The organism is Caulobacter sp. S45 (assembly GCF_009765965.1).
GTDB lineage: Bacteria > Pseudomonadota > Alphaproteobacteria > Caulobacterales > Caulobacteraceae > CAHJWH01.
In genome coordinates this window covers 429,899-487,569 of record NZ_LMUL01000014.1, presented here as the reverse complement: position 1 = coordinate 487,569, position 57,671 = coordinate 429,899, and the positions used below count along the sequence as shown (strand labels likewise).

45 protein-coding genes (1 of these 45 cut by a window edge) are annotated in these 57,671 nt (G+C 64.4%); 24 read left to right on the top strand and 21 right to left on the bottom strand.

The annotated features are described in order from the left end of the window. Positions 1-469, bottom strand: the beginning of a protein-coding gene (locus GSQ87_RS09415) for a class I SAM-dependent methyltransferase (RefSeq protein WP_158915215.1). Its footprint begins 1,544 nt before the window's first position; 469 of the gene's 2,013 nt are visible here — the first part of the coding sequence; its start codon is at positions 467-469; its stop codon lies off the left edge, out of view. 132 nt (positions 470-601) lie between these two features. Here GSQ87_RS09415 and GSQ87_RS09410 point away from each other — a divergent pair, with 132 nt between their 5' ends. After that, a complete protein-coding gene (locus GSQ87_RS09410) occupies positions 602-1,159 on the top strand; it encodes a GSCFA domain-containing protein (protein WP_158917510.1) in 558 nt (185 codons plus the stop codon). Further along, positions 1,102-1,926 carry a phytanoyl-CoA dioxygenase family protein gene (locus GSQ87_RS09405; protein ID WP_158915214.1) on the top strand — a complete coding sequence of 275 codons (825 nt, stop codon included), beginning with the start codon at positions 1,102-1,104 and terminating at the stop codon, positions 1,924-1,926. Before GSQ87_RS09410 ends, GSQ87_RS09405 begins: the two co-directional genes overlap by 58 nt. A gap of 7 nt (positions 1,927-1,933) precedes the next feature. Here GSQ87_RS09405 and GSQ87_RS09400 read toward each other — a convergent pair whose 3' ends face one another. From GSQ87_RS09400 to GSQ87_RS09380, 5 genes are all read right to left on the bottom strand, one after another. Continuing rightward, on the bottom strand, positions 1,934-2,782 hold the full coding sequence (locus GSQ87_RS09400) for a class I SAM-dependent methyltransferase (RefSeq protein WP_216839176.1): 849 nt from the start codon (positions 2,780-2,782) through the stop codon (positions 1,934-1,936). A 72-nt stretch (positions 2,783-2,854) separates the two neighbouring features. Then, on the bottom strand, positions 2,855-5,191 hold the full coding sequence (locus GSQ87_RS09395) for a CmcI family methyltransferase (protein ID WP_158915212.1): 2,337 nt from the start codon (positions 5,189-5,191) through the stop codon (positions 2,855-2,857). After that, positions 5,188-7,467 (bottom strand): glycosyltransferase, encoded by a 2,280-nt coding sequence (locus GSQ87_RS09390; RefSeq protein WP_158915211.1) that lies wholly within the window; start codon positions 7,465-7,467, stop codon positions 5,188-5,190. The genes GSQ87_RS09395 and GSQ87_RS09390 overlap by 4 nt, the downstream gene beginning before the upstream one ends. A gap of 30 nt (positions 7,468-7,497) precedes the next feature. After that, positions 7,498-7,803, bottom strand: a complete 306-nt coding sequence (locus GSQ87_RS09385) for a MerR family transcriptional regulator (RefSeq protein ID WP_158915210.1) — start codon at positions 7,801-7,803, stop codon at positions 7,498-7,500. A 97-nt stretch (positions 7,804-7,900) separates the two neighbouring features. Further along, positions 7,901-9,157 (bottom strand): OmpP1/FadL family transporter, encoded by a 1,257-nt coding sequence (locus GSQ87_RS09380; RefSeq protein ID WP_254062851.1) that lies wholly within the window; start codon positions 9,155-9,157, stop codon positions 7,901-7,903. Between the two features lie 398 nt (positions 9,158-9,555). Between GSQ87_RS09380 and GSQ87_RS09375 the strand changes: the two genes are divergently transcribed. Continuing rightward, positions 9,556-10,365 carry a Coq4 family protein gene (locus tag GSQ87_RS09375; RefSeq protein WP_254062849.1) on the top strand — a complete coding sequence of 270 codons (810 nt, stop codon included), beginning with the start codon at positions 9,556-9,558 and terminating at the stop codon, positions 10,363-10,365. Between the two features lie 145 nt (positions 10,366-10,510). Then, positions 10,511-10,906 (top strand): nuclear transport factor 2 family protein, encoded by a 396-nt coding sequence (locus GSQ87_RS09370; protein ID WP_158915209.1) that lies wholly within the window; start codon positions 10,511-10,513, stop codon positions 10,904-10,906. Positions 10,907-10,989: 83 nt separating this feature from the next. Here the strand turns inward: GSQ87_RS09370 and GSQ87_RS09365 are convergent, their stop codons facing one another. After that, positions 10,990-12,021, bottom strand: a complete 1,032-nt coding sequence (locus GSQ87_RS09365) for an aldo/keto reductase (protein ID WP_158915208.1) — start codon at positions 12,019-12,021, stop codon at positions 10,990-10,992. Between the two features lie 206 nt (positions 12,022-12,227). Between GSQ87_RS09365 and GSQ87_RS09360 the strand changes: the two genes are divergently transcribed. The 5 genes from GSQ87_RS09360 (at position 12,228) to GSQ87_RS09340 (ending at position 21,814) form a co-directional block, all read left to right on the top strand. Next, entirely contained in the window at positions 12,228-13,157 is a 930-nt protein-coding gene (locus GSQ87_RS09360; protein WP_158915207.1) for a LysR family transcriptional regulator, read from the top strand. A gap of 137 nt (positions 13,158-13,294) precedes the next feature. Next, positions 13,295-15,274 (top strand): amidohydrolase family protein, encoded by a 1,980-nt coding sequence (locus GSQ87_RS09355; RefSeq protein WP_216839174.1) that lies wholly within the window; start codon positions 13,295-13,297, stop codon positions 15,272-15,274. A gap of 1,303 nt (positions 15,275-16,577) precedes the next feature. Further along, positions 16,578-18,842, top strand: coding sequence for a TonB-dependent receptor (locus tag GSQ87_RS09350; RefSeq protein WP_158915206.1), 2,265 nt, complete (start codon positions 16,578-16,580; stop codon positions 18,840-18,842). 222 nt (positions 18,843-19,064) lie between these two features. Continuing rightward, positions 19,065-20,132 (top strand): peptidyl-alpha-hydroxyglycine alpha-amidating lyase family protein, encoded by a 1,068-nt coding sequence (locus tag GSQ87_RS09345; RefSeq protein ID WP_158915205.1) that lies wholly within the window; start codon positions 19,065-19,067, stop codon positions 20,130-20,132. Between the two features lie 50 nt (positions 20,133-20,182). Beyond that, entirely contained in the window at positions 20,183-21,814 is a 1,632-nt protein-coding gene (locus tag GSQ87_RS09340) for an amidase (RefSeq protein ID WP_158915204.1), read from the top strand. Here GSQ87_RS09340 and GSQ87_RS09335 read toward each other — a convergent pair. Beyond that, the gene (locus tag GSQ87_RS09335) at positions 21,811-23,127 is read right to left on the bottom strand and encodes an amidase (RefSeq protein ID WP_158915203.1); all 1,317 of its coding nucleotides are present in this window, start codon (positions 23,125-23,127) and stop codon (positions 21,811-21,813) included. The two genes, GSQ87_RS09340 and GSQ87_RS09335, sit on opposite strands and share 4 nt — an antisense overlap. Positions 23,128-23,221: 94 nt before the next feature. Continuing rightward, entirely contained in the window at positions 23,222-23,407 is a 186-nt protein-coding gene (locus GSQ87_RS09330) for an oxidoreductase-like domain-containing protein (RefSeq protein WP_158915202.1), read from the bottom strand. Between the two features lie 237 nt (positions 23,408-23,644). On the opposite strand from GSQ87_RS09330, the gene GSQ87_RS09325 reads away from it, so the two are divergent. Beyond that, positions 23,645-24,262, top strand: a complete 618-nt coding sequence (locus tag GSQ87_RS09325) for a LysE family translocator (RefSeq protein WP_158915201.1) — start codon at positions 23,645-23,647, stop codon at positions 24,260-24,262. 39 nt (positions 24,263-24,301) lie between these two features. Here GSQ87_RS09325 and treF read toward each other — a convergent pair whose 3' ends face one another. From treF to GSQ87_RS09305, 4 genes are all read right to left on the bottom strand, one after another. Beyond that, a complete protein-coding gene (treF, locus tag GSQ87_RS09320) occupies positions 24,302-25,939 on the bottom strand; it encodes an alpha,alpha-trehalase TreF (protein ID WP_256375883.1) in 1,638 nt (545 codons plus the stop codon). Between the two features lie 43 nt (positions 25,940-25,982). After that, the gene (locus GSQ87_RS09315) at positions 25,983-28,511 is read right to left on the bottom strand and encodes a TonB-dependent receptor (RefSeq protein WP_158915199.1); all 2,529 of its coding nucleotides are present in this window, start codon (positions 28,509-28,511) and stop codon (positions 25,983-25,985) included. Between the two features lie 143 nt (positions 28,512-28,654). Next, positions 28,655-29,665, bottom strand: a complete 1,011-nt coding sequence (locus GSQ87_RS09310; RefSeq protein ID WP_158915198.1) for an ABC transporter permease — start codon at positions 29,663-29,665, stop codon at positions 28,655-28,657. Between the two features lie 26 nt (positions 29,666-29,691). Then, positions 29,692-31,236, bottom strand: coding sequence for a sugar ABC transporter ATP-binding protein (locus GSQ87_RS09305; RefSeq protein WP_158915197.1), 1,545 nt, complete (start codon positions 31,234-31,236; stop codon positions 29,692-29,694). A 356-nt stretch (positions 31,237-31,592) separates the two neighbouring features. On the opposite strand from GSQ87_RS09305, the gene GSQ87_RS09300 reads away from it, so the two are divergent. Then, on the top strand, positions 31,593-33,836 hold the full coding sequence (locus tag GSQ87_RS09300; protein WP_158915196.1) for a GH92 family glycosyl hydrolase: 2,244 nt from the start codon (positions 31,593-31,595) through the stop codon (positions 33,834-33,836). Position 33,837: 1 nt separating this feature from the next. Then, positions 33,838-34,341 carry a hypothetical protein gene (locus GSQ87_RS09295; protein WP_158915195.1) on the top strand — a complete coding sequence of 168 codons (504 nt, stop codon included), beginning with the start codon at positions 33,838-33,840 and terminating at the stop codon, positions 34,339-34,341. Here the strand turns inward: GSQ87_RS09295 and GSQ87_RS09290 are convergent, their stop codons facing one another. After that, the gene (locus tag GSQ87_RS09290; RefSeq protein WP_158915194.1) at positions 34,342-35,304 is read right to left on the bottom strand and encodes a substrate-binding domain-containing protein; all 963 of its coding nucleotides are present in this window, start codon (positions 35,302-35,304) and stop codon (positions 34,342-34,344) included. Positions 35,305-35,330: 26 nt separating this feature from the next. Then, a complete protein-coding gene (gene iolG, locus GSQ87_RS09285) occupies positions 35,331-36,317 on the bottom strand; it encodes an inositol 2-dehydrogenase (RefSeq protein ID WP_158915193.1) in 987 nt (328 codons plus the stop codon). 165 nt (positions 36,318-36,482) lie between these two features. On the opposite strand from iolG, the gene GSQ87_RS09280 reads away from it, so the two are divergent. The 6 genes from GSQ87_RS09280 (at position 36,483) to GSQ87_RS09255 (ending at position 43,792) form a co-directional block, all read left to right on the top strand. Beyond that, on the top strand, positions 36,483-37,319 hold the full coding sequence (locus GSQ87_RS09280) for a MurR/RpiR family transcriptional regulator (RefSeq protein ID WP_254062847.1): 837 nt from the start codon (positions 36,483-36,485) through the stop codon (positions 37,317-37,319). A gap of 96 nt (positions 37,320-37,415) precedes the next feature. Continuing rightward, on the top strand, positions 37,416-39,347 hold the full coding sequence (gene iolC, locus GSQ87_RS09275; protein ID WP_158915191.1) for a 5-dehydro-2-deoxygluconokinase: 1,932 nt from the start codon (positions 37,416-37,418) through the stop codon (positions 39,345-39,347). A 6-nt stretch (positions 39,348-39,353) separates the two neighbouring features. Further along, positions 39,354-41,195 carry a 3D-(3,5/4)-trihydroxycyclohexane-1,2-dione acylhydrolase (decyclizing) gene (iolD, locus tag GSQ87_RS09270; protein WP_158915190.1) on the top strand — a complete coding sequence of 614 codons (1,842 nt, stop codon included), beginning with the start codon at positions 39,354-39,356 and terminating at the stop codon, positions 41,193-41,195. Then, complete coding sequence (gene iolE, locus GSQ87_RS09265) at positions 41,192-42,100, top strand: myo-inosose-2 dehydratase (RefSeq protein ID WP_158915189.1); 909 nt, start codon at positions 41,192-41,194, stop codon at positions 42,098-42,100. Before iolD ends, iolE begins: the two co-directional genes overlap by 4 nt. A 5-nt stretch (positions 42,101-42,105) precedes the next feature. Continuing rightward, a complete protein-coding gene (gene iolB, locus GSQ87_RS09260) occupies positions 42,106-42,912 on the top strand; it encodes a 5-deoxy-glucuronate isomerase (RefSeq protein ID WP_158915188.1) in 807 nt (268 codons plus the stop codon). A gap of 10 nt (positions 42,913-42,922) precedes the next feature. Then, positions 42,923-43,792 (top strand): polysaccharide deacetylase family protein, encoded by an 870-nt coding sequence (locus GSQ87_RS09255; protein WP_158915187.1) that lies wholly within the window; start codon positions 42,923-42,925, stop codon positions 43,790-43,792. Positions 43,793-43,954: 162 nt separating this feature from the next. Here the strand turns inward: GSQ87_RS09255 and GSQ87_RS09250 are convergent, their stop codons facing one another. Continuing rightward, a complete protein-coding gene (locus tag GSQ87_RS09250) occupies positions 43,955-44,788 on the bottom strand; it encodes an SDR family NAD(P)-dependent oxidoreductase (RefSeq protein WP_158915186.1) in 834 nt (277 codons plus the stop codon). A gap of 103 nt (positions 44,789-44,891) precedes the next feature. Here GSQ87_RS09250 and GSQ87_RS09245 point away from each other — a divergent pair, with 103 nt between their 5' ends. The 5 genes from GSQ87_RS09245 (at position 44,892) to GSQ87_RS09225 (ending at position 49,329) form a co-directional block, all read left to right on the top strand. Further along, on the top strand, positions 44,892-45,812 hold the full coding sequence (locus GSQ87_RS09245; protein ID WP_158915185.1) for a LysR family transcriptional regulator: 921 nt from the start codon (positions 44,892-44,894) through the stop codon (positions 45,810-45,812). Between the two features lie 133 nt (positions 45,813-45,945). After that, positions 45,946-46,365 (top strand): hypothetical protein, encoded by a 420-nt coding sequence (locus GSQ87_RS09240; protein ID WP_158915184.1) that lies wholly within the window; start codon positions 45,946-45,948, stop codon positions 46,363-46,365. A 140-nt stretch (positions 46,366-46,505) separates the two neighbouring features. Next, positions 46,506-47,381, top strand: coding sequence for a glutathione-dependent disulfide-bond oxidoreductase (yghU, locus tag GSQ87_RS09235; RefSeq protein WP_158915183.1), 876 nt, complete (start codon positions 46,506-46,508; stop codon positions 47,379-47,381). A gap of 170 nt (positions 47,382-47,551) precedes the next feature. Then, the gene (locus GSQ87_RS09230) at positions 47,552-47,785 is read left to right on the top strand and encodes a hypothetical protein (RefSeq protein WP_158915182.1); all 234 of its coding nucleotides are present in this window, start codon (positions 47,552-47,554) and stop codon (positions 47,783-47,785) included. 404 nt (positions 47,786-48,189) lie between these two features. Beyond that, positions 48,190-49,329, top strand: a complete 1,140-nt coding sequence (locus GSQ87_RS09225; RefSeq protein ID WP_158915181.1) for a calcium-binding protein — start codon at positions 48,190-48,192, stop codon at positions 49,327-49,329. Positions 49,330-49,485: 156 nt separating this feature from the next. On the opposite strand, the gene GSQ87_RS09220 is transcribed toward GSQ87_RS09225, so the two are convergent. Continuing rightward, entirely contained in the window at positions 49,486-50,385 is a 900-nt protein-coding gene (locus tag GSQ87_RS09220; protein ID WP_158915180.1) for a LysR family transcriptional regulator, read from the bottom strand. Positions 50,386-50,509: 124 nt separating this feature from the next. On the opposite strand from GSQ87_RS09220, the gene GSQ87_RS09215 reads away from it, so the two are divergent. Beyond that, entirely contained in the window at positions 50,510-51,379 is an 870-nt protein-coding gene (locus GSQ87_RS09215) for an NmrA family NAD(P)-binding protein (protein WP_158915179.1), read from the top strand. Between the two features lie 155 nt (positions 51,380-51,534). Here GSQ87_RS09215 and GSQ87_RS09210 read toward each other — a convergent pair whose 3' ends face one another. The 4 genes from GSQ87_RS09210 to GSQ87_RS09195 all read right to left on the bottom strand — a co-directional run bounded on the left by GSQ87_RS09210 (position 51,535) and on the right by GSQ87_RS09195 (position 57,625). Continuing rightward, the gene (locus GSQ87_RS09210; RefSeq protein ID WP_158915178.1) at positions 51,535-52,596 is read right to left on the bottom strand and encodes an alpha/beta fold hydrolase; all 1,062 of its coding nucleotides are present in this window, start codon (positions 52,594-52,596) and stop codon (positions 51,535-51,537) included. Between the two features lie 358 nt (positions 52,597-52,954). Continuing rightward, a complete protein-coding gene (locus GSQ87_RS09205; RefSeq protein ID WP_158915177.1) occupies positions 52,955-54,316 on the bottom strand; it encodes an MFS transporter in 1,362 nt (453 codons plus the stop codon). 73 nt (positions 54,317-54,389) lie between these two features. Continuing rightward, positions 54,390-55,937 (bottom strand): carbohydrate porin, encoded by a 1,548-nt coding sequence (locus GSQ87_RS09200; protein WP_158915176.1) that lies wholly within the window; start codon positions 55,935-55,937, stop codon positions 54,390-54,392. A 209-nt stretch (positions 55,938-56,146) separates the two neighbouring features. Then, positions 56,147-57,625, bottom strand: a complete 1,479-nt coding sequence (locus GSQ87_RS09195) for a UbiD family decarboxylase (RefSeq protein ID WP_158915175.1) — start codon at positions 57,623-57,625, stop codon at positions 56,147-56,149. Positions 57,626-57,671 lie beyond the last annotated feature (46 nt).

Sequence of the window (57,671 nt, the reverse complement as noted above, 5' to 3'; positions counted from 1 at the left end):
CACGTACTCGCAAGTTGCTCCAGCCAAACGCGGCAGCCCACGTTTCGAGCATTGGCCAAGCGGAGACCCGGGGGGTCATGGCATCCGCATAGACGTCGAAATCGCGCGTCTCGCTCCCGGTCTTTACGGCCTCGGCGTAGAGCGAGGGTAGCCATTGGGTGTAATCGCGCAGGTAAACCAGCACCCGCACCTCCAGACCCGCCAGCGCCTCAGCCACGGCCCACGTATAGGCGTCGTCCCAGGCGGACATGAATTCGTTGGATACGAGCACCGTCTCTTGGGTTTTCCGAACGTGCGCGGCCAGGCAAGGAGCGGTTGCGAACCCTTCGATCCGTGGATCGCTGTGGGCCAAATGGCCGAAATTCACGTAGTGGACACCTGCCTCACGCAACTCGAGGTGGCCATCGGTGAAAGCATTCTGCAAGGTCGTCGAACCTGCCTTGTTCCGACCGATATGCAGGTAGATCAAGCGAAGTCCTCCGCGCGCTGGCGCTTGCGAGTCGCCTCGCGAAGCTGTCCGTCGACGTGATAGCATTCTGGGGCGAGCCTGAGGCGTTGTCGCGAAAATCCGATGGATTGGCTTTCCACCCCGATTTAACCAATTGCCTCGATTATCTCGTGCATTGGCGGATCGGCGCATTCCGTAACACAGGAAACGGGAGTCGCGTACTTCCCCTCCTATGAGGTGGTGACTTCGCCCACTGCGCGTGGCGCCTACTTCCGCGACGATCTCAGATCGGTGACGCAGACGGGGGTCGACCACGTCATGCATCTGTTCTTCCACCACATAGCCGCAGAGGGCGCCGCGACCCCAACGCCACCTGCTCGCGGCTGGAGGAGTAGCGCAATCGGGTTTGCAATATGGCGATTGAGACCATGTCTGAGGAGGCCAGGCTCGATGCTTCCTGAGGCGGGAAGTCGCCCAGCGCGATTGTCTAAGTTGATGGGGGGTTCTAGTTTATGTCTCAAGCCGCCGTCGAGGTCGTTCGCTTGCTTTCCACACCCGCCGTTTCCGACTTCGCCCCCCCCAGCGCCCACACGGTGCGTCGCAGAAGCGCGGCCTTTGCTTCCGCCGTGGGGCAGCCGGATTGGCCCCCCCGATTGGCCGATCCCTTTCCAGGCTTCAAAGGCGTCCCCGAAATTGCCGGGATGGATTTGACCGCGGGCAAACTTGGCGGCGCGATTCTGCACCATGGTTGCCTGCTGGTCAGGGGATTGGTGGACGTCCGTGGCGTCGAACGGCTGACCGATGCTTTGGTGCGCGCCTTCCAGGCTGCAGCCGCTTTCCGCGCGGGTGCGCCTGTGGCTGGCGAGGAACCATGGTTCACGCCTTTTCCACTGGCTTCGGACGGGGATTTGACCGCTTCCGGCAGAAGCTTTGTGATCGATGGCGGCGGAGTCTGGACCGCGGATTCTCCCCTGAGCTTGGAGGCGCTGATTGATGAACTGCGCCGCGCCGGCGTGGTTGAGGCGGTGGAGGGCTACCTCGGCGAGCGGGTCTATCTTTCAGTGGGAAAATCCACCTTGCGCCGGGTCCCAGCGAGCACGGGTACAGGGTGGCACCAGGACGGCGCCTTCCTGGGCTCAGATATCCGAACGGTGAACTGTTGGCTGTCACTCTCGGACTGCGGCGTGGACGCGCCGGGCCTCGACCTGTTCCCTCGCCGGGCGTCGGGTCTCTATGAGACGGGCACCAAGGGTTCATACTTCACGTGGGGCGTCGGCGACGGTTTCGTCGCGGAACTGGAACAGGAAGCTAAGGTAGTCAGTCCAGTGTTCGCTCCCGGCGACGCGTTGCTGTTCGATCAATTGTTCCTACACCGTACCGGAGTCCGGCCGGGAATGACGCGTGATCGACTGGCGATCGAGTCCTGGCTGTTCGCCGGTTCGACCTTCCCGATGAAGCAGATTCCGCTGGCCTTATAAGCCGTTTTTATTTTACGGCCGGTTCGGCCAAGCTCCGTGTGCGTCCAACTTCGGCGAGTTCGGCTTCAAGGGAAGAAATCCGCTCCGCGCGTTCGATCAGGATCTGTCGCGCGCGGACCAGGGCGTCGGTGCGGCGGGTCAGCCGCGCGTGGCTCTGGGCCACCTCGACGCGGGCTCGCATATGGGCCTCCTCCAGCGCCTCCACGGTCTGCAGCAGGGATGCGGGTTGGGTGAAGCTGGCGATCACTGCATCGAGCTCCGGTGTGGCCCGCTCGGCGGGCACCAGGATCCCGAGTCCGTTGAAGAACGGCAGCACGTGGAACTTCAACGGGGTTGCGATTTCGCTCACGAAGTCTTCGACGCCGGTGAGCACGCCGTTCTTTCGACCGCCTTCGACCGACGCGTTGGCGAGCATACTGTTCATGCCGCCCTCGATCAGTTCAGAACTACCCGGCTCCAGGCCCCGGTAGGCATAGGCGTGGCGTTGGTCGGCGCCAAGACTTTCGGGATCGTAGTACATGTCGCGACGAGCATAGGGCCACGCGACATCGTGCATTAATACCAGTGGCGGCGGCGCGGCCGCCTTCGCCGCATGAGCAAAAAGCAGGTGCAGCTCGCTATGCACGGTATGCCAGTTGTGATCCCCGTCCAGCAGCACGACGTCCGCCGGCGGGGCCATGGGGATCGCGTCCAGGCTCTTGTGCGGGAGATACACATACTCTTCGCCGTAAGCAGCCAGGACCTCTGTGAGTTCCGGTCTTGGGGCGGGGTCGACCACGTGGAGGCGGCTCCCAGTCTGCCGACAATAGGCGAGCAGATGGCGGGTGTTCCATCCAAAGTCGGCTCCCACCTCCATGATCCTCCGGGGAGCGGTCGTCTCGAGGATGGGACTGATGAAACGGGTCCAGAATCGATTCACGCGATGTCCTTAAAGCGCGTCCAGCACATCGAGCGCCGGATCATAGTTGACGGCTTCGATAAGACCTCCGATGCGCCGGATATAGCCTGACGGGCAGGTCGTGACGAAGTGCTGGTCGAAGGTATGGTCGATAGCGTAGCGGCCGCTACGCTCCGTCAAGTTGCGGATCGCTTTCATTGGCCACTGAGTGGAGTAGCCAAGCCAGGGTTGACCCCGCGCCGTACCCAGATAGACGATGTAGGAGCCGTAGGTTACGAGCGAGGCGTAGGCCGCCAGCGCTTCCACAGGCGCGCCCGGCGCCGCCGGGGGTTCAAACAGCACGAGGACTTCTTCGGCGGCTTCGATCTCTCGCTCCACCTTACGCAAGGTGTTTCGTGCCCACGGATCTTCTGTCACCACCCTGGCCCGACCGGGCAGTTTGTCGAGCGGTCCGCCGACGCCAACCTGAATGATCCCCGAACCCTCCAGGCCGAGCAGCTGGCAGGCGGAGTCCACGAAGGCCATCAGATTGGGATCGACGCTGGTGGTTACGATGTAGCCGGGACGAACCTCCCGCATGATCTCCAACAGGGCGATTAGATCGGTGGGCGCGAGTTCGACTGGAGCGCCTAGCCAGCGGGTGGTCCGGTGCAGGCCGAACTCGACATAGGCCGCTTGCAGATACCGCTCGGCTCCTGGGTCGAACAGTCGGCGGCGTACTGCCGGACGCACATGATCGGTTACGCCGAGAGGGGCGGGAAAGAGCGGGCGTTGGCGCGTCGTAGCCGCATGTTCGCTCCGCATGGCGCCCGCCAATCGGAATTCGTGCGGCGCTAGGCCTTCGAAGGATCGCCCACGCAATTCCCTGTAGTCACGTTCGTAGACGTTCACCCGTTCGTCCTTCTCGATATCCGAGACGTTCGTGGTGGTGCCGCCGTGATATTGGTGGAAGGTCGCTTCGCCGATCAGGCATGTCACGCCGCCCTTCGAGGTTTCGGCCGCTCGGCGAAGTAGGTCCAGATTGGCGAAGCCGCCGCCTGGTTCGTCGAACGCCTCGTCGAAGCCGTCGATGCGACGCCACAATTCCGCGGGCAGGAAAAGGCAGTTGCTCTCGCTCAGGCCGTCGAACCAGACGTTCGGGCTCTCCCCGATCGGGGACCCGATCCGGAATAGTTGGTAACCGTCAGTTGGCCAATCGATGCGGTCGAACAGCAAGTCTTCCATGTTTCGAGAATAGCCGGCGGAGGAGAGCCACCTCTGATCCCCACCGATGAACCAATGCCGCAGCGCTACGACCGAAGCGGGCGTCCCACGAAGATGGATCATCGCCTCGGCCAGGACGCCCGGCGTGAGGATGTGGGCTCCATCGATTATGATCGCCAGATGCCTTCCGCGAGCCTGTGCGGCTGCGGCGTTGATGGCGTTGCAGGGGGAGGAATGAAGACGAGCTGGCCGCACTAGACGGAATTCCGGCCCGAAACTGGCGACCCATTCCGCATCGAGCGGATGTGTAGATCCGTTATCGATGCAGATCACCTCGTAGGCGAGGTCTTCGATTCCTTGCTGGTAGGTCCGCGCCAACGACTGAAGCGTGCGTTCGGCCTCGCGCCGCATGTTGTAGAAGTTAACCACGATCGAGAGTTCAGGACGCCCGCGAAAGGCCCGTCGTCGTCGTTCTTCGACTTTCGGCACCACGGGCTGTTCGGGCGATGCATATTCGATAGGCTGGAAGCATAGATCAAGCGAACCGGGCAGCACCGATGGTCCGTTGTCGGCAAGTCGCAATTCGAGCCGGTGAACGACACCGTCGCGAAGAGAAGCGGGGAACGGTGCGTTGAAGCCCCACCTTCCATCGCCCTGCCGCAGCTCCTCCAAGTCCCTGCGCCAGCCGTTTGCGGTAAAACGAGCGACGACCTCACCGTCAGCGAGCATTTCCAGGGTGGGTCTTGCGGACGGCGTCCCAAGGTTTTGGACCCAGCCTGAAATTACCAAGGGACCGAGGCTGTCTAGACTTCCTACAACGGTCGCTTTCGACTGGATGGGTATCGGCAGGGCCTGATTGAGGGGGGGCGCCGCCAAGTGCAATCTTCCATTTGGCAGATCGATCGATCCTTCGAGGCTATGGGCTCGAAGGATCAAATCGCCGGCCAACCCGCTAAGCGGTATCTTAAATCCGCAAAGCCCGTCGCGCTTTTTGGCCGTCTCTAAGTCTCCGCGCCATCGATCGGCGAGGGCGGTGACGCGCAGTTCGCCATCGACCCAGGCCTCGACCTGCAGCACCCATTCGGGATTTGCCGGTGACCAAGCCCAACCGAAGAGGCAGTCATCCTCTATCCTGTCGAAGCGACCTTCCAAGTCTGGTGTCACACAGCAGCCTTTTCGATCCTGCTCAAGCCGAATAGGCGCCTGGCGGCGCGATAACACCAGCGCAACATGACGAATGCTCCTGGAATAGCCAATAGCGCCCGCGCCCCTCGTTCAGATAGATGACCGATCCGTCGGGCGGTGAACGTCACGCTATCAGATGCGGTGCGTGAAGCCGCAGATTCGAACCTGATGTTGGAGAAGTCATGCAAGGTCTGGATCTCGCGTATCCGTTTCACAATCCGCTGATAGCTGACCCCTGCGACCATCGCGTCCAGCGCTGCGCCTATATCGGCCACCGCGCGGGCGGCGTCCCCGGGGCGACCGTTCGATGCACCTTCCCCGCACCAGGCGGGTGGATTCCGCAGCGCCCTGACTAGGTCTGCAGTGGTGTCGAAGACGTGGATGTTCGCCTCGCCGCCCAGCGCCCGCTCCAGCTCGGCGAAGACCGGCAGGGGCCGCACGAACACGGGACGACCTGCAGCCAGGGCGTTCAGCACCGGCATCCCAAAGCCCTCATAGTGACTCGGGAAAACAACGGCCACCGCACCTCGGTAGAGCGCCCCCATTTGAGCGATCGTCAACTGGCCGGTTTCCAGTTGCAGGACGTTTGACCCGGCTTCCAACCCGCGTGGGCAATGGAGGCCTTGGTCCACCGGCAGGCTCGTTTCTCCGGGGCCGGAGAGGACCACGATACGACGTTCGGGATCAGCCTCCGTCAGCGCTCGCACTGAGGCGGCGATGTCCTTGTGCCAGTAGTGATTACCGATCACGAAGAGATAGCCGGGTTCCACCGGCGCCGCGCCGACGGGCGCGACCGGAAGGCGATAGTCCGCCAAGTCCAGTGAATGAAGGCTGCGCGGGCGCAAGACGCCAGGACCGAACTGGAACCTGCGTCCAAACTGAGCCTCCGTCATTTCACTTGTGGTCGCGATCATGTCCGCATGCTCCAGAGTGAAGCTCCACATGCTATGCAGGCGCGGACTATAGAGGGGCGTACAATCGATCGAAATCGTATCGAGCATGAAAAGCCCAAAGCTCGCCGCCTTCAGCGCCAGCCGCTCCAGTACGCTCCAATCATAGGGCTGACCGACCCGGAAGATGGCGGCATAAAGTTCCGGCCCGTGCGGATCTCGACGAGCGACGCCGTAACGGGCGTAGCCGTGAAAGGCGTAGGCGTCTTCGGAGCAAAGCACTGAGAGCGAAAAGCGGCCTCCCCAATGCTGAGCCGCCGCGGAGAGGAGTTGATTGCCCGCTTCGGTGGTTCCGTTATGGGCGGGGACGAAACTGGAGAAGTCGAGCGCGACCTCCAAGCGACCGTTCGCGTCGGGGACCATGGTCCCCAATAGACACTCCGCGCGTTGTTCGGGAGAGCCGAAATAGGCTTCGGTTAGGGATGAATATTCGGGGTATCTGGCCAGCAGGATTTTTCGATTTTTCGCGTCTAACTGGTTTGTCTTGGGCTCAAGGTGGAAAGAACCGTGACCTTCGTGCCAAACGAAAGCGTGGTTTGCAAGTGCGGCGCGGTAGCCGCGACGCCCTGCGCGCATCACCAAGTCATTCTCTTCATTGTAGCCCATGCCGTAGATTTCATCGAAGCCTCCGAATTCCGCTAAAACGGCCCATCGTATGAGTATACAAAAGCCAACGGCGGTCGGAACGTAGCTGATCTCAGGCAGATGGTCGGCGATAGCTTTCCAGGTGGCATGCGCCGCGGCAGGTGGAAGGTGGCGGAACTGATCCTGGAATGGAAGTGTCGCGAGCGTAGCATTGTTAGATCTCGGATTCACGAACCCGATCATTGGATCGAGACGCGATATCCTAGCCATTTCCGTTAACGCGCCCGGCGTCACAACCGTGTCCGAGTTTAGCAGCAGTAAATCCATGCCGCGGGCGGCGGCTTCGTCAAAAGCAAAATTGCAAGTGCGTACGAAGCCTAGATTGACTTCGTTCCGTATCACGCGACATGGGAAAGCCGCAGACGCCATCGGTAGCAGGACGTCAAGCGCTTCCCCAAGCGCAGAGTCGTCGGGCGAATCGTTGAAGAGAATGAGTTCTCCTTCGAGTCGGCGGACCTCCTCGGCGCGATTGATCAGCGATTGAAGGACTTGGTGGGCTAACTCCGGCCGCCGGTAAAGTGGCACGGCGATCAGCAACGGACGCGGTTCGACCGCTTTGGCGAAAGCGATTGCAGCGGTGCTGGGCGTAGGGGATTCCAGCGCGCCGGCACGCGTTTCGATATCCTCCTTATACAAGTGAAGCTCGGATGCTTGAACCATCGTCCCTTCCATTTGAATGGGCGCCTTAGCTTAAAGTCGGTTGTGCTTTTCCTTGGCGATGCATTTGCGGACGGCCGAGAGGGCGCCGCTGAGGTGGTCCTCCCGATTGAGATCCGCTTGCTGGTCTAGGAACGTTTTGATTCGATTCAGTGAAAAGCCGAGCCGCTTCATACGCAGGATCACCCGCAAACGCTTGCGTTCCTCGGTCGTGAATACGCGCACCGGGCCTAATCGCTTGGGCGAAACTAGGCCTTTGCTCTCGCAATAGCGAATGGCTCGAGCGCTCACGCCGAGATCGAACGCCAACTCCGATATGGTGTAGAGCTTCTGCGACACTGTCCGGCCGGTCCTTCAGCCTCTTCGGGGTGATCCGCACTAGCTCATGTTAGACAGCGAGGCTGTGACATGAGCTACCGGACGTCCTCAGCTGACTTTAGAAAGTGAAGCGCGAGCCCAGCGACATGGTGACCGCACTGGCTTCCACGTCGCCCTGGATGGAGATGGGAGTGACCGCGATCGTGCCAGGATAAGCGGTGGCGTCGCGATCGATGTGGCTTTTCTGGAAGTCCACATATGAAATGGCTGCGTCCAGCTTCAACCGGGAGGTCGCCTTGTACGTGGTGCCCATGGCGAACAGATAGCGATTCGAATCAGGCACACGTGCATCGCGGCCGACGTTCGGGGTCGGGGTCGGATCGTATTGGACCCCCGCTCGCATGGTCCAGCGAGGGGTGACGTCGTAGTCCAAACCAACGGCTCCGCTGGTGGTGTCGTGGTAGCCCTCGATCACATTGCTCAAGGGGGAAGGAAGCTGAATCTGGCTGAATTCGCTCCAACCAAACCGGACGCCCTGACCTTCCAGGGAAAGCCGGTCGGTCACTTTCCAGCGGACGCCGAAGGTCGCGGTCCATGGCGTGGTGAACTTAGCCTGAGCGGCCTGATTGAGATTGGCTCCGCCAAGCGCCAGTAGGCCGGTCAGCCCGGTCACTTGGACGCCGCCATTCAGCGTGTGATCGATCTTGGAGCGATAGCTTAGCCCCACCGTCACGCGATCATCTGGGTGAAGCTGGGCGCCAACCGTATAACCGGCGTTCCAGCCATCGCCATGCAGGAACTCGAAGCCGTCCGGGCCAGGGGTGAGCTGTGGCGAGGCCGAGCTGAATACGGCGTTGGAGTATTCGATCACGGGGCCGGCGCCCAGACCCAGCCAGCGGACGGGGCGCCAGGCTATCGTCGGTTGGACATCGATCGTCGTCAGCCGTGTGCTATCTGCGGCGTAACGCACGAAGCTGTCGGCGTCGTACTTGGTGGCGAAGCTGAACGGGGAGGTTACTGAAAGCCCGATGGCGAAGCCATGTGGCAGGCCATAGGCGATGGCGCTGCTCGGAATCACCCCCGGTTCGACGGGATTGTAGGCGCGTGGCGCCCCGCCGACCGATGTGGCGGCCTGCCCGGGACGAGTGATCGTCGAACCGGTGTCTGTGACCTTGGCGTCGGCAAGGATCGCCGTCGCGCTGCTGGAAAACTCGAGTCCCGTCATCCCGGCGATTGACGATGGGTTGTAGAATAGCGACTCCGAGCCCGAATCCGACGCCTCGCCGGAGAAGGCCCGCCCCGATCCCTTGGTTGATTGGTCCTCGAGGTAGAACCCGGCTGCATGGGCTTGGCCGGCGATCATGAGCGCCGTCAAAGCTACTCCACCGCGCAGCATACACGAACGCACGGGTACGCCCATCAACGTCATACTAAATCCTCTCCCACGGCGTCGCTATTTGAGTGTGTGCGACTCTATTTTGACCGCGAAATTTCGTTCGGCGATCAGGCTTAACTGACCTCTCGGTCCTTCTTACGCATACGTCAAGTCCCTGCCGCAAAATACCGAGCTTAGCCTTTTGTTCCCGTTGAGGGGAAAAAAGGGGGCGGGGGAGGGGCTGCGCCGGGTGTGGGTGGCGGGGCCGCGAGGGCGATTGCTGATCGTCTGATCCATGCGCACCTTAGGATTATTCGCGTGCTTTAATGCAGTCGACGGAGCCATATATTCACGGGTCCGCATGACATCTTCAAATACCCGCTCGATGATGGCAGGATATGCGCTGGGCCTATGCGAGCCATTTAATGAGCGATTTTCCAACGACGGCGGAGAGCCTGCAATCTTCGACCCCGATCTACCAGCCCGCCAGCGCTAAGCTTGACCTACCGCGCGCCTTGCGGGCGTTGCGTGCGCTGCTCCGCGACAAGGAGAACACCACCCAGGTGTTCGAAATCATGCGCGCACTGAATGGCCGCTCTACGGCTCGAGGCTATCGTCGCCTGTTGCGGACCGCGCAGGGCGGTCGGCAGGCCTACGAGCGCGAGGAACTCATCCGCCACCTCGACGACGACGCCGCCATGGTCATCTATCCGCCGGGCACGCTCGGGGCGGAATATCTCGCGTGGCGGATATCCGAGGGGCTTTCCGCCGAGGGGTTGGCGCAGGAAAGTCGTAAGGGTCTAGATCTCAGCAAGGTTGAGCTCCGACATCCCTACGCTTGGTTCGGGCGGCGCATCCGCGACGTGCACGATCTATGGCATATTCTGAGCGGTTACGGCCGCGATGGGCTCGGCGAGGCTTGCCTGGTGTCGTTCTCCTTCGCCCAGACGCGCGGTCTGGGCTGGGCGTTGATTGCGCTAGGCGCCGCTTTGAACGTCAGAAAGCTTGGCGGCGGTCGCGAACATGTCGCCGCGATCTGGGAGGGTTACCAACGCGGTCGGAAGGCCGAATGGCTGCTTGGCGAGGACTACAGGATAGTTCTGGCGGAACCCGTTGAAACCGCGCGTCAGCGTCTGGGGATCTCGCCTGCGCTCCTATACGACGCCATTCCGGCCGCCCGGCGCAATCGCATCGTCAAGGTTAGCTGAAGGGGGCTCACGAAGGCTCTGTCAGTCCCAAGTTATAAGGCCGCTCTCGGGAGCACAGACGAAGCAATTTTCTTCATGCCGCGGTGGCTTTGCTGGTTCGTGGACTGTAGTGCCGGAATGACGATCGGAAGCAGAGGTGGGAGAGATGGATGAGCGGACCGTGCGGCTGGCGCTGAAGCGCCATTGGGATGCTTCGGACGCTAGCGATTTCGAGGTCGAGCATGGAATCTACCGAGAGGACGCTGTGCTGGATTATCCGCAATCGGGCGAACGGATTCGGGGACGGCGCAACATCCAAGAGAGCCGATCCGTCCAGCCAAATAGGAAACGTTTTACGGTCCGGCGAATTATCGGCGATGGCGATCTCTGGATCACTGAATACATACTTACCTATGACGGCAAACCATCTTACGTCGTAAGCATCATGGAATTCCGGGAAGGGCTGGTGGCGAACGAGACGCAGTATTTTGCTGATCGGTTCGAGCCTGGGCCCTCGCGTGCTCATCTTGTTGAGCGAATGAGCGAAATTACTTCATTCTAAATGCACCATCGCGGAAGACCAAGATCAACGCTGATGTAGATCGCATGAGGGTTCGGGCGGACGCTAAACGAACCGTGGTCAGGTCAGAGGTCAGAGTTGGCGCCGCGGTGGGGAGAAGGACTTCCCCCTCCTTGCCGCGGGGACGGGGGCCGATCGTCGGGCGACGTCGAAGCCTCGCGGGGAGGGGGGACAAATCCGGGCACGCCGGTCTCCACCACGGCGTTGAACCTGACGGTCGTCGCGATGTTATCGTGCATCTCCCGGAGGGCGTCGTCGGGGAGGGGGGAAATATCGAAATTCTCCCGTATGCGATCGGGATTGGTCGAGGTCGTGAGCAGCGCGGTCCCGCGCTGCACCGCCCAGGCCAAGGCGACCTGAGCCGGGGTCTTGTGGACACGCCGCGCGATCGCCGTGATCACGGGGTCTTCCGTCACGCGCGGTTCCATCCCGTGCCCTAGCGGCGCGAACGCCTGCAGCACAATTCCCTGCTCGTGGCAAAAGTCGAGCAACTCCCATTCGGGGAGGTATGGGTGGGATTCGACCTGCACCACGGCGGGCTTGATCCGCGCGACCGCGACGATCTCCTTAAGCTTATCCAGGCGGATGTCCGATAGACCGATGGTCCTGCATCCGCCCTCGTCGACGAGGCTCTCCATTGCGCGCCAAGTCTCCACCAGCGTCACCCCGGTGTCATAGATCACCTGGTCGTGTTCGTCCTTCGGATGCTGTTCGTCGCCGGGTGGAAAGGCGAACGGCGTATGGATCAGGTAGCAATCGACATAGTCGAGCTGCAGACGGTGGAGACTCGCTTCAAGCGCCGGCCCGACGCGCTCGGGGCGATGATTGTTGTTCCAGAGCTTCGTGGTGACGAACATCTCCTTGCGACGCACCGTCCCGGCTTCGAATGCTTCTCGCATTGCGTGCCCAGCGATGTCTTCGGTGCCATAGAGTTCTGCACTGTCGAGATGTCGGAAGCCGACTTCCAACGCGGTCTTTATCGCCTGCTTGGCCGCCCCAGGGTCACGGATCAGGGTTCCAAAGCCGATGGCTGGGATCGCGCCCGCGCCGTAAGCGAGTGGAATCCGTTTGTCGCGGAGCGTGTTGGAGAGGAACATGTTCGTACTCCTGTGTTTGGGGCGCCCGCCGCGAAAGCTGCGCAGGGCCAGTTTCCTCCGGCAAGGGTGGATATCGCCCTTCTAGTCCTGGGAGAGAGGCCGCCGATATCGGCATGGCGAGTTCCTCGATGAGGTTGCATAGATAGGCTGGCGGAATTTCCCGATGGCCCGCATTATTCGACAGGAATGATGCGGAAAGTAGGACAATGCAGCAGGGCCGGCTAATCGAGCTGGAGGCGGTCGTCGCCATCGCTCATCGGCGGAGTTTCCGTGCGGCGGCGACCGAGATCGGGTTGTCGACCACGGCGTTGAGCCAGATGGTGGCTGGTCTGGAGAGCAGGCTTGGCGTGCGGCTGTTCAACCGCACCACTCGCAGCGTTTCGCCGACGGAGGCCGGCGAGCAGTTCGTGGCCGGCGTGGCTCCCGCGCTTGCCGCCATCCGCAATGCGACGGAGGCGGTCAATAACCATCGGGCAACGCCTGCGGGTCTCCTGCGCATCAACACCTCCGCCGGCGCGGCGCGGCGGATCTTGTCGCCGATCGTCTTCGAGTACCTGCGTCGCTATCCCGAGATGTCGGTCGATATCGTCACCGAGGGACGGCTGATCGATATCGTCAAGGACGGGTTCGACGCCGGTTTCCGCCTCGCCGAGCACGCGCCTGGCGACATGATCGCCATCCCTTTGGGGCGGAGCGAGCGGTTGGTGCTGGTCGCCGCGCCCACCTACCTGGCCGGTCTGCCGCCGCCCGAAACCCCGCACGACCTGGGCCGGTATGATTGCATCCGCATGCGCCTGCCGGGGGGAGCCATCTATCGTTGGGAGTTCGAGCGCGAAGGGGAGGAGGTGGTGATCGACGTGACCGGGCGCTTGACCCTGGATGAGGCCACGCTGATCCGCGAGGCGGCGCTGGCTGGGCTGGGCGTCGCCTACATGTCCGAATGGGACGTGGCCGACGACGTCGCCGCCGGGCGCTTGGTACAGTTGCTGAAGGACTGGACGCCGCCCTTTCCCGGCATCTGCCTCTATTATCCTGGCCGCCGCCATGTGCCCGCGGGCCTGCGCGCCCTGATCGATCTGATTCGCGAGAGAGGAGCTGCAGATCCGCCGGCAACGCCACGCGCACGACGGGGGTGAGTCGATCAGGCCGCCTGCAGCCCTTGAGCATCTCATGTCTGGGCGCGTACCGCCTTGTCGGGCTCCGGTTGGACCTACCCAGCCGAGAAGGGGCCGTACATAGTCCGACCCCACTCGATCTTGCTGGACGGACCGCCATGATCATCCTCGCCGCCGCACTGCTCGGCATGTCGGTCCTGCCTGCCTCGTCGTCCGTGGAACAGGGAAGGCTGGTGATCCATTTCCTGCGACGGCCCGTCGGCGAGGAGACCTACGAGCTGACAAGGGACGCCGCCGGTAGCCAGGTCCTGCATGCCGACTTCAGCTACACCGAGCGCGGTTCGACTGTGCCCCTCAGCGCGACACTGCGGATGAGGTCCGATCTGACGCCTGTGGCGTTCACCTCGAAGGGCAAGAGCTATCGGCCTTTCAGCGTAAACGCCTCGGTCGTCGTGGACGCGGGCTCAAACCGAGCGTCGGTACGGGACGGCGACGTGACCCGGCAGGTCGCCTTGCCCGAGCGTTACTTCACCCTGAGCGGCTACAATCCCCTGTCCGTGCAGATGATGCTGCTGCGCTACTGGCTGAGCCACGGCCGGCCCGCTCATCTCGCCCAGCTTCCTGCCGCCGCGCCCGGCACGGATGTGGAGATCGAGGAAGCTGGACACGACACCGTCGCCTCCGCCGGCGGCCCGGTGCGGCTGACCCGCTATTCGATCCGCAACGTCGTCTGGGGACAGGAGGTGGTCTGGCTGGATGATCGGCTCCGGATCGCCGCCGCGGCGACCTATGCCGGCGGACTGCCGCTCGAGGCGATCCGCGCCCAGTACGAGGCCGCTCTCCCACAGCTCGTCCATAGCGCCGACGCCGACCGCCTGAAGGCGCTGGAAGCGCTGTCCGCGAGCGTCAAACCGGTGGCGGAGAGGCGCTACGCCATCCGGGCCGCGCGGCTGATCGACGAGGTTCACGCCGACCCGATCGTCGACGCCACAGTATTGATCGATGGCGGTCGGATCGTCGCCGCCGGTCCCAGCGCCCAGGTCGTCCTGCCCACGGGAACGCGGGTCATCAAGGCTCCTGGCGCAACCTTGCTTCCGGGCCTGTGGGAGATGCACGCCCATTTCGCCCAGGTCGACTACGGGCCAGCCTATTTGGCCGCCGGCGTGACGACGGCCCGCGATCTGGGCGGGGAGTTCGATTTCGTCACCGCCGAGCGCGATCTCATCAACCAGGGGCGTGGATTGGGCCCGCATCTGCTGTTGGGCTGTCTGGTCGATGGCGGCGGCCCGAAAGCGTTCGGTATCGTCCAGGCCGAAACCCCGGAGCAGGGCCGTGCGGTGGTGCGCCGGTGCAAGGCCGCGGGCTTCGTGCAGATGAAGGTCTACGACTACATCAAGCCCGATGTGCTGGCCGCCATCGCCACCGAGGCCCACAGCTTGGGCATGAGCGTCACGGGGCACGTGCCGCTGGGCATGACCGCGCAGCAGGGCGTGCTGGCCGGCATGGACCAGATCAACCACTTCGGCTCCATCACCCAGGCCGCCCGGGCCGCCGACCCCTCGCGTCCGATACGCATCGATTCGCCCGGCGTGCAGGAGGAGATCGCGTTCTTCCGGACGCATCACACGGTGATCGATCCCACCCAGGCCTGGGGCGAACTTCTGGGACGGCCGCGCGACGTGGACATCGCCAGCTTCGAGCCTGGTTACGCCAAGGCGCCCTATAGCCTCACCTCGGTGATCGGGTCGTCCGGGTCCGCGCCTGGGACAACCCGATGGGGCCTCACGCCGGAGACGGCGTCGCTGCTGCGTGCGCTCTATCGTGCGGGTGTGCCTATCGTGGCGGGCACGGACAAGGCCTTGCCCGCCCATAGCCTGCATCGCGAGCTGGAACTGTATGTGAAGGCCGGCCTCACGCCGGCCGAGGTGATCCGGATCGCAACCCGAGGCGCGGCGGAGGCGATGGGTGTGGAGCACGAGGTGGGCACGATAGAGCCCGGAAAGCGCGCCGACCTGATCTTGGTCGAAGGTGATCCGCTCGCTAATTTTTCCGACCTGCGCAGGGTTGTCCGCGTTGTCACGAACGGGCGGATGTATGACCCGGCTCCTCTCTGGAGGAGCGTTGGCTATCAGCCTTGAATTTTGTCGACCGGCCTATGAAGGTCCGGTTCCGATGAAAATTCAGCATCTTGCAGAACGTTCGAACCGATAACCAGGAGTTCGTTTCATCGGGTGTGAATGTAATTGACCTAACCGAACAGGTTGGAAAAATTCCTTCTTCATCAGGGGAATGTTTCAATTCGATTGAGTAAATCTAGCCGCATTTTATGCCGCTATTATGATTTTGGTGGAAATTCGATATCGAGTCGACGGGCGTAATTTACGATAATGCGCCGCGTGGAAGGCGTTGTCTCAAAAAGTGGGGGAGCGCGGAACGCGTCGCCATGGCGCTCGCCCCGCTGCTCAATATCCAATTTGGATTCGCCGTCCCAACGTTGGCGACCTGTCTTCGGTAGGAGAGAGCTTTCTTGGACCCGACCGCTAATACACCCGAAAAGTTGGTCCGCGATCCCCAGACATCCCCTCGTCGACGGGCTCGGTTGGTGGAGGCTATCGTCGCAGGCGCCGCCCTTATGTTTGTGATTGTGTTTGCGCTTTCACATCATAATCATGCGCCAGCGGAGTCAAGTAGCAAATTCAATGCGGCTGGGCGGTGATAGAAGTGTCCGAATCAAAAAACAACAAATCTCGACCCGATCGCGGGGAATGCATATTTTTTCGCAGCATATATTTTCAATTTGAGTTTCTCCGAGCCTTTTCTTGCAAAGATGATGGGTGGTGTCGGATATATTTAGACGAAATGTCCATCGACGTGCTATCGTGCGGGGCTGACGCCAGCTGATTTGCTTTTGAATTTGCGAGAATTTGGGCGAATATTGGCGTTGTCGCTGCGGTTTTCGTTGATGGGGTCGTTCAAGAAGGCCCCTGTTTCGAGGGGCTACGGTAGAGGGCCGTCGAATATAACGACGTCGCAGCCAGGTCCTGTTTCGAACCGGATCGCCGGAACAATTCCAGTTTCGGCGGATGCTGAGAGACAATAAATTACGTCCTCTTTATGTCATTTAGCCTCGGCTCAGATGGAATGTTTACGCGGGAAGCGCGTACGGCTGAGTTCTAATAAAATCTGGCGGCTGACGAAAATCATCGAGATGACCGTACGTAGGTGTTCGCTCCTGCGGGTCACAAACTTTGACGTCATTCTGTGCTGATCAGGTCATGGGCGGGGAATCCTGGATGATAAAAGGGGGACCCAGATATGACCGCAAGCATGAAGCTCGCCATGACGGCATTGTTGAGCAGTACGGCGATGTCCGTTGCTTTGGAGGCGCGCGCTGATTCGGCCCCTGTCGCCGGCAGCGCTGCCTTGGTTTCCGAGGTCGTCGTGACCGCGCAGAAGCGCAGCTCCACGGTGCAGGACACGCCGATCAGCATCACCGCGATCGGCGGCCAGGACCTGCAGGCGCGCGGCATGACCGACTTCACCACGCTCGCCCAGTCGGTGCCGGGCGTGTCGCTGAAGAGCGAGGGGCCCGGCCAGACCGAGATCGAGCTGCGAGGCATGACCTCGAGCGGCGGCAACTCCTCCACCGTTGGGTTCTACCTCGACGACGTGCCCATGACCGCTCCGGCCGGCGCCCAGAACGGCAAGGTGGTGATCAACCCCACCCTCTACGACCTGAACCGGGTCGAAGTGCTGCGCGGCCCGCAGGGCACGCTCTACGGGTCCGGTTCCATGGGCGGGACGGTGCGGCTGCTCACCAATCAGCCCGACCTCACCGGCTATCACGCCTCGGCTGAAAGCATCCTGTCCGGCACCGAGGGCGGCGGCTTCAACCACGGCGACAACTTCATGATCAACATCCCGTTGGTCGAGGATAAGCTTGCCCTGCGGGTGGTGGGGAGCGAAGCCTACACCAGCGGCTGGATCGACCGGATCGTGGCCAACCCCTTCCCGCTGGTCACCAACAACGGCGCGACGCGGGGCGACGTCCAGGACGCCGCGGTGCAGAAGAAGTATCCCGGCTCCAACGCCGATCAGATCTACAGCGTGCGCGCGTCGCTGCTGTGGAAGCCGATCCCGCGCCTGTCGATCACGCCCGCCGTGTTCTACCAGACCGACCACCAGGATGGGATCAGCGCTTACGACAGCACGCCTGGGACCCAGGCCCACTACCAACCCTTCGACGTCGCCGAGCCCAGCAGCGACACCATCACGGTGTTCAGCCTGAACGTGAACTACGACTTCGACGACTTCGACATCACTTCCAGCACCGCCCAGTGGTATCGCCGCTCGATCCAGGTCGAGGACGGCAGCGAAGACTTCAACAATCCACAGACCGAAGTCACTTTCGCCTCAAACAATGGCCTGCCCAATCCTGGTTATTACGGTCCCAACGGCAGCGGCGAGGTGTCCGGGCGCGAGAACGACCCCTCCCAGCAGTTCAGCGAGGAACTGCGCTTCGCGTCCAAGGGCAGTGGACGACTGACCTGGGTCGGCGGGCTGTTCTACAGCAGCTTCGCCTCCCGGTGGACCTTCAACGGGACCACCGCGAACCCTTCGGCCTACATGGACATCGGCACCTTCCAGCCGGCCACCACGCCCAACTGGTTCGACGCCAACTCGCCGACCACCATCACCCAGTATGCGGTGTTCGGCGAGGGAACCTACGAGCTCACTAATAAACTCAAGGCCACCTTCGGCCTGCGCTGGTACAGCTACGATTACACCTATTCCTCGGTGATCAGCGGCTGGGGTTCGGCGCTCGGGGCGGCGGCGCCGTCGAACTCCGGTCGGATCAAGCAGGACCAGAACGGCTTCAACCCGAAGTTCAACCTGTCCTACGACTTCACCCGCAACCTGATGCTCTATGGCACCATCGCCAAGGGCTTCCGTCCCGGCGGCGGCAACGCCGCCTATCCGACCACCGGCCCGTACTGGAGCGCCGTCTTCGCCCCCTACAACTTCACGGGCGGCAAGTGGCCTTCCAGCTACAAGTCGGACTCGGTGTGGAGCTATGAGGCCGGCCAGAAGGCGCGCTTCTTCGACCGGCGGCTGACGGTGGACGCCAGCGTCTACTACGAGGACTGGAGCAACATCCAGCTCGAGGCTCTCCCCGGCGACTGGCCGCTGAACATCAACGGAAACCACGCCACCATCTATGGCGGCGAGGTCGAGACCCAGGCGGTGCTTGGCGGCGGCTTCAACCTGTCGGTCTCGGGTAGCTACACCGACGCTTCGGTCGATCCGGGCCCGCACTGGCTGATCACGCCTCTGCACAAACTCTCCGACGTGGCGCCGGTGAATGGGGACTTGATCCTGAGCTACGCCAAGGATTTCTCCAATGGCTACCGCTTTAGCGCCGAGTTGGAGAACGCCTATGTCGGCAAGCGCTTCTCGTTGGCTTTCCCGTTCGGCTTCTCGACCAACGGCGAATACATCGCCCTGCCGTCCTACGACCTGACCAACATCCGGGCCGGGGTTCAGTCCCCGAACGGCTGGGGCGCGACCGTGTTCGTCAAGAACCTATTCAACCAGCGCGCCCAGTTGGAGAGCCTGCTGCAGGAGACCCTGCCCAGCGCGGCCTTCAACCGGATCGTCACCAACCAGCCGCTCACGGCCGGCATTGATCTGACCTACAAATATTGATGGTCTTGCGGCGAGATTCCTGGGAGGGAATCTCGCCGCCGCCGGCTACGGCGTGGACTTGCTTCACATGCATGCGAGCCGCAGATTTCTGCGGCCTGCACGCGTTTCCGCCGGGCGGCGCCCCATTAAAGCCGAGCTTCGAAGGCGGTTGTGATTGACAGCGGTTTAGCAGGCTCGCACTTGGTTTGTGCAGCTTGCCGAACCCCTGGAGATAAAAAGCCAATGCGCATGCGCGGACATGGCACGCTGGCGATGGTCAGCTGCGCCGGAGCATGGCTTGCCTTGGTCAGCAGCCTGAGTCTTGCGCAATCTGCAGTTCGTGCATCACCGGCGTCGACTAATGGTGCGACGAGCGCGGGAGTTCAGGCCAGCGGCGATCCCGCAGCGCTGAAGGCCGCTCGAGATCGCGCGGCGGACGATCTCCGCGTCCGGATCGAGGCTTCGCCAAAGCTTCCGTTCGTCGCCACGATGTTCACGGCGCGGCCGCCGAGTGTGGACTGGCGGTCGGGGATGGTCTCGTGGGTGGCGCTGGACGCCAAGGGAAACCTCTACGAGCTTCAGCGCGGCGATAAGGCGGACCCGATCCTGGTGTTGGACAGTGGCGGTAAGCTTCTCCGTTCGTGGGGGAGGGGCGAATACACGATACCCCACAGCATTCGCATCGATCCGGCCGGAAATATCTGGACGGTGGATGCTGCGTCATCGTTGGTGGTCAAATACTCCTCGCGTGGCGAAAAGCTTATGGCCATCGCTGTCGGCGAGCAGCCGCAGATGAAGGGTCCGTTCAATGGCGCGACGGACATCGCCTTTGGTCCCAATGGGCGACTTTTCATAACCGACGGTTATGGCAACGCCCGCGTGTTGGAATACACGCCGGACGGCAAGCGCGTGAAGCAATGGGGCGAGCATGGCGTGGGGCCCGGCCAGTTCCACCTGCCGCACGCGATCCAGATCGGTCCCGACGGCGTGATCTACGTGGCGGATCGCGAGAATGGCCGGATCGAGACGTTCGATCTCGATGGCCGGTTTCTTGGTGAGATCACCGGGCTGGGCCGGGTCTATTCCCTGAAGCTGGTGGGTGGTGTGTTGTGGGCGGGCATGGCGCCGTTGAACTTGCCGACCGGCGCGCCGGGCTGGCTGGTCAAGCTGGATGCCAAGACTGGCAAGATGCTGGGTCATCTCGACGTCGATGGTGAGCACGTCCTGCACGGCGTCGAAGTGACGGCGTCCGGGGAGCCGATCACGACCGCGGGCGATCAGGTCATGTGGTTCAAGTCGTCACGGCGTTAGACGGAAGTCCGCGCCGTCAGGCTTGTCGATCTACTGGGAGAAGAAGGCCGATGACGTCCGTGCTTCGTTGGAGGTTCGCTGCAACCTGCGCCCTGACGGTGGGGTTGTTGTTCGCTCTCATCGCCGCCCAGGCGACGGCGCAGGCTGCGTCCTATCGTGTCGAGGAAGCGTCGGTCGCCCAGCTCCAGGCCGACATGGCGGCTGGGCGGATCACCTCGGAGGCGTTGGTCCGCGCCTATCTCGCCCGCATTCAAGCCGTCGACCGCAGCGGCCCGACCCTGCGCAGCATCATCGCGCTGAACCCCAAAGCGCTGGAACAGGCGCGCGCGCTCGACGCCGAGCGCCGCGCCAAGGGGTCGCGCGGTCTCCTGCATGGCGTGCCCGTGCTGGTGAAGGACAATATCGAGACCGCCGATCCCATGCCGACCACGGCCGGATCGCTGGCGCTCAAGGACAACCTGTCGAGTCGCGACGCCCCTATCGTGGCGCGGCTGCGGACGGCGGGCGCGGTCATCCTCGGCAAGACCAATCTCAGCGAATGGGCCAATATCCGCTCGTCCAAGTCGGTCAGCGGCTGGAGTGCGGTGGGGGGCTTGGTCAAGAACCCCTATGTGCTGGACCGCAACGCCTGCGGATCGAGTTCGGGGTCTGGGGCGGCGGTCTCGGCTAGCCTGGCGGCGCTGGCCATAGGCACCGAGACCAACGGTTCGGTCACCTGTCCGGCGTCGATCAATGGGGTGGTGGGGCTCAAGCCTACGGTCGGCTTGCTCTCACGCACCCACATCGTACCGATCTCCCACACCCAGGACACCGCCGGGCCGATGGGACGCAGCGTGGCCGACGTGGCGGCGATGCTGACGGTCATGGCGGGCTCGGACCCTGCCGACCCGGCCACCCGCGAGGCCGACGCCCACAAGATCGACTACATGGTGGGTCTTGGAGCCGCGACGTTAGTGGGGAAGCGCTTGGGCGTGCTGCGGCCGGCCGGCCGCAAGTCGGTCGCCGAACTCGCCCTGTTCGATCGCACCCTGGCGGCGCTCCGCGCTGCTGGGGCCGTGCTGGTCGAGATCGACCCGCCTCTGCCGTCCCCCGCTCTAGGCGAGGCGGAGCAGCTTATCCTCGACACCGAGCTGAAGGCGGACATGGCCGGCTATCTCGCCACTACCTCGGACATCGTGAAGGTACGCACCCTGTCCGACCTGATCGCCTTCGACCGCGCCACGCCGCGTGAACTGGCGTTGTTCGGCCAGGAGACCTTTGAGAAGGCGGAAATGAGCAAGGGTCTGGATGATCCGGACTATCTGAAGGCGCTGGCCCTGGCCCGCCGTCTCACGCGCGAGGAGGGCATCGATCGGATGCTGGCCGACAACCGCCTCGACGCGCTTATCGCCGAGACTACGGGACCGGCCTGGCGCAGCGACGGGGTGGACGCGGACAATTCCCAGGGATCGGCCTCCGGTACGCCGGCCATGGCTGGATACCCGCACCTGACCGTGCCCATGGGCGATGTCCGGGGCTTGCCGGTGGGGCTGTCCTTCATCGGGCCGGCTTGGTCGGAGGCGCGGTTGCTGGGACTAGGCGCGGCCTTCGAGCGGGCGACCCACGCCCGCCGCGCCCCGAGCTTCATCCCGTCTGTCGAGGATACGCCTGAGGTCGCGTCTCTGCTGGCGCCCGTGCCTTAGGGGGCGATCGGCTGAAGGCTGCGTGCGTATTCCAGCAGGGCGTAGTCCCGGTCGCGGAAGCCGATCAGTTGCAGCCCGAGCGGCAATCCCTCCGCGGCCAGGAGCGGCGCCGAAAGGGCGGGGACGCCGATCAGCGTCGCCAACTCGTTGAAGGTCGATGAACCCGGCTGAGGAAAGGTTGGCGCGGCCCCAGTGGCGGACAAGGTCGCGAGCAGGTCGAAGCGCCCTGAAAGTTCGGCGTGGGCCCGCCGCAGCGTCTCGCGCCAGGTCAGGCTCGCGCGATACGCAGCAGGGGTGATCCGCTCTCCATTTTCGATTCCTCGTAGGATCGGGGCGGACAGCTTGGTCGGATCGCGGTCTCGATAGGATTGCATAGGCCACAAGGTCTCATAGTGGCTGATCGTCTCCCAATGGCCGGTGACCTGTTGGAGAAGGTCCTCGTAGCGGGCGAGATCCTCGTCGTCCGCGCGGGTAACCACGCGCACCCCGCGCGACCGCAGATCGTCCGCATAGGATAGCAGCGCCGCCTTGGCCTCATCCGTCGCTTCGGACCAGCCGGCCGTCTCGATCAGAGCTATGCGTGCGGGCGGGCGGGGGCTAGGCGGTTCCGCCTGGCCGAAAAGGCCGGGATAGCCAGGGTCCCCGCCGGCCCGCTGCGCCACCTCCCACAACAGCAGCCAAAGATCGTCGAGCGACTGCGCCAGGGCGCCGAGATGATCGTAGGACTTGCCTGGCGTGAGCGTCCCGGCCCGGTTCAGCGCGCCGTAGGTGGGTTTGAAGCCGTAAACGCCACAATAGCTTGCCGGCCGCAAGATCGAGCCTCGGGCCTGGGAACCGGTCGCGACTGGAACCATCCCCGCCGCTGCCGCCGCCGCCGAGCCGGCCGAGGTCGCGCCCGGCGAGCGCGACAGGTCGAGGGGATTGCGGGTCGGGCCGGCCCCGACGATGGCGAACATGCTGGTCACGGTCTTGCCCAGCACAAAGGCGCCGGCCGCGCGGGCGGCGTAGACGTGGGCGGCGTCATGTTCGGCGCGGCGGCCAAGATGGAACGGCGAGCCCATCTCGGTCGGCAGGTCGCGGGTGTCGAACACATCCTTGATCCCGAGCGGCATACCGTCGATGGGGGACAGTGGGCGACCCTCCCGGTACCGCTGGCTGGACGCGTCCGCCGCTGCGCGGGCGGCGTCCAGGTCCAGATGGACGAAGGCCTTCACGTCCGGCTCGCGGGCGGCGATGCGCTCCAGGCGTTCCTCGAGGAAGACCCGTGGGCTGCTTGAGCCCTCGATAAAGCCGTCACGGCGATCGGCGAACATTCGGTCCTCTTGGCTGCGCGGCGTCCGATGGGGGAAGTGCCGCCGACCGAATGGACGATATGTCCTCCACCTGTGAGGACACGGCGCGCGTCGGCTATTTGGAAACGCTGGCCAGGACGAGGTCGGGGTCGAGCCCCTGGGCCTGGATCACGGCCTTCCACCGATCGAGCGCGTCCCAGTAATAGTCGAAGATGCATGGGCAGCATCCCCGGTTGCAGCATTCGAGCGGGTCCGGTTTATCCGGCGGCTTGGGTAGCCGATCTGTGTCGACGGGGATCATGAGGCTGTCGAGTTAAAGCCTCGACGCGGAATTGCGAAGCCCGGTCGCCCATGCTAACCGCGCACAATGCTCAACCGCCAAGCTCTCGTAGCCACTATCTGCACCTGGACCATGGTCCAGGTCGCGGGTGTGCGCGAGGGAATGGAGAGCCAATTCTAGCCCTAGGCTAGAGGCCCCAAGCCCCTCCCGCCGCGGAGGGGCAGGTTCGCTCCGCCCGCCTGACCAAGGACGACGGAGATGACTCCAACCTACACGCCACAACTGCTGGCCGCCCTGAGCCTGTTCGCCTTCGCCGCCTCTATCACCCCTGGGCCGAACAACAGCATGCTCATGGCGTCGGGGGCGAACTTCGGCTTGCGCGCCAGCCTGCCCCATATGTGGGGCGTCACCATCGGCTTCATTGTCCTGCTCACCGTTTGCGGCCTGGGTCTTGCGGGCGTCTTTGTCGCCTTTCCCGTCTTGCAGGAGGTGCTGAAGTGGGGCGGCGCGGCCTATCTGCTTTATCTGGCCTGGAAGATCGGGACGGCCAAGGGGATCGGAGTCAGGGCGACCACAGAGCGGCCGATCAGCTTCCTGGGCGCCGCCGCCTTCCAGTTCGTCAATCCTAAGGGCTGGGTCATGGCGCTCGGCGCCGTCTCGACATACGTGCCGACGCGCGGTTTCCTGGCCAACCTGGCGGTTGCGCTGCTGATCTTCGCCCTGATCAGCGTCTTGACCGTCTTCATCTGGACAGCGTTCGGCATGGGCGTTCGACGCCTCCTGAACCGCCCGGCGACCTTGCGGGTGTTCAATGTCGTTATGGCGCTCTTGCTCGTTGCTTCGCTCTATCCCTTGTTCAACGAGTTGCACCAGTAAGCTTGGCCGCCTGGAGCAATAGGGACATGTACTCGCGGCCTAGTCGGTCGCCGCGGCGCATTTGCCCGTATCGAGGGCGCGCGTCACGCCGTTGGTCCAGCCGAATCCATCCTGAAGGGGATATTCTCCGCCGCCGCCCGGCCGCGCCGCCTCGACGTCGTACTTTTCGACCAGCTTGCCGCTGTCGGCGTAGTTACGCTTGACGGTCGCCAGCCAGCGGCAGCCGATCTCCTGGGCCAGCGCGTTCTGCCCATAGCGTTGCAGGCCCTGCACCGCGATCCACTGCAGAGGCGCCCAGCCGTTCGGCTGATCCCACTGCTGGCCCGTGGCGGCCGTGGTGGTGCGCAGTCCGCCGCCGGCCAGCAGGTTGCGACGCACGAAGGCCGCGACCCGGACGGCGTCCGCCTGTCGGGCCGCGCCGGTGAACAGCGGGTACAGGGTGGCCGCGCTGGCGCTCGGCGTCAGCCGTTTCGCGCGCCGGTCGTAGTCGCGGTAGAGCCCGTCGGCGTCGTCCCACAGCCAGCGCCGCATCGCGCGGGCGCGCGCCTTGGCCCGCCGATCGTAGGCGACGGCGCAATGGGCGTCCCCCAGCGACCGGCAGTCGGCGGCGATCGCCCTTTCGAGCCCGTAGAGTAGGCTGTTGAGGTCGGGTGGTATGAGGTCGGTGGTGTGGATGCTCGCCAGCGTGCGCCCATCGGCCAGCCATCGCGAACCGAAGTCCCAGCCGCTTTCCGCTCCGGCGCGCAGGTCCTGGTAGAGCTCCGTCGCCGGCCGCCGCGAAGCCGCAGCCAACTGGACGTCCAGGCTGTAGGACTCGTCGCGTGGGGTGCGCCGGGCGTCGAAGTAGCGGTTCAACACCTCGCCGTCCGCCAGGGCGACCACATGCAGGCGCGCCTGACCTGGCTTCACGCCGTCCTCGCCAGCCATCCAGAAGGCGTGCTCGCGGCGCATCCAGCCCAGCCGGCGCCTGCGCACGGCCCGATCGCGAGCGCTCGACAGGCCAACCATGGCGTAGAAGAACGGGGGCTGGGAACGGCTGAGGTAATAGGTCCGCGCGCCGTTGGGAACGTGGCCCCATCGGTCGATCAGCGCACCGAAGTCGTCGACCATCGAGTCGACGAGGTCGGTCCGGCCGTCCCGGACTAGGCCCAGCATGGTGAAGTAGCTGTCCCAGTAATAGATTTCGCGGAAGCGTCCACCGGGCACCACATAAGGCTTGGGCAGGGCCAGCGCGGAGCCTCCGGCCTCGGATCGGTGCGCGGGTCGTGTCAGCACGGGCCACAGGCTGGCGATATGCGCCTCCAGCGGGGTGGCGGTCTTCGCCGTCACGGCCTGCGACGGCGGCAGGACGGGTATGTCGAATTCAGCTTCGACGAACGCCTTGAGGCGTGCGTCGGTCCAAGGCGCGCCGGCGCGGTATGCGGCCAGGATCGCGGATGGCGCGCGATGCGGAACCGCGTCGGCGAAGGCCTTGTTGTCGGAGAAGAGCCTGCGTGTCTCCACGTCGACGTAGAGGGGGCCGAACAGGTCGCCGGGTGTGGGGGTCGCGGCCGTGCGAACGTAGGTCGCCGATGCCGACGGCGCACCGACGGCGTCCTGTGGCCCGGTCGATACGGATAGGAAGGCTGCCGCGATACAGGTGGCGGTTCTCCAGAGCACGGCCCTATTTCTCCTCAATACCTGGCGATCGGGGGCGCGACGCCGCGCCCCCTCGCCGGACCTAGAACTTGATCACGGCGCTGAACTGATAGCTCGCCCCGAACAGGGGGCGGCCGAGGAACACGCCGCCGGTCGCGACCCCGCTGCCTAGCACGCGCGAGTTGCCTTCCGTGATGGCGAGCGCGTTCGTCACGTTGGTGCCGGTGAACAACAGCTGGATGCGATGGGGCAGGTCCAGCGAGGCCCCGACGTCGACGGTGGTGTAGGCCGGCAGCGGCTGGGTGTTCTGTAGGTCGGCCCAGCGCTGGTTGACGTGGGTGACGGTGCCGAAGAGGTTCAGCGGTCCCACGGGCGTGGCCACGATATAGCTCGGCGTGAAGCGGAACTGCAGATCGGGCTGGCGCGCCACCTCGTTGCCCTGGATGCCAGCGCCGCCGGAGCTGTAGGTCCCGTGCTGGTAGTCGCCCGAGATCGCCAGATCCAACGGCCTCAGCAGGTCGATGTCGAACGGCTTGAACGGACGGATGTCGCCGTCGAATTCCACGCCCTCGGCCTGGGAGTCGGTGATGAAGGTGACTTGGGTCCCGTCCGCCAGCAGCTGGGTGGTCGGCTGGCCCTGGAACTTGTTGTAGAAACCAGTGACGTCGGCCGCGTAGAAGGTGCCGAAGGCCTTCAGGCCGCCCTGGACCTGATCGACATAGGTGGTCTGGCGAACGCCGCTGCGCAGGTCGTCGAAGGTCGGCAGGGCGTAACCGTGGTTGTAGCCGACAAAGCCGTTCAGGTGGGTCATGAACTGGTAGTTGGCGTCCACCGCGATCGAGGTGGCCGATCCGCTGTAGTGCAGGGGGCTGGATGTCCCGGTCTGCACCTGGGCGCCATTGTCGTAGATTGCGAGAGGGTTGCTGCTGAGGTTGACCGTCGCCGTATTGCCGATCGTGCCGTTGACGTCCTCGTGCTCGTAACGGAAGCCGGCGTCGACCTTCAGCTTTTCGGTTATGCGCCAGGTGTCGGAGATGAAGCCGGCGACGTTGCGGCCGTCATAGTGGTTGTCCAGCGCCGTGTTGACCGGCGAGACGATGCCATCGGGGCTGGTGGCCTGCACGCCGTTGTCCAGGGTCACGGCCAAGGGTTGGGCGTTGTTCTGCACGGTCATCAGCTGGTTGTTGCCGAGGAACCAGACGTCGTGGTCGTGGTAGTCGGTGAAGTAGACGCCGCCTGTCAGCGTGTTGCCGTGGAAGATTTCGTGCGAGATGCGCGCCTCGTCCTGGAAGGCGTTCAACTTCTTGTCCACGTCCCAGACGCCGATCTGGATCACCTGCTGGTTCAGGTTGGTGAAGGGCGTGCCCGTACCCACGGCTCGGGCGGTTCCGGTAGTGGCGGGGCGGCCAGCGGCGGTGACCGCGCCGGGGATCGCATTGGCGGCCGCGACCTCGGACTGGATGAAGGCGCCCAGGGTTTCCGGCGTGGCGCCGGTGAACTGGGCGATCGTGGGCGCGTCCTCGTCGATGTAGGACAGCTTGTTGGAGAAGTCGAAACCGTCGATCGACTTGTCGAAGTCGAAGCCGATGATGTGGTTGTCCGTGCCACGACCCTTGGACAGGTCCACCGTCTTCGAACCGGGGGCGGCGCCGTTGAGGCCGGGAGTGGTGTCGAAGGTCACGATGCGCGTGGCGTTGCCGTAGAAGGTGGCGGTCAGCGGGTTGAAGCCCGGGAAGCCATGCAGCGTGGGGCTCGAGCTGGAGCCCGTGGCGATCAGCGGGATGGGCGTGAAGAAGGCGTTCTCGTCATGGGTGACGCGGCCGTAGAGCTGGATACGCCCGTCCTCGATGTCATGGGTCAGGGTGCCGACGAACTGGTAGCCCTGGTCGGCAGGGAACTGGGTGTCGCGTACGCCGTCGTCGGTGCGGTAGAAGCCGCCGACGCTGCCGTACCAACCGTCCGCCAGCTTGGCCCCGTAATAGCCGTCCACCCGGTACAGGCTTCCGGTGCCGGTGGTGAAGCGCAGCGATCCGCCCGGATCATCCTCGCCGTTCTTCTGCACGAAGTTGACCGTGGCGCCGGGCTGGCCGTTGCCGAGCAGCACGGCGGGGCCGCCGATGGTGGCTTCGGTGCGCTTGATGGTGTCGTCCAGGCGGAACTGGGTCGAGTTGTCCAGGAACGACAGCGACGGTGTCGGGAAGATCGGCAGCGAGTCGAGCTGGAAGGTGACGAAGGGCGCGTCGCCCGTGGTCGGGAAGCCTCGCACCTCGATGTTGGGGCCCGACACCCCGCTGGTGGTTTCCACGAAGATGCCCGGGACCACCTTCAGCAGGTCGGCCGAACTGCTGGGGGCGGCGTTGTGCAGTTGCTGCTCGTTCACGGTGGTGATCGCATAGCCGGTCGCGAGTTTGCGCTGGCCCTGTGGATTGACCGAGCCGACCACGACCACCTCGTCGACTGTCGCATTGGCCGCCGCTTCAGGCGCGGTGGCGACCGGCGCCTGGCTGGGGGGCGGCGGCGGCGCATCCTGGGCCTGCGCCGCGCCGACGACGACGAACAATGTCGACGCCGACACCGATAGCATCAGGGCCTGGGTTCTCGATAAATTCATTTTGCTCTCCCCTTTAATCTACGCCCGTTTCGGCGCTTGGCTTTGGTATTTAGATTTGTTGATCTCCAATCACGGGACGTCTTTCGTCGCCTTGACCGTATTGGAGGGCTCGCGGACGTTTCGTCCGTCATGTGTTCTGTTTGCTAATGTCGCCTTTTCTTGGTGTAGGCGTCGAGGGCGACTGCGAGGACAATGATTCCGCCGATCACGATCTGCTGGTAGTAGGAATTTATCCCCATGATCACGAGGCCATTGCTCAAGACGCCGACCAGCAATGCGCCAACGATGGTGCCGCCGATCCCGCCGACGCCACCGGCGAGGCTGGCCCCGCCGATCACCACTGATGCGATCACGCGTAGTTCGTAGCCGACGCCCGCAACCGCTTCCGCCGAGCCCAACCGGGCCGAGAGCAGGAAGCCCGCCAGCCCGGACAGCAGGCCGATCACCACATAGACGCTGGTCTCCACCGCCTTGACGTTGAGCCCTGTGAGGCGGGCCGCCTCGACATTGCCGCCGATCGCATAGATCTGGCGTCCGTAGCGGGTGTAGCGCTGCACGACATAGCCGCTCGCCGCGACCAGCAGGAAGATGACCACCGGCACGGGGACGCCAAGAACCGAGCCGACGCCCCACCATCGGAAACTCGCGTCGAAGCCGCTGATCGGACCACCGTCGTTCAGCAGCAGCGTCGCTCCACGCCAGATGGTCAGCCCGCCCAGGGTGGTGATGAAGGCGGGAACACCAAGGAGCGTGGTCGCCTTGCCCTGGATGTAGCCGACAGCCGTACCGACCAGAACCGCCACAACCAGCGCAATCAGCCAGCTTGGCGCGAAGTGCAGGGCGGGGAGCTGCGCGACCCAGGCCGCTGACATCGCTGAGAACGCCAGGACCGAGCCGACGGACAGATCGACCCCTGCGGTGACGATCACGAAAGTCATGCCCACGGCGATGATCCCGCAGATCGATACGTCGGTCAGGATGTTTCGGATATTCCGGATCGACAGAAAATTCTGATTCTGGGTCTCGAAGAATATCGCCAGCAAGACCAGGAACGCTCCGGTCCCATACCGACGCAGAAGTTCGATGGGGGACGAGCGCGCGTGCGCCTTCTGCTCCGGAGGATGGGTCGTCTTCCGGTCGACGACGCCGTGCATATCCGTCGTTCTCTCCTCCATCTTCATCATGCCGCCGTCCGGACGATGCTGTGCGCGGCCGGGTCGTCCATCGCCATCAGGCGCATCAGCGTTTCCTCGTCGGCCGACGCACCCTCGACCACGCCGGAGATGCAGCCCTCGCGGAACACCGCGATGCGGTCGCTGATCGCCAGGATTTCCGGTAGTTCGGACGAGATGACGATCACGGCGACGCCCTGCCGGGCCATGTCGGAAAGCACCTGATGGACCTCCGCCTTCGCGCCGATATCGATCCCGCGCGTCGGCTCATCCACGATCAGCACCTTGGGCGCCAAGGCCATGCAGCGGGCGAGCAGCACCTTCTGCTGGTTGCCGCCCGACAGCTTGCCGATCGGCGTATCGTGGCTGGGCGTCTTTATGTGCAGCGCTTGGCGGTAGCGGTCGACGAGGGCGGTTTCGGCCGCCTCGTCGATGAACACACCCCAATGCGAGAGCCGTTTGAGGCTCGGCAGGGTCATGTTGTGCTTCACCGAATGATCGAGGAAGCAGCCCTGCCGCTTCCGGTCTTCCGGGACCATCGCGAGGCCCCGGCGAATCCCTTCGCCAGGCGAGCGGAGCAGCCCGACATGGTTCCCGTGCAGCCACATCACGCCGCTGTCGCAACGGTCGGCGCCGAAGATGATGCGGGCGAGTTCGGTCCGGCCCGCGCCGACAAGGCCGGCGAAACCCAGGATTTCTCCGGCGTGCAGATCGAGCGACATGTCGTGGAGCGCCCGGGCCTGCGGATTGGCCGTCGCGCCAGCGCGGCGCACCCCCTCGACCCGAAGCACAAGCTCGCCCCGCTGGCCCCTACGCTCGCGTGGCGCGAACACGACATCGCGGCCGACCATGGAGCGCACCAGGTCGGCGATTTCGCGATCCCCGACCTCGCCATCGGTGATGAAGCGGCCGTCGCGCAGCACGGTGAAGCGGTCGCAGATGGTCCGCACTTCGGAGAGCCGGTGGGTGACATAGATGATGCTGACGCCTCGGCCGCGCAGGTCGCGCATGATGCGATGCAGCACCTCGACCTCGCGTCCGCTCAAAGCGGCCGTCGGCTCGTCCATGATAATCAGCCGGGCCTTGAAGGTCATCGCCTTGGCGATCTCGACCATCTGCTGTCCGGCGATCGAAAGTCCGCGGACGGCGACGTCCGGGTCCAGGGACAGGCCCAGGTCCGAAAGGATTTCACGCGCGCGTCGGCGCATGGCGCGCCAATCGATCAGGCCATAGCGGCAGGGCTCGCGACCCAGGAACATGTTCTCCGCGACGGACATCTCCGGCACGAGGTTGAACTCCTGATGGATGGTGACGATGCCGGCTTCCTGGCGCTTGAGGGGCGTGTCGGTTCGATCCAGCGCAACCCCGTCGAACCTCAGCTCGCCCTTGTCCTGGGCCTGGGCGCCGGACAGGATCTTCAGCAGGGTCGACTTGCCCGCGCCGTTTTCGCCAAGCAGGGCGTGGACCTCGCCGGCGGCCACCTGGAGGCTGACGCCGTCCAGCGCCTTGACCCCGGGAAAGCTTTTCTCGATGGCGTGAACATCCAGCAGCATTGCGCTTCCCCAGGCTGCCGCTGATCTATGGAGTGGGGCGCAGGCCCGGGATTCCCAACGGCGAGCGCCGAAGGGGCGCGTCGGCCCAGGGATCGTGCGATGCAATGCGCGATGAGGTCATCACGAGCCGTTCCTCCCAGGCCGCCAAATCTTTTGACGTCCGACGCCGCCCAGTGGCGGTCTATTTATTCTATGCGAAGGTTTGATCAGAATATATATTCTGCGTCAACATCAAGCGACGGCGCACCTCAAAATGTCGACGCGGTCCTGGGAAGGGTTCGCGAGGGTGGGTTGGGTAAGGGCGGATCGAGCGCCGCGGGTGTGGATGAGGGAATGCGTTGACAATAATATCAAAATTGGCGGCGCTGCCCGTCGGCCTGGGCATTCTGGCGCTGGCCGTGGGGGCCGCGTCGGGGGCCCCGGCTGATCCGGTGGATTGGGTGAACCTCTATATCGGCTCCGGCAGCGGCCCGATCGGCTACGGCCAGATGATGACCTCGGTGGTGACGCCGTTCGGCATGACCAGCTGGACGCCCCAGACCCGACAGAACAAGATCAGCCGGGTGTCCTACAAGTACGAGGACACCGCGATCACCGGCTTCATGGGCACCCACCAGCCGGCGCTTTGGATGGGCGACTATGGCTATGTGACGCTGATGCCGGAGATCGGCGAGCTGAAGACGACGCCCGAGGCGCGCCGCCTGCCTTTCACCCACAGTGACGAGATTGCCCGACCCGACTACTATTCAGTCTCCATGGACGCGGGCGGCGGCCGGCGTATCCGTACGGAGATGACGGCCACGACGCGCGCGGCCTATCTCCGTTTCACCTTCCCGGCCCATGCCGACGCCAAGGTGATCGTGGAGGCGTCGCGGCCGGGGCATGCGGGCTTCGCCCAGGTCGACCCCGCGCGCCATGAGATCAGCGGATACAACCCCGACCGCATGGACGCCCATCTCGGCCCGGACGCCTTGCCGAACTTCAAGGGCTACTTCGTCATTCGCTACCGCCAGGCGTTCACGGGGTCCGGCCTGTATGGCCAGGGCCTGGATCAGGCCCACGGCGCCTATGTCCGCTTCGATCCCGCGCCAGGCGAGGCGATCGAGGCCAAGGTCGGGACCTCCTTCATCAGCCTGGACCAAGCGCGCAGGAACCTGGACGCGGAGATTCCCGACTGGAGTTTCGACAAGGTGCGGCGCGGCCTGCGGGCCGAATGGAACGCCAAGCTCAAGGTGATGGACATCGGGGGTGCGAGCGACGACCAGCGCCACATCTTCTACACCGCCCTGTATCACACCTTGCTCTATCCTCGGCAGTTCTCGGAACAGGGCCGGTACTACAGCGCCTTCGACGATCAGGTGCACACGGGCGTGTCCTACACCGCCTATTCGATCTGGGACATCTTCCGGGCCGAGTACAGCATGCTGACGCTGACCTCGCCGGGGCGGGCCGGCGAGATGATTCAGGCGCTCCTACAGGACTACAAGGAAGGCGGTTGGATGCCGAAATGGCCCAACCCGTCCTACACCAACATCATGATCGGGACGCACGCGGACTCCATGGTTGCAGAGGCGCTGACCAAGAACCTCGGCGGGTTCGACCGTAAGCTGGCCTGGGACGCGGTCTACAAGGACGCCATGACGCCGCCGGATGGCGACACCACCCGCCGCTGGGCCGACCGGGAGCCGCATACCCCCTACGAGGCGCGGGCGGGGCTGACGTATCTGAAGCAACTCGGCTACATCCCGGCCGATCGGACTGCGGAGTCGGCGTCCAGCACGCTGGAGGACAGCTACGACGACTTCGCTGTGGCCACCGTCGCCAAGACGCTCGGTCGGGAAGGGGACTACCGCTTCTTCCTGAAACGCTCGCTCAACTACAAGAATATCTACAACCCGGCGACGGGGATGATGCAGGCGCGCAACTTCGATGGCGGCTGGGCCGATCCCGAAGCCGGCTGGACCGAGGACTGGCCGCAAATCTACACTTGGTCGGTGATGCACGACATCCCAGGGCTGACCGCCCTGATGGGGGGGCGACAGGCTTTCGACGCTCGCCTGGACGCCTATTTCGCCGACGATTGGAATTCGCACAGCAACGAACCCAGCCATCACGTCGGCTACCTGTACGACTATGCCGGCCAACCCTGGAAGACCCAGGCCAAGGTGCGCGAGATCGCGGCGGACGAGTACGCAAACAAGGTCTCGGGGCTGGATGGCGACGACGACTGCGGACAGATGTCGGCCTGGTATGTCTTCACCGCGCTCGGCTTTTACCCGGTGAATCCGGCGTCCGGCGACTACATGATCGGCAGTCCGCTGTTCAGCCGGGCGGTGATCCATCTCGCCAACGGCAAGTCGTTCACGGTGACGGCGCGCAACAGCTCCGAGCAGAATATGTATATCCAGTCGGCGACCCTGAACGGCCGGCCCTTGGACGCTCCGGTGCTGCACTATGCCGACATCATGTCGGGCGCGCGGCTCGACTTTGTGATGGGGCCCAAGCCTTCAGATTGGGGGGCGGGCTGGAAGCCGGAGCCGTTGTCGGCCGTCATCGAACGCATGGCCCCCGACGCGTCGGTTCGGGCGGGAGGGCTCTGACATGATCCGATCTGTCCTCTTGGCCACCGTGATCGCGGTGCTCGGCTTGGTGGGCGTGGCACCGGCCGCGTCCGTAACCTCACCTGACCTCGACGGGAGCTGGGTGCTCGACGTTTCGCGCAGCGACTATGGGGAGTTTCCCGGAGCGAACGCCGAGACCCTGGATATCCGGCGCGACGGCGCCATCCTGCATTTCAAGGTCAGCGCCACCGTGCGCCGCAGCGCCCGATCCTATGAGCTCGCACTGCCGATGGACGGAAGCGAGGTTCGCTTTCCGCTGACAGCCGACATCCGGATCGGTTCGGCGATCCTGCGCAGTGCGTCGGGCGTCTTCAAAGGGCCTGCGCTAGTGGTCACGGAAAAAGTGCAGCACATGGACGAGACGGTCGTGCTGCAGACTACCTACACCCGCTCCGCCGACGCCGGTTTCCTGAGGGAGCAGGTGGTGCAGGACGGCGCCGTGCTGGCCACCATGGTGTTCCGGAAACGATCCGCGCCGGCGTGATCACCGCGCGGCCTCCGAGGCGCGCTCGGCCTGACCGAGGTTGCCCGCCGTGATCAGGATGGGCTTCAACGTGACCGATTGAGGCTTGGCGCCGGTGCGTATGGCGTCCAGCGCTTCGCGGATCGCTGTGGCCATCTGCTTGGCTGGGCTCTGTTCGACGGTCGCCGACATGTCGCCCGCGCGGATGCGGGCAAGCGCTTCGGGATTGGCGTCGAAGCCCAGCACCTTGATCCTGCCCTTGGCCACGCCGGCCGAACGGATGGCTTCGAGGGCGCCGATGGCCATGTCGTCGTTGAGGCAGATGATGGCGTCGGGAGGGTCGCCGCCGAGCGCGGTCAGGACGTTCTGGGTGACGGTGAGCGCCTGGTCGCGTGAACTGTTGGCGGTCTGCTCGGCGATGATCCTGAACCCTACGCCGCCGTTGGCCAAGCCTTGGTGAACGCCTCGGGTGCGTTCGATCTGCGTGCTTGAGCCCAGTTCATTGGTGATCAGGACCACCCTGGCGCCTTTCGGGAAGTTGGCGACCACCCAATGGCCCAGGAGGCGACCGCCCTCGGCGTTGTCGGCGCCGACGAAGGGAACCGGCTGAACTGTCCCCTTCAGCCGACGGTCGATGGCGATGACGGCGACCCCGTCGCTGTGAAGATCGTCGACCGCCGGCGCCAGGGCGCTGCTGTCGTTCGGCGCGAGCACGATGGCCTTTGCGCCGCGAATGCTCGCCGCCCTCAGGTCCACACTCTGCTTGGAGGAGTCGCCCTGACCGTCGAGGACCGCGATCACGACCCCTGATCGGCGGGCGGCCTGTTCGGCGTAGCGTTTCAACATGACCGAGTAGGGGGTGGAGAGCTTGTTGAGGCTGACCACCAGCTCGGTGTTGGTGGCGCTGCGATTACAGGCTGCCGGGAGGGCGCCGCCCAACACGATCAGCGCGGCGACGGTGAGAAGGGGACGCCTGCGTTCCATATCGGCTCTTTTCTGGCGGCGTGGCCTCAGATGCGAACGGGCTGGCCGGAGCGCGCGGACTCCGCCGCAGCCACCGCCAGCGCCAGCGCGGCTTCCCCATCGGCGACGCCGACCAGCGGCTTGGCGGCGCCGGCCAGGATGTCGGCGAAATGATCGGCTTCGGCGGCGTAGGCCGAGGCGTAGCGGGTGAGGAAGAAGTTCTCGAACCGATCGGCGGCCATACCCTTTTCGGTCCATGCTTCCAGGGTCGTCTCGGTCATGTTCCCGACGGCGAGCCGACCTTTGGCGCCATAGACTTCAACGCGTTGATCATAGCCATACCCGCTGCGGCGGGTGTTGGAGATCACGCAGAGCCGTCCGGCGGCGGTGCGCAGCACGATCTTGGCGGTGTCGACGTCGCCCGCTTCGCCGATGGCGGGGTCCACAAGATTGCTGGCTGTGGCGTAGACTTCGATCACATCGTCCCCGAGTAGCCATCGGGCGATATCGAAATCGTGGATCGTCATGTCCTTGAACAGACCGCCAGAGACCTTGATGTAGTCGACCGGCGGGGGCGCCGGGTCGTGGCTGGTGATCTGGATGGTCTCGACCACGCCGACCTCTCCTGCGACCAATCGTTGATGCAAGGCCCTGAAGTTCGGGTCGAACCGGCGCTGGAAGCCCAGCAACAGGCGATCCGAACTCGGCCGCAGATTGTCCAGTTCGGCCCGCAGGCGTTGAAGGTCCAGGTCCAGCGGCTTCTCGCACCAGATCGCCTTGCCGGCGCGGCTGGCGGCCAGGCAGTAATCGAGATGGGTCGTGGTGGAACTGGCGATGACGACACCGGCGATCTCGTCGTCCGCCAAGACCTGGTCGATCGTCGCGATCTCGGCGCCGAGCAGGGAGGCGAGCTTCATCGCCGCCGTTTCGACGGGGTCCACAATATATTTCAGCGACATCGCAGGATGGGCCGCGATGTTACGTCCGTGGATCGCGCCTATCCGGCCCGCGCCAAGCAATGCAATTTTGAACACAGTGGCTTTTCCCTGGGCGCTGCAGGACGTGCCGACAATCCTGCCGGAACGGAACACATATTCCAGAATTTTACGACATGGAATATGCATGTGGTCGGGAGCCGCGCCGCTCGCGCTAGCCCGGCCGGGTCGAATTGTGCGGCGCGTTATGGGGGAGGGTCGAACTTGAACGCCATCAAGGATGCCGGCGAACTGCGTACAGCGATCCTGGAGCATTATGAGGGGCTGAGCCCTCGCCTCCAGCAGATCGCCCGGTTCGTGCTGGATGATCCGCACAGCATGGGCGTGGAGACCTTGGCGGTGATTTCGGAGCGAACCGGCGCGCCGCCGTCGGCGATCGTGCGCTTCGCCAAGACGTTCGGCTTCGAGGGCGCGGGGCCCATGCAGCGGCTCTTGAAGGACGGCTTATTGGCGAGCCAGCCGGCGAGCGCCTATCACGAGCGCGCGAAACGCTTTATCGGGGCGGCGGAGGCGCGGCCATCGTCGGACTTCGCCGTGCTGACAGAATTCGCCGGCGCCTCTAGCTTATCGCTCGATCATGTCGCCGAGGCGGTGAACCGGGAAAGCTTCGAACACGCGGTGAAGCTGATAGGCGAGGCGGACGTCGTCTATGTCGCCGGCTTTCGGCGCTCGTTTCCCGTCGCTGTCTATCTTTCCTACCTGCTGCAGCAGGCCGGTAAGCGCACGATCCTGGTCGATGGGCTCGGAGGGCGGGGGCGCCAGCAGGCGGGTCAGGCGCGCCAGGGCGACCTGATGATCGGCATCAGCTTCAGCCCCTATGCGGGCGAGACCATCGAACTGGTGGAGGCGGCGATAACCGCCGGAGCGGAGGTCGTCGCGATCACGGATTCGTTCGTAAGCTCGATCGCCAAGCAGGCGGACTGCGTGCTCGCCATCCGCGACGCCGAGGTGTGGGGGTTTCGGACGCTGGCGGTTTCCATGTGCGTCGTACAGGCGCTGGCGATCGCGCACACCTTCCAGACCTCCGCCCCGGGCGGTTGATCCATAGGCTTGCGCTCGGCGACCGACGGTGAAATATATATTCCAAATCTCCGCTAGATTGAAATAAGTGATCCATTCTGAGGCGGGAAGCGAGGAATGACCGACACCCCCACGTCCTTGGACATCATCACCATCGGGCGCTCATGCGTTGATCTCTATGGCGAGCAGGTGGGCGGACGGCTCGAAGACATGCTGTCGTTCGCCAAGTACGTCGGCGGCAGCCCGACGAATACGGCGATCGGTCTCGCCCGGTTGGGGCTCAAATCCGGATTGCTGACCCGTGTCGGCGCCGATCACTTCGGGCGCTTTGTCCGCGAACAGCTCGTGCGTGAAGGCGTCGATGTCACGGGGGTGAAGACCGATCCGGCGCGCCTGACCGCGCTCGCCATCCTGGGAATCCGCAACCAGGTCGACTTTCCGCTGATCTTCTATCGGGAGGACTGCGCCGACATGGCGTTGGACGCAGGCGACGTCGATCCGGCCTTCATCGCCTCGGCGGGCGCAGTCCTGGTCAACGGGACACACCTGTCGGCTCCGGGTGTCGCCGCGGCCAGCCGCAAGGCCTGCGAACTCGTGCGTGCGGCCGGCGGGCGGGTGGTGTTCGACATCGACTACCGTCCGGTGCTGTGGGGACTGACCTCGCGCGACATGGGCGAGAACCGCTTCGTCGCCAACGCCGGGGTCACCGCCCGCCTGCAAACTATCCTGCCGCTCTGCGATCTGGTCGTCGGCACGGACGAAGAGGTCCATATCCTCGGCGGCTCGACTGACACGCTGGCGGCGCTCAGGACGATCCGCGAGCACACCGGGGCGTTGATCGTCCTGAAACGCGGCGCGGAAGGATGCGTCTGTTTCGAGGGCGCAGTCCCCGACGCGCTGGACCAGGGCGTCGCCGGCCCGGGTTTCCGCGTCGAGGTATTCAACGTGCTGGGCGCCGGCGACAGCTTCATGGCGGGTTTCCTGCGCGGATGGCTGATCGGCGCGCCCCTGGAGACCTGTTGCGAGTTCGGCAATGCGTGCGGCGCCATCGTGGTGTCGCGTCATGGCTGCGCGCCGGCCATGCCGTCGTGGGAAGAACTCAACCAGTTCCTTTCCGCCCAGACCCGCTCCTTCCGCCTCCGGGAGGACGTCGCCCTCGAGAACATCCACTGGTCGACCACGCGCTATCCACCGCGACCGGAGCTGATGGTGTTGGCGCTCGACCATCGCAGTCAGATCGTCAAGATCGCCGAAGAGGTCGGCGGCGACCTGGATCGTATTCCGATTTTCAAGACTCTGGCGCTCAAGGCGGTCGACCGGGTCGCGGGCGGCGATCCCGCGTTTGGGGTGCTGCTCGATGGGCGCTTCGGGATGCGCGGCTTGGAAGAGGCCGCCGACATGCCCTATTGGATCGGCCGCCCGATCGAGTGTCCGGGGTCGCGCCCGCTGACGTTCGAAGGCTCGCCGGACGTCGGCACCGAGCTTCGCGAGTGGCCCTACAATCACGTCGTGAAGTGTCTCGTCTTCGCCCATCCCGACGACGCCGTCGATCTGAAGGTGGCGCAGGAACGCGAAGTGATGCGCCTGTGCGACGCCTGCCGCGAGACCCGTCACGAACTCCTGCTCGAAGTGATCGTCCCGGCCGGGATGGCCACGGAGGTCGACACCATCTCGCGGCTGATCGCCCGCTTCTATGCGCTTGGGGTGCGGCCGGATTGGTGGAAACTGGAGCCTTCGGAAGATCCCGAGGTTTGGCGCAACATTCAACAGATGATCGACGAGCATGACCCACATTGCCGCGGAGTGGTCCTGTTGGGACTGGCGGCGCCGGACGAGGCGCTGCTTCGATCCTTCGAAGCAGTCGCGCCGTTCCCGATCGTGAAGGGCTTCGCCGTCGGGCGGACGATTTGGGCCGACGCCGCACGCCAATGGCTGGCCGGGGAGATCGGGGACGCCGAAGCGCTCGATCTCTTGAGCCAACGGTTCAAGGCGCTGGTCGACGGATGGCGGGCCAACCGGCCGGCCCCCGTCGCTATCGCGGCGGAGTAAGCGGACGTGGCGACCCTAAGATTGACCGCCGCCCAGGCCGCCGTGCGCTGGCTCGCCGCCCAGCACATTGCGACGCCCCGAGGCGAGATGCGTTTCTTCGCCGGGGTCTGGGCGATCTTCGGCCACGGCAATGTCTCGGGCCTTGGGGAGGCCCTTTACGAGGCCCGAGACGATTTGCCGACCTGGCGCGCGCATAACGAACAGACGATGGCGCACGCCGCCGTCGCCTTCGCCAAGCAGGCCCGCCGCGAGCGCGCCATGGTGTGCACGACCTCGATCGGGCCAGGCGCCCTCAACATGGTGACCGCCGCCGCCGTGGCCCACGCCAATCGCTTGCCGGTCCTGCTGCTGCCGGGCGACGTCTTCGCCGGGCGGGCGCCTGATCCGGTGTTGCAACAGATCGAAGACTTCACCGACGGTGGCGTCAGCGCCAATGACTGCTTTCGCCCGGTGTCTCGCTATTTCGATCGGATCACCCGTCCCGAGCAACTGTTGGCGGCGCTGCCTCGGGCCATGGCGACGCTGACCGATCCCGCCGCATGCGGCCCGGTCACGCTCGCCTTCTGCCAGGATGTCCAAACCGAGGCGCACGACTGGCCGGTGCAGTTCTTCGAGAAGAAGGTCTGGCGGATACGCCGTCCGCGCCCCGACGCTGCCGAGATCGGGGCGTTGGTCGACGCCCTGCGTTCGGCGCGCTCGCCGGTGATCGTGGCCGGCGGCGGCGTGCTGTACAGCCGCGCCGAGGCGGCGCTTGCCGCGTTCGCGCAATCCACCGGCGTTCCGGTTTGCGAGACACAGGCCGGCAAGGGAGCGCTTGCCTGGGACCATCCGCAAGCCTTGGGCGCGGTGGGCGTCACGGGAACGTCGGCGGCGAACGCCGCGATCGCGCAGGCCGACCTGATCGTGGGCGTCGGCACGCGGTTGCAGGATTTCACCACCGGATCGCGCGCCTTGCTCGACGGGGCGAGGCAAAGGCTGATCCAGGTCAATATCCAGCCGTACGACGCGACAAAGCAGTATGCGGAGCCGGTGGTCGGCGATGCGTTGCGGGTGATCGAGGAGCTGGCGGATCGGCTGCGGGGTACGTTTTGGCCCCAGGGTGATCATGCGCAGGCGATCGCCGCCTGGAACACGGCTTCGCAGGCCGCGATGGCGGTTCCTGGAGACGGTGCGACGCCTTCGGACGCGCAGGTGATCGGCGCGGTTCGGCGGCAAGCGGCGGACGATGCGGTGGTCGTCTGCGCGGCCGGCGGCCTACCGGGCGAACTCCACAAGCATTGGCGGACGCGGTCGCCCGGCGGCTACCACGTCGAATATGGCTTCTCCTGCATGGGTTACGAGATCGCCGCGGGGCTCGGCGTCAAGCTGGCGGAGCCGGGCCGCGACGTGATCGTGATGGTCGGGGACGGCAGCTACCTGATGGCGAACAGCGAGATCGTCAGTGCGGTGGCGATGGGGCTCGATCTGACCATCGTGCTGCTCGACAACCACGGCTTCGCCTGCATCAACCGCCTGCAGCAGGCCTGTGGCGGCGCGCCCTTCAACAACCTGTGGGCCGACACGCGCCACGTTGTGCTGCCTGAGATCGACTTCGCGGCCCACGCGGCCAGCATGGGCGCGCGAGCGGACAAGGTGGCGAACATCGTCGAACTCGAACAGGCGCTGGCGTCGCCGGTGTCCGGCGTCCGGCTGCTGGTGATCGAGACCGATCCCGCGACCGTCACCCGCGAAGGCGGCGCATGGTGGGAGGTCGCGGTGCCGGCCGTATCCGCTCGCGCTGAGGTGAGGGACGCCCGCGCCGCCTACGAACACCATCTGTCGGGACGGCGAATAGGAGACGCGCAGTGAGTATCCGTTTCGGGGTCAGTCCGATCGCCTGGATCAACGACGACATGCCGGAACTCGGCGGCGACACGCCGCTGGAGACGGTGTTCAACGATTGCCGCGACTTGGGCTTCGAGGGTGTCGAGCTCGGGGGCAAGTTCCCCAAGGACCCGGCGGTGTTGAAGCCCCTGTTGTCCGGCTACGGGCTTGACCTGATCGGGGGTTGGTATTCCAGTCATCTGTTGGTGCGCGACGCCGCGGCCGAGATCGAGGCGATGCAGCCCCATCTCGCCCTGCTCGAAGCGATGGGGTCGCAGGTCTTCATCGCCGCCGAATGCTCGAACGCGATCCATGGCCGGCGTGAAAGCCCGCTCCGCGATCCGCCGCGGTTGGACGCCAGGGCATGGCCAGAGTTCGGCGAGCGCCTGACCCGGCTTGCGGACTATGTCGCCGCGCGGGGCATGCGCTTCGCCTACCACCATCACCTGGGCACGGCCGTCGAGACGTCAGCAGACATCGACGCCTTCATCGCGCACACCGGGGACGCCGTCGGCTTCGTGGTCGACACCGGTCATGCGGTCCTTGGCGGCGTCGATCCCTCAGCGCTGATCCGCGCCCACCCGCACCGCGTCAGCCACGTCCACTGCAAGGATGTGCGGCGGCCGATACACGCGGATATCCTGGCCAGCGGTCGCAGCTTCCTCGACGGCGTGCTGGCCGGCATGTTCACCGCGCCTGGCGATGGTTCGATCGACTTCGGCGAGGTGATGCGCGCGCTCGCCGGGATCGGCTATTCGGGCTGGATCGTGGTCGAGGCGGAACAGGACCCGGCTCTCGCCAATCCCCGTGTCTACAGCCAGATCGGCTTGTCCACGCTCAGGCGCGAAGCCTCCGCCGCCGGCTTGCGGCGCGCCTTGGCCGCGGAGTAGCCGCCATGCCAAATTTGCGTGTCCGCCCCACCGCTCCCGACGCCGAGGGCCGCGTCATCGACATCACGCCGCAGAGCGCGGGCTGGACCTATGTCGGGTTCGAAGTCCGCAAGCTCGAGACCGGCGGCGTGGCTCGGATACATATGCCTGGCCGCGAGATCTGCATCATGATCCTGACCGGCTCCGCCGACATCGAAGCGGGCGGGGAGCGCTTCGACGGGCTTGGCGGTCGCAGCAGCGTGTTCGAGGACGCCGCCCCCGGCGCTGTCTATGCGCCCGCGGGCGTGTCCTGCCTCGTGACGGCGCGCAATGCATGTGAAGTCGCGGTGTGCAGCGCGCCCGGCCACGGCCCAGGCGCGGTGCGCCTCATCGCGCCGGAGCGGATGGGTCTGGAATTCCGTGGCCAGGGCTCCAACAGCCGTCGCGTGCGCAACATCCTGCCGGAAACCGAGCCTGCGGAAAGCCTGCTGATCACCGAAGTGATCACACCGAGCGGGAACTGGTCGAGCTATCCGCCGCATCGCCACGACGAGGACGCCACGCCGCAGATGACCCTGCTGGAAGAGACCTACTATCACCGGCTCGACCCGCCGCAGGGTTTCGCCTTCCAGCGCGTCTACACCGACGACCGCAGTCTGGACGAGACCGTATGTGTCGAGGATGGCGACGTGGTGCTGGTTCCGCGCGGCTATCATCCAGTCGGCGCCCCGCATGGCTACGATCTCTACTATCTAAATGTGATGGCGGGTCCGAAGCGGAAATGGGTCTTCCATAATGATCCCGCACACGAGTGGATCGTCCGGGGGAAATAGATAGCCCTTATTGTACCTCCAGGTTTTATTTGGATGCGCGCTGGTGGGTTTCTTTCGTGGAGTCGGCGCGACGATGATCGGACGCAGAGAATTCTTCACGGTCATCAGCGGTGCGGCCCTCGCAACGGCGGCGCCTCGAATTTCTTCCGGACAAGAATATCGGCCCTTCGCGTGGCCCCATGGCGAGCGCGCGGCCGTGAGCCTCACCTATGACGACGGCCTCGACAGCCAACTCGAATATGCTGTTCCGGCGCTCGATCGGCTTGGCTGGAAAGCCACCTTCTTCCTGACGGAAGAGAACATGGAAAAGCAGGTGGATCGCTGGAGGGCCGTGGCCCGCGAAGGCCACGAGATCGGCGATCACACCCTGCATCACCATTGCCGGCTCGCTGGCTATTCGACAAAACGATTCGTCCGCGAGGAGATCGCTCCGACGGAGCGGTTCCTGAACGCGTATTTTGGGGTGCGCCGGCGGACATTCGCCTATCCATGCGGAACCATCGAACTGGGAGCCGGTGGTCAACGTGAAGGCGAGGAACGCTATATAGACGCTCTCAGACCGGTCTTCACGGCCGCCCGCGCCGCCGATGGCGACCCGAACGATCCGCGGCTGGTAGGTCGACAGCGCTACCAACTCCAGGCCATCGCACCGACCTACGACCGGGATGATCCTCAACTCGCCATAGACTATCTCCGCAAGGCGCTAGGCTGGGGGCGGTGGGCGATACTGATATTCCACGACGTCGTCCCGACAAGGCTTGGCGATGGAGACACCAGCGTCACGTCGCACGATCGCATCTTGGGCTGGATCGCTCAAACGCCACTGTGGTGCGCGCCGATGGGCGAGGTCTTTTCCCACCTGACCGGATCCGTTCAATAGGACGCCGAAAGCACGAGGCCTGATTTCGGAGATTTCCGACGGCTGTCATATCCGGAGGCGTCCCACTCCATCGACCCCCGCCCGCCTATTCACCAGCAGGCGTTCCTCCACGTCGGCCCAGCCATTACGGGCCATCCCAGGAGCCGGTTCCTCGTCCGTCGCCTAGTCGTGGTTGGGAAAATCCGTGCTCCGGGTGAGTTCCTCCCATCGCCCGATCTCGTCGATCACCGTGTCGAGTTTTTCCCGCGTGCGGCGCAGGGCGTCGCTTCCCAACAACAGCTGGGTCGGCGGATTGGGGGCGTCGACCAGCTTCAGCAGCGCTTCGGCCGCCCGCGCCGGGTCGCCGAGTTGCTTGCCGGCCATTGTGTCGAAGGCCTGGCTCATGCGCCCGACCGTGGCCTCGTAGCCTTGGGCGACAGCCCCGCTCTTGCGGATCGAATGGGCGGAGAGGAAGTCGGTGCGGAAGGCGCCCGGCGCGACGGCCGTCACCTTGACGCCCGTGGGCGCGAGTTCCTGGGCCAGGCCGGCCGAAAGACCCTCCAGCGCGTGTTTCGCCGCCGCGTACAGTCCCGAGGCCGCGCCCGGTGCGCGGCCGGCGATGGAGGTGATGTTCAGGATATGGCCGGAGCCCTGCGTCCGCAGCCGGGGCAACGCCGCGCGGATCAGGCGGAATGGGCCGAACACATCCACGGCGAACAGGTGCTCGACTTCCGCGTCCGTCGCATCCTCGATCGCGCCGAGGAGCCCATAGCCGGCGTTGTTGACCAGCACATCCAATCGGCCGCCAGCCAGCTCGAAGGCCTTCGCCGTCGTCGCCTCGATCGCCGCACCGTCGGCCATGTCGAGGGGGAGGACATGCAGCCTGCCTGGACCCTGATCCAACTCGGGCGCCCCGGTGCGTACGGTGCCGACGACGGTGTCGCCGCGATGCAAGGCGGCTTGCGCCAGAGCGAAGCCCAGGCCGCGGGAAATGCCGGTGATGAACCAAGTTTTCATGTGAGGTCTCCTGCAAACATCCTATCCGGCGGGCGTACGCTTCAGAATGGCCTGAATTCTCACAGGCCTTGTTAGCCAGCCTTCGGAATGCTCAACTGACGCGATGAGCAATCTCCTGTCGGGCAGCGACTTCGGCCAACTCCGCGCCTTCCTGGCGGTGGGCGAGGCACTGAGCTTCAGCCGGGCCGCCGAAACGCTGGGCGTGACACCCTCGGCGCTCAGTCAGACGGTGCGCGCGTTCGAGGAGCGGGTAGGGGTGCGCCTGCTCAACCGCACCACCCGCAGTGTTTCACTGACCGATGCGGGCGAGAACCTGTTTCGGCGCATATCGCCTGCCGTGACCGAGCTTGGTTCGGCGGTGGGCCAGGTCCGACGCTACCGTGAGCGCCCGTCCGGGACGGTGCGCGTGCACGCCTTCCGCGCCGCGGCCGAGCGCTACGTCACGCCGATGCTGGCGGGCTTCCATCGCGACTTCCCAGAGGTGGTGATCGACCTCGTGCTCGATGACGCCGTAGTGGACATGGTGGCGGAGGGCTACGACGTGGCGGTCCGCATCGGCGAGGTGATCGAGCGCGACATGGTGGCGGTGCGCCTCGGTCCTGATCTACGACAGATCGCCGTCGCCTCTCCCGATTACCTGGAGCGCAATGGACGGCCGGAGCATCCGCGCGACCTGATCAACCACCGCTGCATCCGCTGGCGCTGGCCCGGCCGGCTTGCGCCCTACAATTGGGAGTTCTTCGAAGACGGCGCCTGGTTCGAGGTGGCGGTCGACGGCCCGCTGATCGTCAACAGCAAGGAGGTGGCCATACAGGCGGCCCTGGACGGTGTCGGCATCGCCTTCGCGGTCGAGCAGCAGGTCGGCGAGGTGCTCGGGGACGGTCGTCTGATCGCGATGCTGGAGCCCTGGTCGGCCCGCTTCCCCGGCCATCACCTCTGTTACCCGGAACAGCGGCAAATGGCGCCGGCCATTCGGGCCTTCATCGACGCGCTGCGCCGGCAGGCGGTCTTACTCCACACCTGAATGTAATAGCCGAAGCCCGCGAAGAAAATCTGGGGTTGCGGAACCCATGTGCAGGCAAAGGCTGCGGAGGGTGGTTTGCGGAAGGCGAGCGGCGGCATACCATCGTGAAAATTGCAGGGGTGTTGAGGCGCGCATGAAGTCAGGGTTCCTCGTTATCACCGTCCTGGCCGCCGCGTGCCTCGCCAGCTGCAGCAAGCAATCCACGCAGGTTCAAACTCACCACGGCCGATTTGCCGGGGTCGGGATTTATTCGCCGGGCGAGCTGTGGTCGAAGATGGCGGGAGCCGCCAATCTGCTGGGTGAGCCGGCGACGGCCAAAATCACTGACGACGAACATGTTATCGTGGTCGTGGACAGCGACACGGGCGAGATACGTCAGTGTGGCGACCTGAGCGGCTATTGTGTCGGCGTGAATCCCTGGACCAAGTCGCTGTTAAAGTCGCAAGCCCTGCCCGTGAACCTGACCGCTCATGCGGCCGAGACCAGGGCGGCCGCTGGGTCCCTTCAGGCGAGCCGAGGACAGGGGGCGGCGGGTGGGAGCCACGAACCTTAGCCAGAGCGTCAGGCGCACCCTGGCGCCTCGGGTCGGCCGACACCAATTGGGCGCTTAGCCGCCAACCGCCAGATTTCCTCATTCGACACAGCCGGTGCGCACCATGTCCAACTGCGCTCGCCACATCCGGAGTTCAAGCCATGACCGAACCGTCCGAGTACACGCCGCCCAAGGTCTGGGTTTGGGACAAGGCGAACGGCGGAAAGTTCGCCAACATCAACCGGCCGATCTCAGGGGCGACGCACGACAAGGACCTGCCGGTCGGAAACCATCCCCTGCAGCTCTATTCGCTGGCGACACCGAATGGGGTGAAGGTCACGGTGATGCTCGAAGAGCTGCTGGCGCTGGGCCATGCCGGCGCCGAGTACGACGCCTGGCCGATCCGGATCAATGACGGCGACCAGTTCGGTAGCGGCTTCGTGGCGGTGAACCCCAACTCCAAGATCCCGGCCCTGGTGGACCGCAGCGGGCCGACGCCGATCCGCATATTCGAGTCCGGTGCGATCCTGGTCCACTTGGCCGAGAAATTCGGGACGTTCCTGCCGACCGAACCCCACCTGCGCGCGGAATGCCTGTCGTGGCTGTTCTGGCAGATGGGCAGTGGGCCCTATCTTGGCGGAGGGTTCGGCCACTTCTACGCCTATGCGCCGACCAAGATCGAATACGCCATCGACCGGTTCGCGATGGAGGTGAAACGTCAGCTCGACGTGCTCGACCGGCGCCTGGCGGACAACGCGTATCTGGGGGGCGCCGACTACTCGATCGCCGACATGGCCGTCTGGCCCTGGTACGGCGGCTTGGTGAAGGGCTGGCTCTACGACGCGGCCGAATTTCTCCAGGTGCGGGAATACGTACATCTGCAACGTTGGGCCGAGGCCATCGCCGAACGGCCCGCGGTCCAACGCGGACGCATGGTCAACCGCGTCTTCGGCGAGCCTTCGAGCCAGTTGCACGAGCGCCATGACGCCGGTGATTTCGAAACCAAAACTCAGGACAAGCTCGTAGCCGCCATCTGAGCAGGTTCCGACTTGGGCGGGTGACGGAGGGGGTGCTGCTGCATCGCAACATAATTCTGTGCTGCGTCGCACTGCGGGCTTGGTTTGGGGCGACGAATCCCTAAATGACGCGCTGCGCCGCCTTATAGAAGCGGCGGCCGGGAGGAGTTTTCCATCAACAGGAGACTCCCATGCGTAAAACCATCCTCATCCTAACTCTTTTGGCTTCCGGCGCAGCCGCCTCGGCTCATGCGGAGCAAGCCCCCGTCGCTGCAAAGAGCGCCGCGCCCGCCACCGCTCCGCAGGCGCCGCAGCCTCGCAAGCATCGACTGAATGAACCGCTGACGGCCGATCAGGCCCGCAGCCTCATGTGCCCGCGCTGGAATTGCGACGACACGAGTCACCCCGCCGCCGGCACGCCTTAATCCTCGCGGGCTTCGGCCCATAGACGCCAACCGGTCCCGAACGTCTGGCTTATCCGGACGACGGGACCGCGTTGGCCCTCATGCCGCGTGGTCGGGCCGGCCTGCGATCCGACGCTGAGGGCTAGGCTCCGCAGCATCCGAAGACGACCGCGATAATCTAAATCCTCTAAAGATCGCTGCGCACCTCGCTACGCTGCCGTTGGGCAGGGCGCGCGTGGAGATGCGTCGAGGCGGCGCAAGCTTGGCCGATCAAGCAAATGCCGGCGTGCGGCGCTGTTTTGCTTTCGCCTCAACCCCGGGCGCCGCAAATCTGTCAACAATCGAAAGGTCGGATTGAATTGACAAAAGCTTAATGCAAGCGAACAGTCGACTACACGGTGGGGGCTGTGGAGCAGGGGGCGACGATGCCGGCGATTTATGTGACCATTGGAGCGGGCCAAGACTATGTCATTGGAGATCCTGACTCCAAGTTTCCCTTTTCCGTGGGAGATGTCAGCGGAGGTACGCTGATCGGCATCCCCGATACAGGTCCGCCCTCGCGAGGCGAAGGTTTCGACTATGTTTTCAAGGCAGGTAGCGAGGGGTACGGGCAATTCATTGAATACAACCCCGCGTTCAGCGAGGTTCAAGCCTATTTCTTCACGATAACAGGACCCAACGGGGCCGTGGCGCCGCTACAGACGTCCGTCGTGGCCCAACCCGAAACCATTCATGTAGCCGGCGGCGACACCTCTATACCGTTGACCGCGCTCACCGCCAATGACACCGGGCCTTATGGCGACGCCCTCTATGTGACGGTCACATCGCCCTTCCATTTCTCCGGGACGCCTGCGGGTAGCACCGACGCCGCCGGGCTTTCCGATGTGACCGGCAGTTCCACCCCCGACACCCTTGGTCTTCTAGCCCAGGGCGGCGAGTTGCAGATCTTCGCTGATAATGCCGATGGCTCGCCCGTGTCGTCTGGTACGCTGACCTTCGACTATACGGTCACCGATGGGTTCGGGACCACCTCCGCACCGGTTCAAGCGACGGTCCAGATCGGACCACCGACCCAGCCCGCGACCTACGTCTACGGAACCGCGCTGGACGACACGATCGACAAGAGCACCTCGCACTCCGCGTGGCTGATAAATGGGGCGGCGGGTAACGACCTGCTGCGCGGGGGCTCAGCTGGCGACGCCCTCAACGGCGGGGCCGGCGACGATCGCATCTCGGGCGGGGCCGGGAATGACACGATCACGGGCGGACCGGGCGCGGATTCGATGATGGGCGGTCCGGGTGACGACACCTTCGTGTTCAAGGTCGGCGATTTCGCAACCGGCTCGAGCAAGGACATCATTTACGATTTCGAAGGCGCTGATCAGCCCGGCGGGGACTTCATCCACTTCACGGGTTTCAGCGCCAATGCCCAGCTTGTCCATCTCTCGGACGAGGGCACCATATCGAAGTATGAGGTGGTCGACGGGGCCAAGTCCGGAGAGTTCTGGATTCAGGATGGCGGCGTCCCTCTCCAGAAGAGCGACTACGGTTTCTTCGCCTATTGAAGTCGATCGAAAAGTAAGACCCAGCGGCGCACGATCTCGATACTCTGCGATCAACCGCGGCTTAGTGAGTCGCCAGCTTGAAGATCGTCTGGGCGTGAGGCTACCGTAGCGAACGATCCGTACCGTGCTCCAGTCGGCAATCGGCCTTGCAGGCGATCATCGGACCAGGGCGCAGCAGAAATCGATGAAGGCCTCGACCTTGACGGGAGCCAGCCGCTTGGACGGGCGGACCGCGTAGAGGGGAAAGATTTCGCCTGGCCAATCGGGAAACAGCTCGACCAGCCGACCCTCGTCGAGCAGGTGCTGGACGCCGATCGCCAGGATCTGTGCGACGCCGGCGCCTGCCAGACAGGCGGTCACCATCGTCCCGGGGTCCGACATGACCAGTTGGCCGCGGGTGGGGATCGGCAGGACCTCCTTCCCTCGGCGGAATTCCCATTCGAAGGGCTGGCCGGTCATCGGGTCCCGGAACTGGATACACGCGTGATCGGTCAGCTCGGTGGGATGACCTGGCCGCCCGCGGCGCTCCAGATAGGTCGGCGAAGCGACCGTGAGCACACGCGTCTCCAGGATGAGCTTGGAGGTCAAGTTCGATGTCGGCTGCTGGCCGAAGCGGATGGCGACGTCGACGCCTTCGCTGATCAGGTCGAGGCGCCCGTCCGGCGTCAGCAGGTCCACCTCCAGGTCCGGAAACCGCGCGATGAATTCTCCCAGTCGTGGCGCGATGACATGCTGAGCGAAGATGGGATTCACGCTGGCCCTCAACCGGCCACGCACGATCTCGGCGGCGCCTGAGACCAGATTCGCCGCTTCCTCTATGCCGTCGAGGTGGGGGAGGGCCATCTGATAGAAGCGCCCGCCCTCGTCGGTAAGCCGCAACGCCCTTGTGGTCCTGTCGAGCAGGCGAACGCCGATCCGGTCCTCCAGCCGCGATACCGACCGGCTTACACCCGACGGCGACAGGCCCAGCAGTTCGCCGGCGCGCGTGAAGCTGCCGCTCTCCACAACGGCGGCCAGGACGGTCACGCCCGATAGCAGACGCCCATCGAACGCCATTTCACGCTCCCTATCTTTTCGCAAAAATACTATGACTTAACGGCACTTAATTCAAAAATGATGTGGGCGCAAAGTGTCTCCAGGGTGAGCCCGACAAGGCTAAGCCCATTCGAGGAGGCCAGAAATGTTCGTCGTCATGGGTGTAACGGGGCAGGTTGGTGGTGTGGTCGCCGAGACCTTGCTCGCGGCCGGCGAGCCGGTTCGCGCGGTGGTGCGCAGTGGGGATAAGGGCCGGGTCTGGGCGGATCGCGGCTGCGAGATTGCTATCGTGCCCGCCATCACCGACGGTCGGGCGCTTGCCGAAGCGTTCAAGGGCGCCGATGGCGTATTCCTGATGACGCCGCCGAACTACGATCCGACGCCGGGCTTTCCGGATACGCACGAGGCGGCCGCCGCGATCAAAGCCGCCATTGCGCAGAGCCGCCCAGGAAGGGTGGTGTTCCTTTCCACGGTCGGCGCCCACGTCGAAGAGTTCAACCTCCTCAACAACTCGGCGATCACCGAAGCCATGCTCCGCAGCACCGGAGCGCCCGTGGCCATCCTGCGAGCGGCCTGGTTCATGGAGAACGCCGCGTGGGACGTGGCGGCGGCGCGGGAAGGCAGGTTCGAAACCTACCTCAGCCCGATCGACCACAGGATCGATATGGTCAGCGTCCGCGATATCGGACGGACGGCGGCTGAGCTTGTCCAAGGTTCGTGGGCGGGACAGCGTGTGGTGGAACTCCGAGGCCCGGCTCGCTACAGCGCGCAGGACGAGGCGGCGGCCTTCGCAGCCGCCCTCGGTCATCCGGTCTTGGTCGAGGCGGCGCCGCACGATCATTGGGAGGCCAATTTCCGCGCTCAGGGGATGACCTATCCCGAGCCGCGAATCCGGATGCTCGATGGCTTCAACGAAGGATGGATCGACTTCGAGGGCGGCGACGCCGAGCAGCGCACCGGATCGATCACCTTCGCGGAGGTGCTCGAGGGCCTGGTCGAGAGGTCGCCGTCATGACGGCTCGGGCGAGCGATGGCAAAGGGCAGGTGATGTCCGACATGCGCCATGCAGCGCTCGTCATCGGGGCTGGAGCGAAATGGCTCGCACCCCCGCTAAAGTAGGGCCGTCGATGGGGGTTGGTGGTTGGTAGCGCCAGCGCCAGCCCCGATCGATTAGAGTTTATCGACGTCGATGACGGCTTGAGCGAAGGCTTGCGGCGCTTCCTGCGGTAGGTTGTGCCCAACACTGCCGTCGATGATCCGATGAGAGTACTTGCCCGAAAACTTCATAGCATAGGCGCTACCATCCGGATGTGGTGCGCCATTGGCGTCGCCTTCAAGAGTGATGGTGGGAACGGTGATGACAGGCCCCAGGGCAAGCCGCTTTTCCAACGCATCGCATCTTGGCTCGCCTTCGGCGAGACCCTGCCGCCAACGGTAATTATGGATGACGATGGCGACGTGGTCAGGGTTGTCGAACGCTGTGGCCGATCGATCGAAGGTGGCGTCGTCGAAGTTCCACTTTGGCGACGCAAGTCGCCAAATGAGCTTGGCGAACTCGCGCCGATATTTGTCATAGCCGGCTCGGCCGCGTTCCGTCGCGAAATAGAATTGGTACCACCATTGGAACTCGGCCTCTGGGGGCAGCGGTATCTTCCCGGACTCCTGACTGCCGATCAGATAGCCGCTGACGGAGACCAGGGCCTTGCAGCGTTGAGGCCAGAGCGCCGCGACAATGTCCGCCGTGCGTGCGCCCCAATCGAAGCCGGCTAGGGTGGCTCTCTCGATCTTCAGGGCGTCCATCAAGGCGATGATATCGAGCGCAACCACTGATGGCTGGCCGTTGCGGACGGTCTCGCCCGAGAGAAAGTGGGTTGATCCGTGGCCACGCAGATAGGGCACGATTACCCGGTAGCCCCTCGAGGCCAACAAAGGGGCGACATCGACATAGCTGTGAATATCGTAGGGCCAGCCGTGCAGCAGAATGACGACCGGGCCATTTACGGGACCGGCCTCGGCATAGCCGACGTTGAGCGTCCCGGCGTCGATTTGCTTCAGCGTGGCGAACGAGGTGTGACCGGCGGGCGCGGGCGTCGGCGCCTGTTCGCTTTCGGCGGCCTGGGCGTTGGCGGACCCGATAGGACCGATCTGGGCGGCGGCGACGATCAGCGCTGCAGCGCCGAAAAACTGACGCCGCGGCTGGTTGATGTCTTTGGATGTTTCGAGCTTGCTCATTAATCCAACTCCTTGTGGTGGGCTGGTAGAGGCGAGAACTGCCATGGCGACCGCGAACTGCGAACTCGGTCGACGAGGGGGCGGCGCGCTGGAACCGGAATCTGGTGGCAATATGTAGGAAAGGCGGGCGTTCCGCTTGCAGATTATGCCGATTTATCTTCCAGGAGACCCCGATTTTCGCACTAGACTGTTTCGCTGAACTGCAAAGCTCGGCGGGCCGCAAGCCAGCCGAGGTGTTCTGCTTGCACTACCGGTTCAAGGAACACGCCTTCAAAGCCGTCCAGGTTCAGACGGCGATCTTCCAGCTCGACGCCTGCTGGGGGAGGGCGAATGTCATCTCGGACATGCTAAATGTCCATTATGGCTCGCCATCGGCCGCAGCCGCATCGGGAACTGCGAGCGGGCCTCGACGTGTCAGCCGGATGACCAGGACAGCGAGGGCTGCAAGAAAGAACGGCGCCGACTCGATCCAGAACAGCTTGGACAGTCCCAGGTGCAAGGCCAGAAGGCCGCCGCCGATCATTGGCCCGACCGCCGCGCCCAGGCGGCCGACACCGAGCGCCCAGCCCGAGCCGGTCGAGCGGATATACCCAGGATAGAGGATGCCGCTAAGCGCGTTGATCGCTGTCTGGCCCCCGACCACGAACAACCCCGCGCCGAAGATCGAAAGCCGCAGCATCAGGATCGAACCACCGGCCCCGCCGATCAGGACGATCATGATCCCGGCCAGGGCGAACATGGCCGACACGACGAGGATGAAGTCGAACCGGTGGGCGAAGCGGGCGAGCACCAGCCCCCCGATGGCGCCGCCGACGTGGAACATGGCCGTCGCAGTCACCGCCTGCGAGATCGGAAAGCCCAGTCCGGTGATGATCACCGGCAGCCAGTTGGTCTGGAGATTCAGGCCTACCAGATTCATGAAGATGGCCAGCCAGAGCATCAAGGTGCCCAGCGTCCTGTTCCCGGCGAAGATGTCCCTCACCGGCGCCTTTCGGATCGTGCCCTCGGCGTGGAGATAGCGTGCGCCGGGCGGGAACTGGCCGCGGGGAAAGACCTTGCGCAGATTGGCGGCGATCCGCTCCGCCCCGACGCCCTTGCGGGTCACGAAGCGCATGGACTCCGGAAGCAGCAACCATAGAGCCGGCGTCATCAGCAGCGGGATGACCCCGCCGGCGACGAACATCGATCGCCAGCCGAAGGCGTGGATCAACCCGGCGGCGGCGAACCCGCCGATAGCGGGACCGATGGCGAAACCACCCACCACCAGGGTGACCATGCCCGCGCGCGCCTTGCTGGGAGAGTATTCCGCCACCAGTGCGATTGCCGCCGGCATGGCGCCGCCAAGGCCCACGCCGGTCAAGAAGCGAAGGATCAGCATCTCGCCGGGCGTGGTGACCAAGCTGGTCAGCAGCGAGAAGACCCCGAACAACACCGTTGCGACCAACAGCACAGCCTTGCGGCCGACCCGATCGCCCAGGGTGCCGAGCAGCAGCGCCCCGATCATCAGGCCGAACAGGGCGGAACTGGCGACCGGGCCCATGGCGCTGCGATCGACGTGCCAGGCTTTGATCAGCGAGGGCGCCACATAGCCCATCACCTGCGCATTGAAGCCGTCCAGGGTCACGACGAACAGACACAACGCCGCCAGGAGCCATCGGCCGGACCCAATCGGATTGGACTCGATCAACTCGGGGATATCGATCACGCCCTGTTCGGCCACTCGGTCCTCCGTCCGGCGCCGAAGGGCGCCTTGGTTGTTCTATCGGATTGGCGCTGTGTTTTCCCGTGGGTCGTCACTGGACCTGGGGCAGGCCGAAGAGGACATCCAGGCGGATCAGCGCGTGCACCCCGATTACGACGGCGTGGGTATCCTTCGGGTCGGGAAAGGCTTCCCCGAGCTGATCCGGGTTGAGGATGTACTGGGTGTAGGGGAACACGGTCACTCCCGGCGCCAGGGCGAGACCGTAGTTCAGCTCCAGTCCGGTCTGATCGCGCATCTCGTAGGCGAGGTGGTGGGCGGCGGCGAGCGCGTCGCGACTCGCCTTCTCACGTGGGTCGAACACCTGGGTGGAAATCAGGAAGTTCACGGTGTCCGCCGCCCGCGTCGCCGTTGGACCCGTGAGGATGAAGCCGCCTATATACTGCTGTTGGGATGTCTCAAGGCCGCCGATGTCCCAGTCGCCGCTGAAGAACAGCGACAGGCCACGGGTGCTGTTGCGGTCGCGGTTGAAGCGCCAGACCGTCTGCTGCAGGGCGGCGAACATGCCGCTGGTTCCCTCGTCGAGCAGGGGCGCGCCTGGATGCAGCGCCGCCACGAGGAGCTTTGAATTGTAGTATTTATCCGGGAAGGAAGCGGTGTCGTAGTAGCCGCCGATGTGGAAGTTGGTCGGGTAGGGCGAGTTCTCTGCCGTGGTGATGTAGCCGACCTGGATCGGAAGGAAGGCGCCGGCGGCTTCGTTCAACCCCCAGTCCCGCCCCGGCCAGCCCAGGTGGGTATGGGAGCCGGTCACCTCTAGCGGCTGGTTCTCATAGACCCCGCCCTTGATGTACCAGTAAGGCGCTGGATGTATGGTGATGAAGCTACCCCACGAACCGACATCATAGGGCGCCTTGCTGGAATTGCCGGCATAGGCGGCCGTGTTTCCGCAGGATACGGTGATGAACGAGCAGTACCATTGGGTCTGGTGGATGCCAGGCGACAGATAAGGGGTCGACGTATAGCCCGACTGCATGCGGCCGAACGTGAACTGAAGGGCGTGATCGAAGAAGCTCTGATTGTAATAGAAGTTGACCAGGCGGACCCCGTCGCCGAAAGCGGCGGGAACGTAGCCGACCGAGCCGATCCCATTCTCAGTTCCCGCGATGTTGCCGAACTGGGTGCTGAAGGTGAGGTCGAAAAGACCGCCTTTCCAACCCAGGGCCTTCTCGGTGTTGACGTCGAAGCCCCAATAGCCCTGGTTGAAGATGTTGGTGCCGCCCTTATGGCCGCCGGAGACGACGTCCACCGCCATCAACTGGGTGCCCCCGTGCAGATAGACGCCTCGATCCGCCAGCGTCCGCCCGAAGCCGGCGCCATAGGTCGACAGGTTGAACAGCCAGCCGGGGTTCTCGCCCGGAACCTCGAAGGCTTGGCTGGCCTGGATCGGGGATGCGCCGCTGACCGGCGGATAGCTTATGCCGCCCGGTTCGATCTTCTGGCTTGGCGTGGTCGCCTCCGGCGCGATGGACAATCCGTTGCGCCGGTCGGCGTTGACCGTGACGGGAGGCATCTGGGTCGGTTTCACAACCTCGGGCGGCGAGCCCTGGGCGTTGGGCTGCGCCAGGCCCGCAGAAGCGCTCATGGCCGTCGACCCGAAGATCAGCAGCGCGAATATTCGCCAGTCTCGCGCCCCCCGGCACCTCGTTTCTGTTCTCGTCACGCTTCCCCCTTAGCCGAAGCTCTTATTGGCCTCGATCTATCTGTGTCTAAAATTTGAGTTGTATTGTGAGCCGGTCGCTATCCATTCTCCGGTGAGCGAATTTCGATGTCGTGGGCCGAAGTGGGCAGCCGTCAAATTTGATCGAGGAAGGTCGAGAACTTGCGCTTCACTTCGGCAAGCAGTTCAGGGGAGGCGCGCGCGACCTTCGGGAAATCGGCGAGACGCTCGTAAGGGCGGCAGGCGTCGATCACCGCGCGGGAATTGAAATTCCCTTTGGAACCGTGCGGTACGAGCGGGTCGAGCGGGCTGCTCCACATCCGCCGGACGATATCGATGTCCTGCTCCGGGTCGCAGCGGGTGGACATGGCCCACAACACGTCGAAGATATCGGTCGGGTCCACGTCGTGATCCACCACCACGGTGAACCGGCCGAGATAGGCCCCACCCTGGCAGGCGGTGGCCAGCATACCGGCCTGGCGGGCGTGGCCGGCATAGGCCTGCTTGATCGAGATGACGTTGAACATGCGCGAGATGCCGGCCTCGTGGCACCAGACGCCCTGCACCCCGGAAAGACCCGCCTTCTCCACCTCGTCCCAGATCATGCCCGCCTTGACGATGCACTTGGCGAAGGACAGGTCGGTGGGCGGCCGCATGGGCGTGGCCATGGTCAGGATGGGGTCGTTGCGGTAGTAGGCCCGGCTGATGCGCACCCTCGGCTGGTTGCTCTGGGGACTGGCGTAATAGCCGGTGAACTCGCCGAACGGGCCTTCCGTCTGGCTGTCGCCGGGCAGCATCTCGCCCTCGAGCACGATCTCGGCGTGGGCGGGCATCGGCAGGCCGTGCACCTCGCTCATCACCACGTCGAAGGGGCGTCCGCGATGGCCGCCGGCATAGTCGAACTCCGACAGGCCGTAGCGCACCTCCTGGCTGGCGGCGAGGAACAGCATGGGGTCGTGGCCGCAGCAGATCAGCACCGGGCAGGGCTTGCCGGCGTTATGGTACTTGTCGCGGATCTGGCGGCCTTGCTTGCCCGGCGAGATCCATAGCCCGGTCGTATCCTTGCCGTGCACCTGGACCCGATAGGTGGCCGCGTTGACCCAGCCCTCGTCCGGATCGCGCATGATGATCAGGTCGTCGGTGCCGATATACCTGCCGCCATCCTCTTCGTGCACCTTGGGGGCGGGGAACTTGGAGAGATCGACCGCGTCGTCACGGTCGATGTTCTCGAAGATCGGCCCGGTCTCGACCACACGTGGCGGGATCGGGGTGTGAGTCTTCATCCGCTGGCGATAGGCGCGAACCAGGTCGATCAGGCTGGACACCTCGGGCAGGCCCAGCAGCATCGCCAGCCGCTTCTTCGAATTGGTGCCGCCCGAGAAGACGCGAAAGCCCTTGGGGAAGCCCGGAATATCCTCGAACAGGACTGCGGGCGCCTCCAGCTTCTTGTGCGCCACGGCTTCGGCCAGGGCTCCCATCTCCAGGTCCCGATCAGCGCCCTGAATCCTCAACAGTTCGCCGGCGGCTTCGCAGCGGACGATGAACTCGCGCAGGTCCAGGTGCGGCTCGGCGTATTCGCCGTGATAGCTCGCGAACGTCTCCGGCTTTCCCAACTCGTCCTCCCGGCCTCCTGGACAGAAGGCGCTTGATCTTGTTTCG

Bases quoted from the DNA above. Each gene is read 5' to 3' on its own strand.
- GSQ87_RS09400 (WP_216839176.1), bottom strand. From the start codon at position 2,782: ATGGAGGTGGGAGCCGACTTTGGATGGAACACCCGCCATCTGCTCGCC.
- GSQ87_RS09390 (WP_158915211.1), bottom strand. From the start codon at position 7,467: ATGGTTCAAGCATCCGAGCTTCACTTGTATAAGGAGGATATCGAAACG.
- GSQ87_RS09375 (WP_254062849.1), top strand. From the start codon at position 9,556: ATGCGCTGGGCCTATGCGAGCCATTTAATGAGCGATTTTCCAACGACG.
- GSQ87_RS09370 (WP_158915209.1), top strand. From the start codon at position 10,511: ATGGATGAGCGGACCGTGCGGCTGGCGCTGAAGCGCCATTGGGATGCT.
- GSQ87_RS09365 (WP_158915208.1), bottom strand. From the start codon at position 12,021: ATGTTCCTCTCCAACACGCTCCGCGACAAACGGATTCCACTCGCTTAC.
- GSQ87_RS09360 (WP_158915207.1), top strand. From the start codon at position 12,228: ATGCAGCAGGGCCGGCTAATCGAGCTGGAGGCGGTCGTCGCCATCGCT.
- GSQ87_RS09355 (WP_216839174.1), top strand. From the start codon at position 13,295: ATGATCATCCTCGCCGCCGCACTGCTCGGCATGTCGGTCCTGCCTGCC.
- GSQ87_RS09345 (WP_158915205.1), top strand. From the start codon at position 19,065: ATGCGCATGCGCGGACATGGCACGCTGGCGATGGTCAGCTGCGCCGGA.
- GSQ87_RS09340 (WP_158915204.1), top strand. From the start codon at position 20,183: ATGACGTCCGTGCTTCGTTGGAGGTTCGCTGCAACCTGCGCCCTGACG.
- GSQ87_RS09335 (WP_158915203.1), bottom strand. From the start codon at position 23,127: ATGTTCGCCGATCGCCGTGACGGCTTTATCGAGGGCTCAAGCAGCCCA.
- GSQ87_RS09330 (WP_158915202.1), bottom strand. From the start codon at position 23,407: ATGATCCCCGTCGACACAGATCGGCTACCCAAGCCGCCGGATAAACCG.
- GSQ87_RS09325 (WP_158915201.1), top strand. From the start codon at position 23,645: ATGACTCCAACCTACACGCCACAACTGCTGGCCGCCCTGAGCCTGTTC.
- GSQ87_RS09315 (WP_158915199.1), bottom strand. From the start codon at position 28,511: ATGAATTTATCGAGAACCCAGGCCCTGATGCTATCGGTGTCGGCGTCG.
- GSQ87_RS09310 (WP_158915198.1), bottom strand. From the start codon at position 29,665: ATGCACGGCGTCGTCGACCGGAAGACGACCCATCCTCCGGAGCAGAAG.
- GSQ87_RS09305 (WP_158915197.1), bottom strand. From the start codon at position 31,236: ATGCTGCTGGATGTTCACGCCATCGAGAAAAGCTTTCCCGGGGTCAAG.
- GSQ87_RS09295 (WP_158915195.1), top strand. From the start codon at position 33,838: ATGATCCGATCTGTCCTCTTGGCCACCGTGATCGCGGTGCTCGGCTTG.
- GSQ87_RS09290 (WP_158915194.1), bottom strand. From the start codon at position 35,304: ATGGAACGCAGGCGTCCCCTTCTCACCGTCGCCGCGCTGATCGTGTTG.
- iolC (WP_158915191.1), top strand. From the start codon at position 37,416: ATGACCGACACCCCCACGTCCTTGGACATCATCACCATCGGGCGCTCA.
- iolB (WP_158915188.1), top strand. From the start codon at position 42,106: ATGCCAAATTTGCGTGTCCGCCCCACCGCTCCCGACGCCGAGGGCCGC.
- GSQ87_RS09250 (WP_158915186.1), bottom strand. From the start codon at position 44,788: ATGAAAACTTGGTTCATCACCGGCATTTCCCGCGGCCTGGGCTTCGCT.
- GSQ87_RS09245 (WP_158915185.1), top strand. From the start codon at position 44,892: ATGAGCAATCTCCTGTCGGGCAGCGACTTCGGCCAACTCCGCGCCTTC.
- GSQ87_RS09240 (WP_158915184.1), top strand. From the start codon at position 45,946: ATGAAGTCAGGGTTCCTCGTTATCACCGTCCTGGCCGCCGCGTGCCTC.
- yghU (WP_158915183.1), top strand. From the start codon at position 46,506: ATGACCGAACCGTCCGAGTACACGCCGCCCAAGGTCTGGGTTTGGGAC.
- GSQ87_RS09230 (WP_158915182.1), top strand. From the start codon at position 47,552: ATGCGTAAAACCATCCTCATCCTAACTCTTTTGGCTTCCGGCGCAGCC.
- GSQ87_RS09225 (WP_158915181.1), top strand. From the start codon at position 48,190: ATGCCGGCGATTTATGTGACCATTGGAGCGGGCCAAGACTATGTCATT.
- GSQ87_RS09220 (WP_158915180.1), bottom strand. From the start codon at position 50,385: ATGGCGTTCGATGGGCGTCTGCTATCGGGCGTGACCGTCCTGGCCGCC.
- GSQ87_RS09215 (WP_158915179.1), top strand. From the start codon at position 50,510: ATGTTCGTCGTCATGGGTGTAACGGGGCAGGTTGGTGGTGTGGTCGCC.
- GSQ87_RS09210 (WP_158915178.1), bottom strand. From the start codon at position 52,596: ATGAGCAAGCTCGAAACATCCAAAGACATCAACCAGCCGCGGCGTCAG.
- GSQ87_RS09200 (WP_158915176.1), bottom strand. From the start codon at position 55,937: ATGAGCGCTTCTGCGGGCCTGGCGCAGCCCAACGCCCAGGGCTCGCCG.